Here is a 57,671-nt window from a genome sequence, read left to right on the forward strand (position 1 = left end):
ATAGGCCGCGGGCTCATCCTTCACCGCCGGAGCTTTCAACCCCCGCCCATGCAGGCAGGAGTGTTATCCGGTATTAGACCCCGTTTCCAGGGCTTGTCCCAGAGTGAAGGGCAGATTGCCCACGTGTTACTCACCCGTTCGCCACTAATCCACCCCGAAGGGCTTCATCGTTCGACTTGCATGTGTTAAGCACGCCGCCAGCGTTCGTCCTGAGCCAGGATCAAACTCTCCATGAATGTTTACCGGTAATCCGGTGCACACGCACGAAAGAGCGGGCCAGTCTTGGTCGGAATATGACCGACTGACCACAACGTCCTCGCTGTGTTTGTTGCCTGCAAGCATCACCCGAAGGCGACCTCACAGGTCTTTTTCAAAGGAACCTCATCCACCGGAGTGGACGGGGTATCAACTTCTGGCGTTGATTTTTGGCACGCTGTTGAGTTCTCAAGGAACGGACGCTTCCTTTGTACTCACCCTCTCGGGCTTTCCTCCGGGCTTTCGTTCTTGCGATTCAGACTCTATCAGAGTCTTTCTCGCTTGCTTTCCAGGTCCTTTGCTTTCGCGCTTTCCCTTTCCGGCGGTTCCGACTCTATCAGATTCTTTTCCTTGTCGTTTCCGACTCGGCTTCGAATTCCAATGGCCTTCGGAGGGCCTTTCCCTTTCGGGTGGATCAGACTTTATCAGGTTTCCCTGAGTGCTGATTGCCACCCGCTCGCACACGGCAACGGGCACACGTGTGTGCCCGGTTCCTTGCGAGGTGGAGCCGTAAACGTACTGGAGCGGGGCCCCCGGACGCAAATCCGGTTGCCCCGCTCCAGTGAGGTCGCTACGTACGCCGGGGCGTACGTCGAGGTCAGACCTCGACCACGACCGGGAGGATCATCGGGCGGCGGCGGTAGCTGTCCGACACCCACTTGCCCATGGTCCGGCGGATGAGCTGCTGGATCTGGTGCGGCTCGGCCACGCCGTCGGCCGCGGCGCGGGCGATGGCTTCCTCGATCTTCGCGCTGACCGGCCCGAAGGCCGAGTCCTCGATGCCGGATCCGCGGGCCTGGATGTTCGGGCCGCTGACGACCTTGCCCGTGGTGCTGTCGACCACGACGTAGACCGAGATGATGCCCTCGTCGCCGAGGATGCGGCGGTCCTTGAGGGAGGCCTCGGTGACGTCGCCGACCGAGAGGCCGTCCACGTACACGTAGCCGGCCTGGACCTTGCCGGAGATGCGGGCCTTGCCGTCGATCAGGTCGACGACCACGCCGTCCTCGGCGATGACGATGCGGTCCTTCGGGACGCCCGTCATGGCACCGAGCTCTGCGTTGGCGCGCAGGTGGCGCCATTCGCCGTGGACCGGCATCAGGTTCCGCGGCTTGCAGATGTTGTAGAAGTACAGCAGCTCGCCGGCGGAGGCGTGGCCGGAGACGTGCACCTTGGCGTTGCCCTTGTGCACGACGTTGGCGCCCCAGCGGGTCAGGCCGTTGATCACGCGGTAGACCGCGTTCTCGTTGCCCGGGATCAGGGACGACGCCAGGATCACGGTGTCGCCGGGGACGATCCGGATCTGGTGGTCGCGGTTCGCCATGCGGGACAGGGCCGCCATCGGCTCGCCCTGGGATCCCGTGCAGACGAGCACGACCTCGTCGTCCGGCAGGTCGTCGAGGGTCTTGACGTCGACGACCAGGCCGGCCGGCACGCGCAGGTAGCCCAGGTCACGGGCGATGCCCATGTTGCGGACCATCGAGCGGCCGACGAAGGCGACCCGGCGGCCGTACTCGTGGGCGGCGTCGAGGATCTGCTGGATGCGGTGCACGTGGCTCGCGAAGGAGGCCACGATGATCCGCTTCTGGGCACCCGCGAAGACTCCGCGGATGGCGTTGGAGATGTCGCGCTCCGGCGGGACGAAGCCCGGGACCTCGGCGTTCGTCGAGTCCGAGAGGAGGAGGTCGATGCCCTCCTCGCTCAGGCGCGCGAAGGCGTGCAGGTCGGTGAGGCGGTTGTCCAGCGGGAGCTGGTCCATCTTGAAGTCGCCGGTGGCGACGACGAGACCCGCGTCCGTGCGGATGGCGACGGCCAGCGCGTCCGGGATGGAGTGGTTGACGGCGATGAACTCGCAGTCGAAGGGGCCCAGGTTCTCGCGCTCGCCCTCCTTCACCTCGAGGGTGTAGGGGCGGATGCGGTGCTCCTGCAGCTTCGCCTCGATGAGGGCGAGGGTCAGCTTGGAGCCGATCAGCGGGATGTCCGGCTTCTCGCGGAGGAGGTACGGGACGGCGCCGATGTGGTCCTCGTGGCCGTGGGTGAGGACGATGCCCTCGATGTCGTCGAGCCGGTCCCGGATGGACGTGAAGTCCGGCAGGATCAGGTCGATGCCCGGCTGCTCCTCCTCGGGGAAGAGCACGCCGCAGTCGACGATCAGCAGACGGCCGTCGAACTCGAAGACGGTCATGTTGCGGCCGATCTCGCCGAGGCCGCCCAGCGGGGTGACCCGGAGGCCGCCCTTGGGGAGCTTCGGCGGCGGGCCGAGTTCAGGGTGCGGATGGCTCAAAAGGTTCTCCTTCACCACGCGCGCCACGTGCCCCTGAGGCACGTGGCGCGCATGTCATTCGTGCACTTGCTTTCGTCTGTTTCGTTCTTGCTTATTCAGTTGTGAAGTCTGTTGTCAGAGCTGTACCCCGCCCGCGGCAAGATCGATCTTGAGCTGTGCCGTCTCTTCGTCGGTCAGGCCGATGAGGGGGAGGCGCAGCGGGCCGGCGGGCAGGCCCTGGAGGGACAGGGCCTTCTTGGTGGTCATCACGCCCTGGGTGCGGAACATGCCCGTGAAGACCGGGAGCAGCTTCTGGTGGATCTCGGTGGCCTTCTGGACGTCGCCGCCGACGTGGGCCTCAAGCATCGCGCGCAGCTCGGGGCTGACCACGTGGCCGACGACGGAGACGAAGCCGACGGCGCCGACCGACAGGAGCGGCAGGTTCAGCATGTCGTCGCCGGAGTACCAGGCCAGGCCGCTCTGGGCGATGGCCCAGCTGGCGCGGCCGAGGTCGCCCTTGGCGTCCTTGTTGGCCACGATGCGGGGGTGCTCGGCCAGTCTGACCAGGGTCTCGGTGTTGATCGGGACACCGCTGCGGCCGGGGATGTCGTAGAGCATGACCGGCAGCTCGGTGGCGTCGGCGATGGCCGTGAAGTGCTGGAAGAGGCCTTCCTGCGGCGGCTTGCTGTAGTAGGGCGTCACGGCGAGGAGGCCGTGGGCCCCGGTGCGCTCTGCCTGGCGGGCGAGCTCCAGGGTGTGGCGGGTGTCGTTGGTGCCGATGCCGGCGACGACGTGGGCGCGGTCACCGACCGCTTCGAGTACGGCTCGTACGAGGTCGTTTTTCTCCGCGTCGGTGGTGGTGGGCGACTCACCGGTGGTGCCGTTGATGATCAGGCCGTCGTTGCCTGCGTCCACCAGGTGGACGGCGAGACGCTGCGCGCCGTCGAGGTCAAGTGCGCCATCAGCCGTGAACGGCGTGATCATGGCGGTGAGGACCCGCCCGAAGGGGGTCTGCGGAGTCGAGATCGGAGCCATGGGTAACACGCTACTCGCTGCCATGCTCGCGGTGTCCCCTCGGGGGACGTCAACGGGTGGTGCCGCCCGGCCGGAGCCGGGTGGGTGTTGGATCCCGGCACTGCCTGCTCGGGGGTTCAAGCAGTGCCGGGTCCGTTTGATCAGCCTAGATGAACTTTACGAAACGCCGCAATACGGACACTTGGGACTTGTCTCCGTACATGTGTACGCCATGCGTGCATCAGCCCTTACGGGGCAACGCGGGCTTCGGCGGCGGAGGCCGTGCGGGTGGGCCGTACGGGCTTCACCCGCCACTGCTCCATCCTCTCCGGCCTACCCCGGCCGGCTCGGACCCCGCCCGTGCGGGACGGAGCGCCCGGAGCTGACGGGCCGCCATGAATTTTGCTTAATGTCCCGAATTCCGGCACCGATCGGGCCGTTCGTTCGTCTCTCCAGGAGAGAGCACACCATCCGTCAGAACCCGGGCCCAGAGCCCCGACCCGTGAGGAGAGCCGCCACTGTGTTTCGCCGGCGCGAACCCGTCCCCTTCGCCTTCGTCGCCGAGGCCGAACGTTTCCGGAGCAACGTCACTCCGCCGCCGCGCGAGAGTCTGAGCGTCGCCCAGATCACCGCCCGTAGTCTGGTCGGACTGACCGTGGTGGCGGGGCTCGTGGGCTCGCTGCTCTTCGGCATACCCGCGCTGCAGCCGTACCAGGCGTCCGACCGCCCCGCGGGGACGGCGCAGCAATCGGAGGTGTCCGGGGGGCGGTAGCCTCTCGGGCACAGCCCAACCGAACGTGCATCTGAGTGAGGTCCTGCCGTGCCCCTGCCCTTCTTGACGGCCGACGGCGTCTTCGACGCACACGAGGACGAAGCCCTCCCCCATGTGGACCCCGAACGCTGGCGGCGCCCCTACCGGCCCGGCCCCTGGCGGGTCGCCGGCGCCTCGGTGCTGCTCCTGCTGGCCGCCTTCATGCTGCTGGCCACGATGATCATCGCCTTCGCGGGCACCTGGACGGGCGCGGGCATCGCCCTCGCCGCCTCGCTGGCCGTGGTGGGCGCCGCGCTGCGGATCCTGCGCTCGGGCGTGTGGGTGAGCCCCGCCGGGCTGCGCCGGGTCGGGTTCTTCGGGACCCGCTCGGTCGCCTGGAGCCAGGTCGAGGACGTGCGCAAGGTCCAGCAGCCCGTGCGCTGGCTGGGACTGCCGCGGACCGTGCAGGGGCAGGCGCTGACGGTGGCCGCGCGCGGCAAGGAGCTGCCGGTGCTGCTGACCGACCACAGCGCCGACTTCCTCTCCCGTGGCGAGGCCTTCGACCGGGCCGCCGGCCAGGTCGAGGCGTGGGCCGAGGAGTACCGGGGCGTGCCCGCCTGACGGCGCCGCAGCGGCACGAGGGCCCGTACGGGGATCGTCCTGTACGGGCCCTTCTCGTGCGCTCCGTAACGCGGTTACGCGCGCGCCTGGTGCAGGGCGATGGCCCGCTGCATGGCCTTGCGGGCCCGCGGGGTGTCCCGGGCGTCGTGGTAGGCGACGGCGAGGCGGAACCAGGTCCGCCAGTCCCCCGGCGCGTCCTCGGTCTCCGCCTTGCGGCGTGCGAAGACCTCGTCGGCGGAGTCCCGCAGGATCCGGCCGTACTGGTCCCGTTCCAGTTCGTCGACGGGCAGGCCGCCCTCGGCCTCCAGCTCCGTGGCGAGCTGGTTGGCGCGGGTGACGAAGCGGGTGTTCATCCAGAGGAACCAGATGCCGATCACCGGCAGGACGAGCACGGCCGCACCGAAGGTGACGGTGAGCCAGGTGCCCTGCTGGATCAGCAGCAGGCCCCGGCTGCCGACCAGGACGAAGTAGACGACCAGGACGGCGGCCGTGACGAGATAGGTGATCTTCGCGCGCATGGGTGCTACTGCCTCATCAGCCGAGGTCGAGGAAGTTTTCCAGGCCGAAGGTGAGGCCCGGGGTCTGCGTCACGCGGCGGGCGCCGAGCAGGATGCCCGGCATGAAGCTGCTGTGGTGCAGGGAGTCGTGACGGATGGTCAGGGTCTCGCCCTCGCCGCCGAGGAGCACCTCCTGGTGGGCCAGCAGGCCGCGCAGGCGGATGGCGTGCACGGGGACGCCGTCGACGTCCGCGCCGCGGGCGCCGTCGAGGGCCGTGGCGGTGGCGTCGGGCTGGGCGCCGAGGCCGGCCTCGGCGCGGGCCGCCGCGATGAGCTGGGCCGTGCGGGTCGCGGTGCCGGAGGGGGCGTCGACCTTCTTCGGGTGGTGCAGCTCGACGACCTCGACGGATTCGAAGTAGCGGGCGGCCTGGGCGGCGAACTTCATGGTGAGGACGGCGCCGATGGAGAAGTTCGGGGCGATGAGCACACCGGTCTCCGGAGAGGCGGCGAGCCAGGTGTCGAGCTGGGCGAGGCGGTCCTCGTTCCAGCCGGTGGTGCCGACCACGGCGTGGATGCCGTGGCCCACGAGGAAGTCCAGGTTCCCCATGACCGAGTCGGGGGTGGTCAGCTCGACGGCGACCTGGGCTCCCGCCTCGGCCACCTGCTCCAGCTTGTCGCCCCGGCCGAGGGCCGCCACCAGCTCCATGTCCTCGGCGGCCTCGACCGCCTTGACCGCCTCGGAGCCGATGCGGCCCCGGGCGCCGAGGACTGCCACGCGCAGCTTGCTCATTGTTGCTTCCTTAAGGGTGCGTGCGTACGGGTCTAGGCGACCGCTTCGTCGAGCCGGGCGGCCTGCTTCTCCTTGAGCGGGCCGATCACCGCCAGCGAGGGCCGCTGTGCCAGTACATCGCGGGCGACCGCGCGGACGTCGTCCGGGGTCACCGAGGCGATGCGGGCCAGCATGTCGTCGACGGACATCTGGTCGCCCCAGCACAGCTCGCTCTTGCCGATGCGGTTCATGATCGCGCCGGTGTCCTCCAGGCCGAGGACGGTGGAGCCGGAGAGCTGGCCGATGGCGCGCCGGATCTCCTCGTCGGTGAGGCCTTCGGAGGCGACGGTGTCGAGCTCCTGGCGGCAGATCCGCAGTACGTCGTGGACCTGGCTGGGCCGGCAGCCGGCGTAGACGCCGAAGAGGCCGGTGTCGGCGAAGCCGGAGGTGTACGAGTACACGCTGTAGGCCAGGCCGCGCTTCTCTCGGACCTCCTGGAAGAGCCGGGAGGACATGCCGCCGCCGAGGGCGGTGTTCAGCACGCCGAGGGCCCAGCGGCGCTCGTCGGTGCGGGCGAGGCCGGGCATGCCGAGGACCACGTGGGCCTGCTCGGTCTTGCGGTTCACCAGCTCGACGCGGCCGGCGGTGCGGATCCGCTTGGTGCCGCCGCGCGGGCCGACCGGGACGGCGTCCGTGCGCGTGAGGGCGCCGGCCTTGTCGAAGGCGGCGCGGACCTGGCGTACGACCTTGTTGTGGTCGACGTTGCCGGCGGCGGCCACGACCAGGCGGGTCGGGTCGTAGTGCTTCTTCCAGAAGCGGCGGATCCGGTCGGCGCCGAGGGCGTTGATGGTGTCGACGGTGCCGAGGACGGGGCGGCCGAGCGGCGAGTCCCCGTACATGGTCTGGGCGAACAGGTCGTGGACCATGTCGCCCGGGTCGTCCTCGGTCATCGCGATCTCTTCGAGGATGACCCCGCGCTCGGCGTCGACGTCCTCCTCGCGGATCAGCGAGCCGGTGAGCATGTCGCAGACCACGTCGATGGCGAGCGGCAGGTCGGTGTCGAGGACGCGGGCGTAGTAGCAGGTGTACTCCTTCGCCGTGAAGGCGTTCATCTCGCCGCCGACCGCGTCGATCGCGGAGGAGATGTCGAGGGCGGTGCGCTTGGCGGTGCCCTTGAAGAGGAGGTGTTCCAGGTAGTGGGTGGCGCCGTTGAGAGCGGGCGTCTCGTCGCGCGAGCCCACGTTGGCCCAGATGCCGAAGGTGGCGGAGCGGACGGAGGGCAGCGTCTCGGTGACGATGCGCAGTCCGCCGGGCAGGACCGTGCGCCGGACGGTGCCGATGCCGTTCTGGCCCTTGAGGAGTGTTTGGGTACGGGCGACGGCCCGCCCCTCGGAGGAGGGGCGGGCCGTCACACGGGAACTACGCGACGTCACTTGTCGGAGTCGTCCTTGTCGGCCTCAGCGGCTTCCTCGCCCTCGATCACGGGGACCAGGGAGAGCTTGCCGCGCTGGTCGATCTCGGCGATCTCGACCTGCACCTTGGTGCCGACCGCGAGCACGTCCTCGACGTTCTCCACGCGCTTGCCACCGGCGAGCTTGCGGATCTGCGAGATGTGCAGCAGGCCGTCCTTGCCGGGCATGAGGGAGACGAAGGCACCGAAGGTGGTGGTCTTGACGACCGTACCCAGGTAGCGCTCGCCGACCTCCGGCATGGTCGGGTTGGCGATCGCGTTGATCGTGGAGCGGGCGGCCTCGGCGGCCGGGCCGTCGGCGGCACCGATGTAGATGGTGCCGTCGTCCTCGATCGTGATCTCGGCGCCGGTGTCCTCCTGGATCTGGTTGATCATCTTGCCCTTGGGGCCGATGACCTCGCCGATCTTGTCCACGGGGATCTTGACGGTGATGATCCGCGGGGCGTTGGGGGACATCTCGTCCGGCGTGTCGATCGCTTCCATCATCACGTCGAGGATGTGGAGGCGGGCGTCGCGGGCCTGGGTCAGGGCCGCGGCCAGGACGGAGGCCGGGATGCCGTCGAGCTTGGTGTCGAGCTGGAGCGCGGTGACGAACTCCTTGGTGCCGGCGACCTTGAAGTCCATGTCGCCGAAGGCGTCCTCCGCACCGAGGATGTCGGTGAGGGCGACGTAGTGCGTCTTGCCGTCGATCTCCTGGGAGATCAGGCCCATGGCGATGCCGGCGACGGGGGCCTTGAGGGGCACACCGGCGTTCAGCAGCGACATGGTGGAGGCGCAGACCGAGCCCATGGACGTCGAACCGTTGGAGCCGAGGGCCTCGGACACCTGGCGGATCGCGTAGGGGAACTCCTCGCGGGTCGGCAGGACCGGCACGATCGCGCGCTCGGCGAGCGCGCCGTGGCCGATCTCGCGGCGCTTCGGGGAGCCGACGCGGCCGGTCTCGCCGACGGAGTACGGCGGGAAGTTGTAGTTGTGCATGTAGCGCTTGCGGGTCACCGGGGAGAGGGTGTCCAGCTGCTGCTCCATGCGGAGCATGTTGAGGGTGGTGACGCCCAGGATCTGGGTCTCGCCACGCTCGAACAGCGCCGAGCCGTGCACGCGCGGGATCGCCTCGACCTCGGCGGCCAGCGTGCGGATGTCGGTCAGGCCACGGCCGTCGATGCGGACCTTGTCCTTGATGACGCGCTCGCGCACCAGGGCCTTGGTCAGGCTGCGGTAGGCGGCGGAGATCTCCTTCTCGCGACCCTCGAAGGCCGGGAGGAGCTTCTCGGCGGCGATCTCCTTGACGCGGTCCAGCTCGGCCTCGCGGTCCTGCTTGCCCGCGATGGTCAGCGCCTGGGAGAGCTCGCCCTTGACGGCGGCCGCGAGGGCCTCGTACACGTCGTCCTGGTAGTCCAGGAAGACCGGGAACTCGCCCTCGGGCTTGGCGGCCTTGGCGGCCAGGTCGGCCTGGGCCTTGCACAGGACCTTGATGAACGGCTTCGCGGCGTCGAGGCCGGAGGCGACGATCTCCTCGGTCGGCGCCTCGGCGCCGCCCTTGACGAGGGCGATGGTCTGCTCGGTGGCCTCGGCCTCGACCATCATGATCGCGACGTCGCCGTCTTCGAGGGTGCGGCCCGCGACGACCATGTCGAAGACGGCGTCCTCGAGCTCGGTGTGCGTCGGGAACGCGACCCACTGGCCGCGGATCAGCGCGACGCGGACGCCGCCGATCGGGCCGGAGAAGGGCAGGCCGGCCAGCTGGGTGGACGCGGACGCGGCGTTGATCGCGATGACGTCGTACAGGTGGTCCGGGTTGAGCGCCATGACGGTGGCGACGACCTGGATCTCGTTGCGCAGGCCCTTCTTGAAGGAGGGGCGCAGCGGGCGGTCGATCAGGCGGCAGGTGAGGATCGCGTCCTCGGAGGGGCGGCCCTCGCGGCGGAAGAAGGAGCCGGGGATCTTGCCGGCCGCGTACTGGCGCTCCTCGACGTCCACCGTGAGGGGGAAGAAGTCGAGCTGGTCCTTGGGCTTCTTCGACGCGGTGGTCGCGGAGAGGACCATCGTGTCGTCGTCCAGGTAGGCAACGGCGGAGCCGGCGGCCTGGCGGGCGAGGCGGCCCGTCTCGAAGCGGATGGTGCGGGTGCCGAAGGAGCCGTTGTCGATGACGGCCTCGGCGTAGTGGGTCTCGTTCTCCACTAGCGTTTTCTCCATTTTCGTCGTCTCCGTCCGCCACCCGTGTGGTGGTGGACGGTTGCGGAGAAGCGCTCCTGGCGTGCGGGCCGGTCTTCGATCGAAGCACCCGGGTCTCGGCCCCTCCGACGGGGCTTTCCGGATGCCACTACCGAGGACCGGCGGCGTAGGGAGGGCGCTCCTCCTCTTCGGTCGTGCGCTGTGTTCCAGACTACAAAGCGTCGGGTACGTAGCGCACGTACAGCAAAGGGAGCGGCCCCATCGGTGTGGGAACCGCTCCCTTCACAGCGTGCTTACTTGGCGCCGGCGGCACCGCGGCGGATGCCGAGGCGCTCGACCAGCGTACGGAAGCGCTGGATGTCCTTCTTGGCCAGGTACTGCAGCAGGCGGCGGCGCTGGCCGACCAGGATCAGCAGACCACGACGGGAGTGGTGGTCGTGCTTGTGGGTCTTGAGGTGCTCGGTCAGGTCCGAGATGCGGCGGGACAGCATCGCGACCTGGACCTCGGGAGAGCCGGTGTCGCCCTCCTTGGCACCGAAATCGGCGATGATCTGCTTCTTCGTAGCGGCGTCGAGCGGCACGCTTACTCCTCGTTTGGTCTTCGTGGCCACCGAGTGCCCCAGGTCGAATTCTCTGGGGAGCTTCCGTAACTCGGGAGGCGAGGTCCGCTGGGCGCTGTCTCCAGAGGTCTCCGGGGACGCGTACACAAACGGCCGTCACACAGCGTACCAGGCTGCCGGGTCGCGGCGTCTCAGCTGGTGAGAGAGCGGGCGCGGCCGTACGCGTCGAGCACTGCCAGGGCCAGCGGGACCAGGCTGAGCAGGACCGCGGCCTCGGTGAGGTCGAGCAGCCTTCCCCAGAAGGGTGACAGGCCCGTACGGGGGATGACAAGCGAGATTCCGGCGAGGAGGGCGGCTCCGGCGGCGACGGCGGCCGAGAGCCAGACCGTACGTCCGAACACCAGATCGACCGGCGTACGCAGGGCCAGGCCCAGGACGAGCAGCCCGACGACGGCCAGCCCCGCGGCCAGGGCGCAGACCACCTGGGAGGTGTAGCGGAAGAGGCGGGCTCGCAGCAGCATCGCCAGGCCGGTGGCCAGGGCCAGCAGGCGGCCCCAGGTGCCGTCGGAGAACCCGAGGACCGCGGCGGCCGCGACGGTGACGGCGGCGCACCCGCCGACGAGGCCGAGCAGCGTCTCGTGCCCCCGCCGGGCCCGGGCGGCGATGGCCTCCGCGTCGAGCGGGGCCGTCTGCGGGTCGGTGTCGTCCCGGTCGGCGTACGGGTCGGTGCCGGCGTACGGGTCGGTGCCGCCGTACGGCCCGGCTTCGTGGCGGTCCGGGACCCCGTGTCCGGGGGCTCCGGTCCGCGGGGCGGCGTACCCGATGGGCAGCCGGGCGGAGCGGGCGGACAGGGCGGGGAGGAAGGCGACGAGCCCGATGGCGGCGGGGGCGCACACGGCGGCCGCGGCCGTGGCGGAGGCGCCGGTGGTGATGGCGCCGAAGGAGGCCAGGGTCCCGGTGGCGGCGAGGAGGGCGGCGGCGACGAAGGGGGCGTCCCCGTCCGGGGTGAGTGCGACCAGCGCGGCGGAGGCGACCAGGACGCAGGCGCAGCCGAGCAGGAACTGCAGCCGCCCGGGTCCCTGGCCGGGGCCGGCGGCGACGGTCCCGGAGCCGGCGATCAGCAGGAGCGGCAGGGCGCCGAGGCCGAGGGCGACGGCGGAGCCGGGGTCGCGGTGGACGCGGGCGCGCACCCCCGCGGCCGCGGTGAGGAGCAGGCCGGCCGTCCCGGCGATGATCCCGGGGAGGCCGTGCATGTCGTGCCGGACCGGGTCGGCGTACCAGAGGACGGAGCCGAGCAGGACGAGCAGCACCACGGCGCCGGTCAGGCCCGCCCCGCGCAGCATGTCCTCGCTCCAGCGGTGCCGGTCGCGGACGACGGCGGAGGCGACGGCGTCGCAGACGTCGTCGAAGACGGCCGGCGGCAGGGACTCGGCGAAGGGGCGCAGGCTGAGCACCTCGCCGTCGAGGACCTGCTGGGCGGCGAGGGTGCGGGCGCCGTCGAGCACGGCGCCGGAGCGGCGGACGAGGTGGAAGCCGGTGGGGGCGCCGACGGGCTGGGTCTGGCCGGTGAGGGTCAGCAGTTCGGGGCAGACGTCGGCGACGGCGATGTCCTCCGGGAGGGCGACGTCGATGCGGCTGTCGGGTGCCACGACGGTGACCCTGCGGAAGCCGGTCGCCTCGGCGGTACTCACCTGTGTGACCCCCTGACGGGCGTGGAGCGGGCGCGGAGCGGCGTCACCGTACCCCGGCGGCCGGCCGCCGGTCCGCGAGTAGGATCGCCGTCCGCGTCGGGCACGGGGTGCGGAAGTGTCCCCCCGTGTCCGGGACTTGGGCGGGCCGGCTGCGGCGTCCCGCCCGTTCTCGAGGGATTGGTGCTCCGGTGAGCCAGATCGTCGTCAAACGCCCGCCCCGGTCACTGCCGCCCGAGGTTCCCTCGGACGAGTTGCGGCTGGAGGCGCCGCCGCAACTCCCGCGGGGGCAGCAGGAGGGGATGCTGATGCAGCTCCTGCCGATGCTGGGCATGGGCTCCTCCGCCGTCTTCTTCCTCATCCCGGACTCACCGCCGTTCATGCGGATCATGGGCGTGCTGATGCTGGCGTCGACGGCGGGCATGGTCGTCGCCCAGCTGGTGCGCCACCGGCGCGGTACGCAGGGGCAGATGGCCGACGTGCGGCGGGACTACCTCAAGTACCTCGCGCGGACGCGCCGCCGGGTGCGGCGCACCGCGCGGGCGCAGCGCGACGCGCAGCTGTACCTGCACCCGGCGCCCGAGCAGCTGTGGTCGGTGGTGGCGGAGGGCTCGCGGCTGTGGGAGCGGCGGGCCGGGGACGCGGACTTCGGGCAGGCCCGGCTGGGGCTGGGCGCGCAGCGGCTCGCGACCCCGCTGGTGGCTCCGGACACGGCCCCCGTGGACGAGCTGGAGCCGCTTGCGGCAGGGGCGATGCAGCGGTTCCTGAAGGTGCACTCCTCGCTGGACGGGCTGCCGGTGGCGGTGTCGGTCCGGGCGTTCTACCACGTGACGGTGTCCGGGGAGGCGGAGTCGGCGCGCGGGACGGCGCGGGCGATGGTGGCGCAGCTGGTGACGCTGCACTCCCCCGAGGACCTGGTGGTGGCGGTGGTGGCGGCGCCGGGGGCGGTGCCTTCGTGGGACTGGGTGAAGTGGCTGCCGCACGCGCAGGTGCCGGGGCGGTTCGACGGGGCCGGCACGAAGCGGCTGTTCGGCGACGACCTGGGGGAGCTGGAGGGGCTGCTGGGGGCCCGGCTGGAGGGCCGGCCGCGGTTCGGCCGGGAGGCGCCGCCGGTACTGGACCGGCCGCACCTGGTGGTGGTGCTGGACGGCGGGCCGGTACCGCCGGACTCGGTCTTCGCGGCGGCCGAGGGGCTCCAGGGGGTCACCGTCGTCGAGGTGGTCGCGGGCGGGCTGGACGCATCCCCTCGCTTCGCTGGGGAGACCCCAAGCCGGGGCGGGCTGTCGGTGGTGGTGGGGCCGGGCCGGCTGCGGCTGGACTCGGGCGCGGGCGTGGCGTACGAGGGCGTCCCGGACGTCCTGTCGCTGCCTGCGGCGGAGGCGCTGGCCCGGCAGCTGGCGCCGTTGCGCACGGGCGGCGGGGACGACGACGAGCCGCTGCTGGCGAACCTGGACTTCACCGACCTGCTGAACCTGGGCGACGCGGCTTCGGTAGACGTGTCCCGCACCTGGCGGCCGAGGTCGGCCGGCGAGCGGCTGCGGGTGCCGATCGGGGTGGGCGAGGACGGCGCGCCGGTGATGCTGGACCTGAAGGAGGCCGCGCAGGAGGGCATGGGCCCGCACGGGCTGTGCGTGGGCGCGACCGGTTCGGGCAAGTCGGAGCTGCTGCGCACGCTGGTGCTGGGGCTGGCGGTGACGCACACCTCGCAGACGCTGAACTTCGTCCTGGCGGACTTCAAGGGCGGCGCCACGTTCACCGGTATGGGGCGGCTGCCGCACGTCGCGGCGGTGATCACGAATCTGGCGGACGACCTGACGCTCGTCGACCGGATGGGCGACTCGATCCGCGGCGAGCTCCAGCGGCGGCAGGAGCTGCTGCGTTCGGCGGGGAACCACGCGAACGTCCACGACTACGAGAGGGCGCGCGCGGCGGGCGCCCCGCTGGAGCCGCTGGCCTCGCTGGTGCTGGTCATCGACGAGTTCTCGGAGCTGCTGACGGCGAAGCCCGACTTCATCGACATGTTCGTCCAGATCGGCCGGATCGGCCGTTCGCTGGGGGTGCACCTGCTGCTGGCCTCGCAGCGGCTGGAGGAGGGCAAGCTGCGCGGCCTGGACACGTACCTGTCGTACCGGATCGGCCTGCGGACGTTCTCGGCGTCGGAGTCGCGGACGGCGCTCGGGGTACCGGACGCCTACCACCTGCCGTCGGTGCCCGGTTCGGGCTACCTGAAGTCCGGTACGGACGAGATGACCCGCTTCAAGGCGGCGTACGTCTCGGGCCTCCACCGCCCGGGCGGGCCCGACCGGTCGGCGGGGCCCCTCCCGGTGGAGCGCCGCCCGGTGCTGTTCACGGCGGCCCCGGTGCCGGTGGTGTACGCGGCCGGGGACCCGGCCCTCACGGCGGAGCGGCCGGTCCGGGAGGACGACGCGCTCGCGGACACGGTGCTCGACGTGATCGTGGGGCGGCTGGAGGGGCAGGGCGTGCCGGCGCACCAGGTGTGGCTGCCGCCGCTGGACCGGGCGCCGTCCCTGGACCAGCTGCTGCCGGTCCTCGGGACCTCGGCGGAGCGCGGGCTGCACGCGGAGGGGTGCACGGGGCAGGGCGGGCTGGTGGTGCCGCTCGGGCTGGTCGACAAGCCCTTCGAGCAGCGGCGCGAGGTGCTGTACCGGGACTTCTCGGGTGCGGCGGGCCACATGCTGGTGGTGGGCGGCCCGCGGTCGGGCAAGTCGACGCTGGTGCGGACGCTGATCTGCTCGTTCGCGCTGACGCACACCCCGCGGGAGGTGCAGTTCTACGGGCTGGACTTCGGCGGTGGCGCGCTGTCCTCGGTGGCGGAGCTGCCGCACGTGGGCGGGATCGCCTCGCGGCTTGATCCGGAGCGGGTGCGGCGCACGGTCGCGGAGGTGGCGGGGATCCTGGCCCGCCGGGAGGAGTTCTTCCGGGCGGAGGGCATCGACTCCGTCGGTACCTACCGGAGGAGGCGGGCGGCGGGCGGGCTGCCGGGCGAGGCGTGGGGGGACGTGTTCCTGGTCGTCGACGGCTGGGGCGGTTTCCGCGGGGAGTACGAGGGCCTGGAGCCGGTGGTCACGGACATCGCGGCCCGCGGGCTCGGCTACGGGATCCACGTGGTGGTCACGGCGGCCCGCTACATGGAGGTGCGGGCCGCGCTGAGGGACCAGCTGCTGGGCCGGCTGGAGCTGCGGCTGGGCGACGTGATGGACTCCGAGTTCGACCGGCGGGTGGCGGCGAACGTGCCGGCGGGGGTGCCCGGGCGCGGCCAGGTGCCGGAGAAGCTGCACTTCCTGGGGGCGCTGCCGCGGATCGACGGGGCGTACGACGCGGAGGGCCTCCCGGAGGGAACGCGGGAGCTCGTGGCGGCGGTGCGCGCGGGCTGGTCCGGCCCGTCCGCCCCGGGGGTGCGGCTGCTGCCGCGGCTGCTGCACGCGGACCGGCTGCCCGGGGGCGGGGAGTTCCCGGAGCGCGGGATCGCGATCGGCATCGACGAGACGGCTCTGGAGCCGGTGTTCGTGGACTTCGGGAGCGACCCCTTCTTCCTGGTGTTCGGCGAGAGCGAGTCGGGCAAGACGAACCTGCTGCGGCTGATCGCGCAGCAGGTCGCCCGGCGCTACCGCCCGGACCGGGCGAAGCTGGTGGTCGGCGACTACCGGCGGGGGCTGCTGGGGGCGCTGCCGGAGGAGCACCTGCTGGAGTACGCGCCGACGGCGGGCTCCCTGCGTACGCACATGGAGGCGCTGGCCGGGGTGTTCTCGCGCAGGCAGCCGCCGGCGGACGTCACCCCGCGGCAGCTGCGGGACCGCAGCTGGTGGACGGGCCCGGACGTGTTCGTCGTGATCGACGACTACGACCTGGTCGCCACGAGCCAGGGCAACCCGCTGGCACCGCTGGTGGAGTTCCTGCCGTTCGCCCGGGACACCGGGGTCCGCTTCGTCGTCGCGCGCAGCTCGGCGGGGGCCTCGCGGGCGGTGTACGAGCCGTTCCTGCAGCGGATCAAGGAGCTGGGCGCGCAGGGCGTCGTCCTGTCGGGCGACCCCTCCGAGGGTGATCTGCTCGGCGGTGTCCGCTGCCGGCCGCTGCCCCCGGGCCGGGGCCACTTCACATCGCGCCGGCGCGGCACCTCGCTGGTGCAGCTTGGCCGGATGCCGAGGGCGTAGGGGCCGGGGCGCGGACGGGCCGGACCGGGGGTGTCCCGGTCATCGGGGGGAAACGGCTCCCCCGGCGGCCGCGTTCCGCCGATAATCGGCAGCGAAGACCGAGCAGCACCGCACGACCGACGGGAAGGGCCGCACACATGGGCACCCAGCAGGAGAAGGACGAGCTGTACGCGCTCGACATCAGCGACGTCGAGTGGCAGGGCCCGCCCGGGACCAGCCCGGACGAGGAGCGGGTGGAGATCGCCAAGCTGCCCGAGGGCGCGGTGGCGATGCGGTCCTCCCTGGACCGCGAGACGGTGCTGCGCTACACGGCGGCCGAGTGGGAGGCGTTCGTGCTCGGGGCCCGTGACGGGGAGTTCGACCTCACCTGAGGGCCTTCGGGCCGCGGGCCCGGGTACGCCGGAAGGGGGTGCGTCCCGTGCGGGGCGCGCCCCCTTCGGCGTGCCGGGCGGGCTCAGAAGGCCTCGGTGAACAGGCGCGAGGCCTTCACGTCGGTGGCGCGGTAGTCGCCCTTGCCGCGTTCGATGAGCCGGGCGACGGCCTCCAGCTGCTTGTGCATGCCGTCGGCGCGGCGGTGGTACTTCCGCTGGAGGTCGACGTAGGCGACGTGCGCCTCGCCGTCCCAGGTGTCGGTGACGACCTTCACGGCCGACTCCATCTCCTGGAGGTCCTTGAGGATGTTCCGGGAGACGACGCGGATGCGGTCGGCCATCTGCTGGACGTTCTCGTACCGGACCCGGGTGTGGCCGTCCGGGGTGCCTGTCATGTCCTTCTCCTTGGGGCTGGGGGTGGCGGGGCGAGGCGCACGTCAGAGGCCGTCGAGGCCGGAACGGGCGTTGACCGTGCCGAACGCGGCGTGCACGTCCGCGTCCTGCGCGTTGGTGAGGTTCTTCGTCCGCGCGACGGCGTCGTGCAGTACGGCGAGCAGCCGGCGGATCTCGTCGTGGTCGAGGTTGAGGTCGGACTGGGCCTTCTTGAAGCCGTTGGCGCCGACGCCGGTCCAGCCCGCGTGCACGGTTTCGAGGATGTCGGCCAGTTCACGGGCCTGCCTGCTGACGGCGTCGGCCGTCTCGGAGATCTTGTTGGCCGCCTTGACGACCGGGTCGTCCGCGAGTCCGAAACTGTTCGTCATCCGAAGCCCTTCGCTTCTCGATTGCCCGGCGGCACTCTAGTCAGCGTGAGGGGCCCGGCGGCGGGCGTCGCGGACGACGGTCGCGGTCCCGGCGATGACGGCGACGAGCACGCCCGCGAGCGCGAGCGCGTACGTGCCGATCCGCTCGTCCCGTTCCCGGGCGGTCTCCGACACCGGGAGGGCCGCCGCCTGCGGTGCGGCCGCCGGGGGCGGGCCGGGGTCCGGGACGGGCGGCCCCGGGGGGCCGTCGTCCTGGGTGACGGCCCGCACGGGGTCGACTACACCCCATCCGACGTAGTCGTCACGGCCGTTGACGGATCGCTCGGCCGTGTTCTGGATCTGCCAGACCACCTCCTGCGGGGTCCACCGCGGGTGCTCGGCGACCAGCAGGGCGGCGACCCCGGCGACGTAGGGGGCCGAGAAGCTGGTGCCGTCGTCGACGCACTGTCCGAAGCCGGGGACGGTGGAGACCATGTCGACGCCGGGGGCGGCGATGCCGATGAAGTCGCCGGGCTGGGAGAAGGCGGCCCGTTCGTTGTTGCGGTCGGAGGAGGCGACGGCCAGTACGCCGGGGAAGGCCGCCGGGTAGGTCCTGCGCTTCTGCCCGTTCAGCCCTTCGTTGCCCGCGGAGGCGATGACGACGGCCTTGGCGAGGGCCCGCCGGACGGCCGTGCCCAGTTCGGAGTCCGGGGTGAGCGGGGCTTCGGTGTCCTGGGAGATGTTGATGACGTGGGCCCCCTCGGCGACGGCGTGGTCGACGGCCCGGGCGAGGGTGGCGACCGCGTTGCCGGTGGCCCGTCCGTCGTTCTGCCGGATGGGGATGACGGTGGCCTCGGGGGCGAGGCCGACGAAGCCGGTGCCGGGCCGCGGGCGGGCCGCGATCAGTCCGGCGACCTTGGTGCCGTGTCCGACGGTGTCGTTGGTGCCGTCGCCGCCCGCGGGGTCGGTGAAGTCCCGGCCGGCGCCGGTGTCGAGGGCGCCGGCCAGCTGCGGGTTGTGGCGGTCCACGCCGGTGTCGATGACGGCGACCCGCACCCCCTTGCCCCTGGTGCGGGCCCACAGGGCGTCCAGCACGACCCGCTGGAGGGCCCAGGGCCGGTCGGCGATCTGCCTCCTCATGGGGAAGGTGCACTCGCCCGCCCCGTCCTGGGTGAAGGCGTACGGGGCCTGCGGCGCGGGCGCCGGGCCGGCCGGGGCCGCCAGGGCGAGGACGGCGGCCGCCAGTGCCGCGCGGGAGCGCCGGGACACGGCCGGCACCCTCACGAACCCTGCGGCTGGCGGGCCGCGTTGGTGTCCAGGCGGGGGCCCTTGGAGAGGAACTCCGACCAGGCGATCGGCACCGCGGCCGGCACGACCGCGCCGTAGCCGAGCCGCACCTGCGCCTGGCTGGGCTCGGGCCGGCCGTCGCCGCCCTCCCCCGGCCCCTGCCGTCCCGGGGCGCCGATCCGCGACCGCTCGGCGTCGCTGTCGCCGTTGGCCTGGAGCGCGTACCGCAGGCCGGTGTCGGTGACCAGGAACAGGGCTCCGGCCCCGCCGCCGGTCCGGCGGCCCTGGAGCTGGGTGTAGAGCAGGCCCGTGCCGGGGGTGACGTACGAGCCGGTGCCGCCGGCGGTGATGTCGGCGGGGAAGCCGGTGCCGGCCCAGGTGCTCAGCGTCTGCCGGCCCCGGCCGTCGACGGAGCGCAGGACGTTGCACACGGTGTCGCGGCGTGCGCCTCCGTCCGGGGCGCCGGGGGTGTCCGCGATCCGATTGACCTGCGTGCCGCGGCGGCGGGGCCACTTGGCGTCCTCCTTGAAGGAGGGGGCGTACGGGTCAAGGGACTTCAGGGCGGTCTCCCGCGCCCTGCCGTGCATGCCGAGCACCTCGCCGGCGGGGGCGTGGACCAGCAGCCAGGCCGTGAACTCCGAGACCGGGGCGATCCGGTCGGGCAGGACGACGTAGTACTGCCGGCCGGCGCCGGTCTGCGCGGTCAGCACCATGCCGACCCTGGCGTCGGGGCCGCCCGGGACGGCGGCGCTCGCCCCGGGGGTGCCGGGCAGCTGCGGGAAGGCCAGGTCGTCGCCGGGGTCGAGGGTGGCCAGCCACTCCTCGGTCACCGGCTGCGGTGTGGCGCCGGTGCCGACCAGGGCCGTGGTGAGGGTGGCGGAGTCCGGGCGCCCCTCGGGTAAGCGGTACTTCGTGCCGGCCGAGTCGACGAGGAAACGCTCCCGGGCCCCGCCGGTGCTCCGGACGTACAGCACCTGGGTTTCGGTGGTGCGGTTCCCGTCGTCCGTCAGGCCCGCCTCCCGGTCGGCGAGGACGAAGACCGCGGTCTGCACGTCCCGGCCGTTGCCGCCGGGCCGCTGGCAGACGGCCCAGCGCTTGGCCTTGGCGGCGTCGGCCTCGGCGGGCAGCCGGTCGGGGGCGTAGGGGATGCCGATGACGGGCCCGCGCGGGAGTTTGCCGGAGTCCAGCACCCTGTCCTCCACCTGGACGACCTTGGACTTGCGCGGGTCGAGCAGCAGCCACGCCGAGGCCAGGTTCAGCACGGGGTGCAGCCGGGTCCGGTCCTCGCCGTCCACCCTCGTGGTCAGGACCACGTACCGGGTCGTCGACTGCTTGCCGACGACGACCACCGCTCCGGGCTCGTCCCATCCCCTGGGGGCCTGCGGCCGGAACACGCCCCAGGCTCCGAAGCCCGCGACGAGGAGCGCTCCGGTCACCACCCCGGGCAGGACCGCGCGCAGCGGGCGCGGGGCGCCCTCCTCGGTGCCGGTGGCGGAGGGCTGGAGGAACGCCGCCACGGTCCGCCGCTTCGCAAAGGTGTACGCATTGAGCTCATCGCGCCGTGATGCCATGACCGCCTGCTCCCGCCCGCGCGGAGCGGCCGGCGGGGCCGCTCCCCGGGCCCTGGTTGTCGGACCGGGCCCCTACTATGCCTCTTGACGGAGGGTCGGCACGCGCCGGTGGGCCGGGGCGGGGAGGTGCGCGGGTGAGGACGAGCACGACGGTGCAGCGGGCGGCCGCGGGTGGGCGCGGCGGGGTCGCCCCGCAGCCGGGGCCGGGCGCGGGCCGCTTCGGTCCGTTCCGATTGCAACAGCTCGTACTCCTCCAGCTCGCGGCCGCCGTGCTGCTCGTGGCGCGGGCGGTGGAACCGCTGCTGCTGGTGCCCGCGGGCGGCCTGGCGGTGGTTCTGGCCCTGCTCGCCCTCGTACGCCGCCGCGGGCGCTCCCTTCCCGAGTGGATCGGCGGCGCGCTCGCCCTGCGGGCCAGACGGCGCAGGGCCGCCGCCCTCACCGTGCCCGCGGGCACCGAGCCGGGGCTCGCGCCGCTGGTCGAGGCCGATCCGGCGCTGCGCACCACGGCCTTCGGCGACCGCGGCCGGCGGCCGGTGGGGCTGGTCGGCGACGGGACGTTCCTGACCGCCGTGGTCCGGGTGGACACGGGCGCCGGCGCGCTGCGGCCCGACCGGACGGAGCGGCCGCTGCCGCTGTCCCTGGTCCGGGACGTCCTCGAAGTGGACGGCATCCGGCTGGAGTCGGCGCAGCTGGTGCAGCACACCCAGCCCGCGCCGGCCCCGCACCTGCCGGCCCGTTCGACGGCCGCGCTCAACTACGCGCCCCTGCAGGCAAGTACGGGCACGCCGGCGGTGCGGCTGACGTGGATCGCGCTCAAGCTCGACCCGGAACTGTGCCCGGAGGCGGTGGCCGCGCGCGGCGGCGGCCTCGCGGGGGCGCAGCGCTGTGTGGTGCGCGCGGCCGACCAGCTGGCCGGCCGGCTGGCCGGGGCCGGGTTCCGGGCCACCGTGCTCACCGAGCAGGAGCTGACGGGCGCGCTGGCGACCTCCGCGTGCGCGAACCCGATGGCGACCGCCCGGGCGGGGAGTTCGGCGGGCACCGGCCGGCGCACGGAGGAGACCTCCCGGACCTGGCGCTGCGACGACCGGCGCCACACCACGTACTGGCTGGGGCGGTGGCCCCGGCTGGGCGGGGCGGGGGCCGGGCTGCCGCAGTTCGCGGCGCTGCTCACCTCGCTGCCCGCGCTGGCGACCAACTTCAGCCTGACGATGGTCCCGGCGGGGCGGCGGGGCGTGACCCTGACGGGGTACGTACGGGTCACCGGGCGCGGCGAACGGGAACTCGCGGCGGCCCGGCGGGAGCTGGAGCGGATGGCGCGGGGCGTACGGGCCGGGCTGGTACGGCTCGACCGGGAACAGGTGCCGGGGCTGCTGGCCTCGCTGCCGCTGGGGGGCGCGCGATGAGGGGTCCGGCTCCGGTCCGGGGCGGTTTCGGGCTGATCGGACCCCGCCGGGGGCGGCACGTGGTCGCGGCGGCGGAACTGGACGCGCTGGCGCTGCCCGTCGGGGACGACGGGGTCGTCGTCGGCGTGGACGCCGGGGGGCGGCCGGCGGTGCTCGGGCTGAACCGGCCCACGCCGTACGAGGTCACGCTGATCGGCGGCCTGTGGACCGCCCAGGTGCTGGCCCTGCGGACGGCCGCGACGGGGGCCCGGGTCGCGGTGGAGACCGGGCGCGCGGCCGTGTGGTCCGGGCTGGCGCGGGCGGCCGGGGGCGGGCAGCAGTGCGTGACCCTGCACGACGTGGGCCGCGTCCCGCCGCAGGGCGCCTCGGCGGGCAGCCCGGTGCTGGTGGTCCGGGACTGCGGGATGCGGCCGCCGCGCGGGCGGGTGGCGGCGGGGCCCTGGCAGTCGGTGCTGACCCTGCTGCCGTACCTGAGCCCGGCCGCGCCCCGGCTGCTGCGCAGCTCCTCGCTGGTCGGGGTGCAGCGGGTGTCCCCGGACGAGGCGGAGCGGGTGGGCGCGCTGATGCGGCTGCCGGGGTCGGCGGTCGAGGCGCTGCCGGCGCTGGGGGACGGGGTGACGCTGTGGTGCACGCCGCGGGACCGGCAGTTCGTGATGACGCGCGGGACGGAGACGGAGACCGGCCTGCTGGGCGCGGCCCGGCGCATCGACTGACGGGGCGGGGCGGGGCCGCGGCGCGGGACGCGGCTCGGCGCGGGAGGCGTGGCGTGCGGCGCGGGGGGATGCGGCGCGGCGCGGAAGGTGTGGCGCGGGGCGTGCGGAATGACGGTTGCTCAGGGCGGGACCGGCCGGTAGGCAGGAGTACGGGGGCGCGACCTCGGGGGCTTTCGGGCGCGGGGCGCGATTAGGCTGAGCGCGGGCGCGGCGTCGAGGTGGGCGCCGACCGGTGTTCGACAGACCAGGAGGACCAGTGAGCGGCGATCGGAACGAGGGGCGCGGCGGGACGTGGGACGTCCCGACGGACGATCAGTCCGACGCGGAGCCCGAAGTGACGGGCGAGTTCACCATCGACTACACCCCGCCGGCCTGGTACACCCAGGGCGCGCCCGCGCAGGCCGCGCCGGTGGCGGGGCTGCCCGGGCTGCCGGAGGGCAGCGGCTTCGAACCCCACCGCCCGGCGGACGTCATCTCGCCGCCGACGATGCGCATCGCTCCGGGCACGCCGCGTGCGTCCGCCGGTGCGCCGGCCGCGCCCGTACCGGATGCGGGTGCGGCTCCGCCCGGAACCCCTGGCCAGGAGCCCGGGTTCCCGGCGCAGGGGTCGGAAGTCCCGGCCGACGCCCCGGCCGTGCCCGGGTTCCCCGCGCAAGGCACCGAAGCCCCGGGCCGGGGAGCCGCGTACACCGGCCCGCAGGACGGAACCCCGGCCGCACCCGCCTTCCCCCCGCAGGGCGGCGACGCCCCGGCCGCACCCGGATCCCCCGCACACGGCACCGAAGCCCCGGGCCGGGGAGCCGCGTACACCGGCCCGCAGGACGAAGCCCCGGCCACGCCCGCCTTCCCCCCGCAGGGCGGCGACGCCCCGGCCGCACCCGGATCCCCCGCACACGGCACCGAAGCCCCGGGCCGGGGAGCCGCGTACACCGGCCCGCAGGACGGAACCCCGGCCACGCCCGCCTTCCCCCCGCAGGGCGGCGACGCCCCGGCCGCACCCGGATCCCCCGCACACGGCACCGAAGCCCCGGGCCGGGGAGCCGCGTACACCGGCCCGCAGGACGAAGCCCCGGCCGCGGCCGGGTTCTCGGCGCCGGGCGGCGTTGCGTCCCACGGCGAAGCCCCGGGCGTGCAGGGTGGCGTAGCGGCCGGGAACGAGGCGTCCGCGCCGGCTGCCGGGGGTCCGGGCCAGGGCTCGGAGGCCGGAGAGGGCGCCGGCACAGCCGCTGCCCCCGCCCCGGGTGCCGAGCAGGACACCGGGGCCGCTGCCGGGGCGCTGCCGGCGCTGCCCGGGGGGACCCCGGAGGGGTTCGCCGCCGCTTCCGCTCAGGCCGGGCCCGGGGCGCCGTTCGCGGTGCCCACCGTGGCGCCCATCACCGTTCCGGCCGCCTTCGCCGACGCCGTGCCGCCGGGGTTCGCGGCGGCGGCCGCCGAGCAGGAGCCGGCTCCCGCCCCCGGGCGGACACCCAACCCGGCCGAGGGAACTCCGGCCGACGGGCCCGTGGATACCCCGTTCGGGGGATCCGGCTCCGAACTGCCCCCGCTGCCGCCCGCGTTCGCCTCCCCGGGCGCACCCCAGCCCCCGGCCTTCCCTGCCTCCACTCCCGAAGCACAGGCCCCCGCGCCCGCCCAGGAAGCGCAGCCGCAGCCCCCGCAGGGCTACGGGTTCCCGCCTATGCCCCCGCAGGCAGCGCAGCAGGACCCCGGCCTCCCGTCCGGCACCCCGGGCTACGGCTTCCCGCCCCCCGGCACCGAAGCCCAGGCCCCCGCGCCGCAGGCCGCGCCCGCCGCCCCGGAAGCCCAGCCGCAGCCCCAGCAGGGGTACGGGTTCCCGTCCGGCACCCCGGACCAGCAGCCCCCGCAGGGCTACGGCTTCCCGCCCCCGGGCACCGAAGCGCAGGCCCCCGTGCCGCAGGCCGCGCCCGGCATGCCCGAGCCTCAGTCCCAGCCCCATCAGGGCTACGGGTTCCCGCCCGTCCCGCCCCAGCAGGCGCAGCAGCCCGCGCAGCAGGACCCCGGCCTCACCCCCGGCACCCCGGGCTACGGGTTCCCGCCCCCCGGCGCCGAAGCCCAGGCCCCCGCGCCGCAGGCCGCGCCCGCCGCCCCGGAAGCCCAGCCGCAGCCCCAGCAGGGGTACGGGTTCCCGCCCGGCACCCCGCAGCACGCGCAGCAGGCCGCCCCGCAGCCGCCGCAGGCGCACTGGCAGGCCGACCCCGGCCCGGGGCCCGGGGCTCCGCTCGGGTACACGGCCGCCGTGGAGCTGTCCTCCGACCGGCTGCTCCGTGCCAAGCAGAAGCCCAAGCCCACGCGCTCCGGCTTCCGCTTCGGCGGCAAGGCCGCGGAGGCCGACCGCCGGCGCAAGCTGGAGCTCATCCGCACCCCGGTGATGTCCTGCTACCGCATCGCCGTCATCAGCCTCAAGGGCGGCGTCGGCAAGACCACCACGACCACCGCCCTCGGCGCGACCCTCGCCACCGAGCGCCAGGACAAGATCCTGGCCATCGACGCGAACCCGGACGCCGGCACCCTCGGCCGCCGCGTCCGCCGCGAGACCGGTGCGACGATCCGGGACCTGGTCCAGGCGATCCCGTACCTGCACTCGTACATGGACATCCGGCGGTTCACCTCGCAGGCCCCCTCCGGCCTGGAGATCATCGCCAACGACGTGGACCCGGCGGTCTCGACGACCTTCAACGACGAGGACTACCGCCGCGTCATAGAGACGCTCGGCCGCCAGTACCCGATCATCCTGACCGACTCCGGCACCGGACTGCTCTACTCCGCCATGCGCGGCGTCCTGGACCTGGCCGATCAGCTGATCATCATCTCCACCCCGTCCGTGGACGGCGCGAGCAGCGCGAGCACCACGCTCGACTGGCTCTCCGCCCACGGGTACGCCGACCTCGTGTCGCGTTCGATCACCGTCATCTCCGGGGTCCGCGAGACCGCCAAGATGATCAAGGTCGAGGACATCGTGCAGCACTTCGAGACCCGCTGCCGCGGGGTCGTCGTGGTGCCGTTCGACGAGCACCTCGCGGCCGGCGCCGAGGTCGACCTCGACCTGATGCGTCCCAAGACCCGGGAGGCGTACTTCAACCTCTCCGCCCTGGTCGCCGAGGACTTCACCCGCGCCCAGCAGCAGGCCGCGCACGCCCACTGGGGAGCAGCCCAGGGCCACCAGCCGCAGCACCCGCAGCCGCAGCCGCAGCCGGGCCCGTACCAGCAGCCGCAGCCGCAGCCCCCGCAGGCGCCGTCGCCGTACGGGCAGCAGCCCTACCCGCAGCCCGGACAGCCCTGGCAGCAGCCCCCGGCCGCCCCCCGGCCGCCGCAGCAGCCGGGCCCGTACCAGGCCCCGCCGCGCGACCCGCGCCTCGGCTGACCGGCCCGCACGTGCCGAGGGGCCCGTACCGTCCTGGACGGTACGGGCCCCTCGGCGTGGGTCAGCGCCGCGCCGCGTCGAAGGCGTCCGTCAGGACCCGCGCCCGCTTCACGTCGTCCGCGATGGCCTCCAGCAGCCCGTCGAGCGACTCGAACTTCGCCATCCCCCGCACGTACGCGAGGAAGTCGACGCACACCTGCTTGCCGTACAGGTCCAGCCCGACGCGGTCGATCGCGTACGCCTCCACGGTCCGCTCGGTGGCGTCGAACTGCACGTTCGTACCGACCGAGATCGCCGCCGGCATCCGCTCTCCGTCGGCCGTCAGCCAGCCCGCGTACACCCCGTCGGCCGGGATCGCGGTGTGCGGCTGCGTCTCGACGTTGGCCGTCGGGTAGCCGAGCTCGCGGCCGCGCTGCGCACCGCGCACCACGATGCCCTCGACCCGGTGCGGGCGGCCCAGGATCTCGGCGGCGCCGTCCATGTCGCCCTCGGCGACGAGCTTGCGCGCCAGGGTGGAGGAGAACGGCACTCCGCCGCCCGCCTCGCCGCGCTCGACCAGGTCCACGACGTCGACCTCGTAGTCGTAGGTGGAGCCCAGCTCGCGCAGGAAGTCGACGTTCCCGGCGGCCCGGTGGCCGAAACGGAAGTTCGGGCCCTCGATGACGGCGCGCGCGTGCAGCTTGTCGACCAGCACCTTCACGATGAAGTCGGCCGGGGACAGCTGCGAGAACTCCGCCGTGAACGGCAGGATCAGCAGCGCGTCGACCCCGAGGCCGGCCATCAGCTCGGCACGCCGGTCGTACGGGGCCAGGATCGGCGGGTGGCTGCCGGGCCGCACGACCTCGCTCGGGTGCGGGCTGAAGGTGACGACGACCGCGGGCACGCCCAGCTCGCGGGCCTTCGCCACGGCCCGTCCGATGATCAGCTGGTGTCCCCGGTGCACACCGTCGTAGGAGCCGATGGTGACGACGCTGCGTCCCCAGTCCTGGGGGATGTCCTCCAAGCCACGCCAGCGCTGCACTGTGACCGCTCCTCGCCCGAACCCTTGTAGTCCCTGTACTGAATTGCCGATTGCAGGTCTAAGACTGCCATGCCCCCGGCCGGGGCCCCGCATCGGCTCTGGCCGGAATCGCTCCCCGCCTCAGGTAATGTCCGGCGCGGCCCTACGAAGAGTCTCCACGGTACGCCGGGCGCCCGGCCCGAGCAGGGCCGCCGCCTCCGTCGCGGCCTCCGTGAGCCAGCGGGAGACCAGCGCCCCGAACACCGGGTCGGCGCGGGCGAGCTCCACCGTGCGCTGCTCGAACACCTCCGGCCCGCCGGGTGCCCGCAGCAGCTGCCGCCCGGTGCGGCGCAGCAGCTCGCGGGTACGGGCCTCCGGGCGCCGGCAGCTCCCGGCGGCGAGCCCCGCCAGGAAGGCGCCGAGCACCGCCGGGTCGGACTCCTCGCGCAGCAGTACGTCGGCCAGCTCGGCCCGCAGCGGGTACGAGGCCTCCGCCCCGGGCGCGGCCAGTACGCCGGCCACCTCGGCCCGGACCGGCCGCGGGGCGTTCCGCAGCAGGGCCAGGACCAGGGGGCGCAGCACGGGTCCGGCCGCCGGGCCCTGGTCGAGGCGCCGGTCCACGAAGGCGGCGGCGTGCGGGGCGTCCTCGGGGCTGCGGGCGAGGTGGTCGCGTACGAGGTCGGCCGCGCGGCGGGCCAGGCCGGGGGTGGCGAGCGCGGCCAGGGCGCGGATCACCTCCCCGTCGGCCCGGGCCCGCAGCGCGGCGAACACCGCGTCGGGGTCGGGCAGTACGGGCAGCGCCGCGACCAGCGCGGAGGCGGGCGGCCGGGAGCCGGCCGCCGGGTCGCGGAAGCAGTCGAGGGCGTCGGGCAGGTAGCGGGCCCGTGCCTGCGGGTCGCGGAGCAGGACGCCGAGGGCGGGGCCGTGCACGCCGGTCTCGCCGGGCCGGTCCAGGAGCGCCAGGGCGGCGCGGCGCAGCAGCTCCCGGTCGGCGGGGGTGCGGACGTGCGGGGCGGTGGCGAGGCCGTACGCGGCGGCGGCCACGCGGCGTTCGGGCCGTTCGTCGTGCGCCCAGCGGTCGACGGCCCGGCTCAGGGCGGACGGCTCGTCCTCGGCGAGCACGGCGAGGAGTTCGTCGGCGCGCGGGTGCGCCGCGCCGACCAGGGCTTCGGTGAGGTCGTCCACGGCGAGGCCGCGGTGCGTGTGCAGCAGGGCCTGCGCGGCGGTGGCGACGGTGGCTCCGGGGCGGCCGCGCAGCCGTCGCTCGTCGGTGAACCAGGCGCAGACCAGGGGCAGGACGAGCTGCGGGGCGCGGGCCAGGCGGCGGCCGGCGGCCTCCAGGTAGAGGTGGTCGGAGGGCAGCAGCCGGCGCAGCAGGTCGAGCCGGTCGCACTCGGGCAGCCGGAGCCGGTTCCAGAACCAGCCGCCGAACTCGCGGGTGCCGGAGCGGGCCACGTGCTCGGCGAGGGCGTGCAGGACGGGCAGGTGGCCGGTGGCGTCGGCGGCGCCGAGCAGGGTGGCCCGCAGCAGGCGGGAGGCCCACCAGACGCGGTCGGGGTGGACGGGCTCCGGGGATCCCTCGGCGGCCCGTTCGGCGAAGGAGTTCAGGGCGGCGACCAGGGCGTCGAGCCGGCCGCAGACCTCGGCGGGCGGGAGCCTGCGGAGGGCCTCGAGTACGGGCCCGATGCGGTGCCGGGGCACGGGCGGGCCGGCGTCGGCCGGCCCGTGGTGCACGAGACCGTCCAGGGCGCCCGGGACGTCGAGGTGGGCGGCCTGGAGCCAGTCGGACAGTTCCTCGTGGGCGAAGCGGTAGCCGGGTCCGGCGGGGACCAGCAGGCCCTCGGTGAGGACGGCGGAGGCCCAGCCGGTGCGCCAGGGGAACAGTTCCTCGAAGGCGGCCCGGTCCAGCTGGCCCTGCCCGGGGCCGAGGCACCGCCGGGCGGCCTCGTGCACCCGGCCGGCCACCCGGGCCGCCAGCCGCCGCACGCCGGGGCCGTGCACCCCGGCCACGGGCCCCGCTCCCGCGCCGGCCGCTCCCGCGGCGGTCGCCGCCGCGATCCGGACGGCGACGCGCAGGGCCACCAGGTCCAGGTGCGCCGCGAAGACCTCGTCGCGGCCCGGGCGGCCGTCGGTGACCTCGGCGGCGCGGATCCCGGCGAGCAGGCGCAGGGTGAGCGGGTGCCGGGCGTCGGCCTCCCGCACCGCGCCGTCCGGGATCCCCAGCCGGGCCCGGGCCTCGCGCGCCTCCTGCGGGGTCAGGTCCCCGACGGGCAGCGCGGGCGGCAGCCGCCGGGCGGCGCGCGCCGGGGTGTGCAGCAGCTCGGGCGGGTAGAGGTCCCCGGCCCGCTCCCAGTACTCGGGCCGGGCGGCGACCACCAGCCGGACGCCGGTGCGGCGCAGCCAGCCGGCGGTGGCCCCGGTCCACGGCTCCAGGCGGTGCGCGAGCCGGGGCGGCATCTCCTCGGGGGCGTCGAGCACCACCAGCAGCGCCCGCCCGGCGGCCCCCGCGAGCCGCGCCACGCGCTCGGCGAGCCCCTCCCCGGCGGGCTCCGGCCCGACGGGGTCGGCCTCCCCGGCGGGCCCGGCTCCGGCGGGCCCGCCGGGGCTCGGCGGGGCCGAGGCGGACGGGCTTTGCGGGGCGGGGGCCCGGGCGGGGCGGGGGCCGCGGTGAGGATGCGGGCCGCCGCCGTCAGGGCGCGGGTCACGGCGTCGGCCAGCGAGGCGTCCCCGTCCCGCAGGTCGGCCCCGCGCAGCCAGAGCGTCGGCGCGGGGCGGGCCCCGCGGGCCCGGTCGGCGGCCAGGGCGGCGAGGGCGGTGGTGCGGCCGGTGCCGGGGGCCCCGACCAGGCCGAGCACCAGGTCCGGCCCGGCGGTGAAGGCGGCCAGCCCGGCGGTGATCCCGGGGCGCGGCACGGGATCCGGGGCGGGTTCGGCGGTGGTGGCCGGGGGGAGCGCCGGGCCGAGGGTGGTGGCGGTCAGCTCCAGGGCGCCGGCCAGGTTGAGGTCCGCCCCGTAGCCCGGCACGGTGGCGGAGTTGCGCTCCAGCAGCGCGTCGAGGGGACCCCCCGGGGCGGCCGCGGCGGCCGCGCGCAGGGGTACGGCGAAGCTTCCGCAGCGGTGCTCCGCTTCGAGGGCGGTGCCCAGTACCGCGAGCACCGCTCCGGTCGCCGCGTCCAGGACCGGCCCCCCGCGGACCTCGCCGCCGAGCCGCAGGGCGTCCCGGCCGGCCGTCCCGATGGCCAGCTCGACGGCGGCGGGCAGTACGTGGGGGCGGCCGGCCGCGGTGTGGGTGACCTCCGCGCCCGCCCCGAGCACCCGCGCCTGGCGCCAGCCCCGCGCGGGCAGGCGTACGTACGTCCCCGCGGGGATCACCTCGCACATCGCCACGGGCAGCGGCCGCACGCCCAGTCCGCCGCCGCGCACGAGGGCCAGCCCGAGCTCCGGCAGGGGGGTCACGTCGCCGGCCGCGACCGGCAGGCCGGGCCCCTCGTCGCCGGGTGCGTGCAGCACGACGCCCGCCAGGCCGTCGACGGCCTCGTGGCTGGTGATCACCGTGCCCCGGTCGTCGGCGACGAAGCCGCTCCCGCGCGGGAGTCCCTCCCGGTCCCGGATCGTCACCAGCCCGGCGGCCGGCCCCCCGGCACCCGCCAGGGCGCCGCGGCCGGCGTCCCTCGTACCGTCCGTGACCTCGTCCGCCATCGCCGCACCACTCCCCCGCCGCGGGACCCGTGTTCACGACGGTAGGCAAGTGAAGATCAGCGCGGAAAGCACGCGTGCCGAAAGCGCCCCCCTACGCTCCCCGCATTCACTCCGAGCGCCTGCTCGGACGGGTGAATACGCTGCTCCGGGTGGATAGAGACCTACCCGAGGGGGGTTGTGGAGCGGTGAGCCGCAGTCCGTGTGCGCTCACCGCTCCACGTCAACCCGGTGGAGGGGCCGGGGCCCCTGTCAGACGAAGACCGCGAGGGACTTCGCCTTGCCGCCCTTGCTCTCCACGAGCCCGAGCAGCTTGCCCTCGGGGCCGTAGACGGCGACGGTGCGGCCGTCCTGGTAGTCGTCCGGCATCTCGATCCGCACGCCGTTGGCGAGCAGCGAGGCCCGGCGGGCGTCCAGGTCCCAGCGCGCGAACGCGGCGGCGGCCGCCTCGCCGATCGGCATGACGGTCAGCTCCTCCTGGAGCTGGTCCAGCGTGCGCGCCCTGTCGAGCTTGTACGGGCCCACCCGGGTGCGCCGCAGCGCCGTGAGGTGGCCGCCGACGCCCAGGTCGGCGCCCAGGTCGCGGGCGATGGCGCGGATGTACGTACCGCTGGAGCAGACGACGGAGACGACGAGGTCGACGACCTTGGTGCCGTCCTCGGCCTCGGCCTCGCGCATGTCGTACACCTGGAACGACGAGATGGTGACCGGACGGGCCGGGATCTCGAAGTCCTCGCCGTCGCGGGCGCGCTTGTAGGAGCGCACGCCCTTGATCTTGATGGCGCTGACCTTGGACGGGACCTGCATGATCTCGCCGGTCAGCTTGGCGACGCCCGCGTCGACGGCCTCGCGGGTGACCCCGGAGGCGTCGGCGGACGAGGTGATCTCGCCCTCGGCGTCGTCCGTGAGGGTGTTCTGCCCGAGCCGGATGGTGCCGAGGTACTCCTTCTCGGTCAGCGCGAGGTGGCCGAGGAGCTTGGTGGCCTTCTCCACGCCGAGGACGAGGACGCCCGTCGCCATCGGGTCGAGGGTGCCGGCGTGGCCGACGCGGCGGGTCTTGGCGATCCCGCGCATCTTGGCGACCACGTCGTGCGAAGTGAAGCCGGACGGCTTGTCGACGATGACAAGGCCGTCCGGAGTCTTCCCTGCGTTGGTGCTCATTCCGCGGCTGCGTCCTCGTCGTCCTCGTCGCCCGGCTTCTTGTACGGGTCGGCTTCGCCGGCGTACTTCGCGCCGGAGGACACCTCGCGCACCTGGGCGTCGGAGGCCCGCGCCTTGTCGAGGAGGTCCTCGATGGTCTTGGCGTTCTCCGGGAGGGCGTCCGCGACGAAGGTCAGGGTGGGCGTGAACTTGGTTCCCGCCGCCCGGCCGACCGCGGAGCGCAGTACGCCCTTGGCGCTCTCCAGGCCCGCTGCCGCGCTGGCCCGGTCCTCGTCGTCGCCGTAGACCGTGTAGAAGACCGTGGCCTCCCGCAGGTCGCCGGTGACCCGTGTGTCCGTGATGGTCACGTGCGTACCGAGGCGGGGGTCCTTGACTCCGCGCTGCAGCTTCTCGGCCACCACCTCCCGGATGAGGTCCGCCAGCTTCTTCGCCCGCGCATTGTCGGCCACTGGTCCGTCTCCTTCTTTGTTGCAGAAAAGCAATCAGTCTTCATCACCGTGGTACTGCCGCCTCACGGACAGCAGCTCCACTTCCGGACGCGCCGCGACCAGCCGCTCACAGCGGTCGAGCACGTCCGATACGAACCCCGCGTCCCCGCTCACCAGGGCGACCCCTATGCGGGCCCTGCGGTGCAGGTCCTGGTCTCCCACCTCGGCCGCGCTCACGGAGAACTTGCGCTGGAGCTCGGCGACGATGGGCCGGACGACGGAGCGTTTCTCCTTCAGCGAATGGACGTCGCCGAGGAGCAGGTCGAAGGACAGAGTCCCCACGTACATGCAGTTCCGGATATCCCGCCGGTGCGGGTTAGGTGGCCTGCCGGCCGACGCTCGGCAGGGTCACCAGAACCGTACACGCAACGGCCGGGGCCGATCGACGGATATTCCGCCGACCGGCCCCGGGGTTACGACACGGTGCGATGTGCCTCGCGCTTAGACGCGGGGCTTCTCGCGCATCTCGTACGTCGCGATGACGTCGTCGATCTTGATGTCGTTGAAGGAGCCGAGGTTGATACCGCCCTCGAAGCCTTCGCGGATCTCGGTGACGTCGTCCTTGAAGCGGCGCAGACCGGAGATGGTGAGGTTCTCGGCGATGACCTTGCCATCGCGCAGGAGCCGCGCCTTGGTGTTGCGCTTGACCTCGCCGGAGCGGATGAGGACACCCGCGATGTTGCCCAGCTTGGACGAGCGGAAGATCTCGCGGACCTCCGCCGTACCGAGCTCGACCTCTTCGTACTCCGGCTTGAGCAGACCCTTGAGGGCCGCCTCGATCTCCTCGATGGCCTGGTAGATCACCGAGTAGTAGCGGACGTCGACGCCCTCGCGGTCCGCCATCTGCGCGGCACGGCCGACAGCGCGGACGTTGTAGCCGATGACGATGGCGTCGGAGCCCATCGCGAGCGAGATGTCCGACTCCGTGACCGCACCCACACCGCGGTGCAGGACGCGGATGTCGACCTCTTCGCCGACGTCGAGCTGGAGCAGCGAGGACTCCAGGGCCTCGACCGCACCGGACGAGTCGCCCTTGATGATGAGGTTGAGTTCCTGGACCAGACCGGCCTTGAGGACCGAGTCGAGGTCTTCCAGGGACACCCGGCGGACGCGCTTGGCGAAGTTGGCGTTGCGCTCGCGCGCAGCACGCTTCTCGGCGATCTGACGGGCGGTGCGGTCCTCGTCGACGACGAGGAAGTTGTCGCCGGCGCCGGGGACGTTGGTGAGACCCAGGACCAGGACGGGGGTCGACGGACCCGCTTCCTCGATGTTGTTGCCCTTGTCGTCGAGCATGGCGCGCACTCGGCCGTAGGCGTCGCCCACGACCATCGTGTCGCCGACGCGGAGGGTACCGCGCTGGACGAGGACGGTGGCGACGGCACCGCGGCCGCGGTCGAGGTGGGACTCGATCGCAATACCCTGAGCGTCCTGCTCGGGGTTGGCGCGCAGGTCGAGGGAGGCGTCGGCGGTGAGGACGACGGCCTCGAGCAGGGAGTCGATGTGCAGACCCTGCTTGGCGGAGATGTCGACGAACATCGTGTCGCCGCCGTACTCCTCGGCGACCAGACCGAACTCGGTGAGCTGACCGCGCACCTTGACCGGGTCGGCACCCTCGACGTCGATCTTGTTGACCGCGACGACGATCGGGACGCCGGCGGCCTTGGCGTGGTTGAGCGCCTCGATCGTCTGCGGCATGACGCCGTCGTTGGCCGCGACCACGAGGATCGCGATGTCGGTCGACTTCGCACCACGGGCACGCATGGCGGTGAACGCCTCGTGACCCGGGGTGTCGATGAAGGTGATCTTGCGGTCTTCGCCGTTGACCTCGGTGCCCACCTGGTAGGCACCGATGCCCTGGGTGATGCCACCGGCCTCGCCCGCGACGACGTTCGTCTTGCGGATGGCGTCGAGCAGGCGGGTCTTACCGTGGTCGACGTGACCCATGACGGTGACGACCGGCGGACGCGGCATGAGGAATTCCTCGCCGCCCTCGTCCTCGCCGAACTCGATGTCGAAGCCCTCGAGGAGCTCGCGGTCCTCTTCCTCCGGGCTGACGATCTGAACGGTGTAGTTCATCTCGCCGGCGAGGAGCTGGAGGGTCTCGTCGGAGACGGACTGCGTGGCAGTGACCATCTCGCCGAGGTTCATCATCACGGCGACGAGCGACGCCGGGTTGGCGTTGATCTTCTCCGCGAAGTCGGTGAGGGACGCACCGCGCGACAGGCGAACGGTCTCGCCGTTGCCGCGGGGCAGCATCACGCCGCCGACGGACGGGGCCTGCATGGCCTCGTACTCCTGGCGACGCTGGCGCTTCGACTTGCGACCGCGACGGGCGGGCCCGCCGGGACGGCCGAAGGCACCCTGCGTGCCACCACGGGCACCGGGACCGCCGGGACGGCCACCGAAGCCGGGACGACCGCCGCCACCGGCACCGGCCGGGCCGCCGCCGAAGCCGCCGCCACCCGGACGCGGGCCGCCGAAGCCGCCACCGGCCGGACGCGAGCCCGGACCGGCCGGACGGCCGGCGAAGCCGCCGCCGGGACGACCGGCGCCACCACCGGGACGCGGACCGCCGGCACCACCGGGACGGCCGGGGCCGCCGCCGGGACGCGGGCCGGGACCGCCGGCAGCGGGACGCTGCGGCATCATGCCCGGGTTCGGACGGTTGCCGCCCGGGCCCGGACGCGGAGCGCCGCCCTGCGGACGGGGCATGCCGCCCGGGGTCGGACGGGCGCCGCCGGGGCCCTGCGGACGCGGGGCGCCGCCGGGACCGGCCTGCGGACGCGGGGCACCCTGGCCGCCGGCGCCGGGGGCACCGGGACGGGGAGCGCCGGCCGGACGGGGCGCCTGCGGGCGCGCCATGCCGGTCGAGCCGCCGGAGGTGAAGGGGTTGTTGCCCGGACGGGGACCGGCCGGACGGGCGCCCTGCGGACGCGGGGCCTGGGAGCCACCGGCAGGACGCTGACCCTGGGCGCCGGGGGTGGCGCCGGCCGGGCGCGGGGCGCCGGGACGGGCACCCTGACCGGGACCGGCCGGGCGCTGCTGCGCCGGACGCGGGCCGGGGGACGCGGCGGGACGCGCCGGAGCGGCCGGGGCCGCCGGAGGCGCGGAGAACTCGGTCGCCACGGGAGCCGCCGGAGCGGGCTTCGGGGCGGGAGCCTTGGGACCGGGACGCGGGCCGGGAGTGGCCGGAGTCACCGGGGCACTGACCGCGGGGGCCTCGGCTGCGGCGGGCTTGGGGGCCGCCGGCGCACCGGGCTTGGGGGCAGCAGGACGTGCCGCGGCGGCCGGGGAGGGCGCCGCGGGCTTGGCGGGCGCGGCCTTGCGGGGCGCGCCGGGCTTCGCAGCGGACTTGCCGGCGTTGCCGCCGGGCCCCTGCAGTGCGTCAGTCAACTTGCGTACAACCGGCGCCTCGATCGTCGAGGACGCCGAACGGACGAATTCACCGAGTTCTTGGAGCTTGGCCATGACGACCTTGCTCTCTACCCCGAACTCCTTGGCGAGTTCGTATACCCGGACCTTAGCCACTTCGCTCCTTTTAGGTCCGGGTTACGCCGGACCGTCGCTACTTCATGGGCGTACTCATCGCGTACTCATCGAGTGCTCATCGCAATCTCGACCTACTTCCAACTCGCGAGGTACCTGACCGCACGGGATGTCCGTGCCGTACTTCTTCTTACGGTGTCGCCTCGGCCGGTACGGCCAGGGCTTTGCGCAGTTCCTCCGTGTCGAGCGCTCCGGCGGACCTGAGGGCCCGGGGGAACGCCCGGCGGCGGACCGCCTGGTCGAGGCAGACCACGGCGGGGTGCACGTAGGCACCCCGGCCGGGCAGCGTACCGCGAGGATCGGGGACGCATTCGTCCCTGATCGCCACGATCCGCAGCAGATCGCTCTTGGCCGCTCGCTCCCGGCACCCCACACAGGTGCGTTCGGGGCATGCGCGGGCTTGCGTCCGGCCAGACACGCCTAAGTCTACCTCCCCGTACCGACCTCACCCCTTCAGGTGAAAAATCGAACGGATGTCGTCGTGGTTCGTGGGGTGCTCCGGCGGCGCCGGAGTACCTGTCTACCGGCCGGGAACCCCCGGCCGGTAGCGGTTTATTCCCGGTCAGGCACCGGCGTCCGCGTCGGCGGGCACCTCGGTGTCGGGCCGGATGTCGATGCGCCAGCCGGTGAGGCGGGCGGCGAGGCGGGCGTTCTGCCCCTCCTTGCCGATCGCCAGCGACAGCTGGTAGTCGGGCACGGTCACCCGGGCGGAGCGGCTGTCCCAGTCGACGACCTCGACCTTGCTCACCCGGGCGGGTGACAGCGCGTTCGCCACCATCTCCGCCGGGTCGTCCGACCAGTCGACGATGTCGATCTTCTCGCCGTGCAGCTCGGCCATCACGTTGCGCACGCGGGCGCCCATCGGGCCGATGCAGGCGCCCTTCGGGTTGAGGCCGGAGCGGGTGGACCGGACGGCGATCTTGGTGCGGTGGCCGGCCTCGCGGGCGATCGCGGAGATCTCGACGCTGCCGTCGGCGATCTCCGGGACCTCCAGCGCGAAGAGCTTCTTCACCAGGTTGGGGTGGGTGCGCGACAGGGTCACGGACGGACCGCGGACGCCCTTCGCCACTCGTACGACGTACGTCTTCAGACGGAGGCCGTGAGTGTACTCCTCGCCGGGGACCTGCTCCTGCACCGGCAGGATGGCCTCCAGCTTGCCGATGTCGACGAGGACGTTCTTCGGGTCCTTGCCCTGCTGGACGACGCCGGTGATGACGTCGCCCTCGCGGCCGGCGAACTCGCCGAAGGTCAGGTCGTCCTCGGCGTCGCGCAGACGCTGGAGGATCACCTGCTTGGCGGTGGTCGCGGCGATCCGCCCGAAGTCCGACGGCGTGTCGTCGAACTCCTTGGGCTCCTGTCCCTCTTCGAGGTCCCTCGGGTCCTCGGTCGCCCACACGACCACGTGACCGTTGGTGCGGTCGAGCACGACACGGGCACGCCGGAAGCTGCCCTCGGTGCGGTGGTACGCGATGAGGAGGGCCGACTCGATCGCCTCGACGAGCAGGTCGAAGGAGATCTCCTTCTCCCGGACCAGACCCCGCAGGGCACTCATGTCGATGTCCACGGCTACGCCTCCTCTTCCTTCTTGTCCTTGCGGCTGAACTCGATCTCGACTCGCGCCTTGGCGATGTCGGTGAAAGCGATACGACGGGCGGTCGCCTTGCGGCCCTTCACACCCGGGACTTCGAGGTCCATGCCCTCGTCGTCGGTGGTGAGGATGCGGGCGATCAGTTCCCCGCCCTCGGCCAGCTGGAACTTCACGAGGCGGCCGGTCGCCCGAACGTAGTGACGGTGCTCGCTGAGCGGGCGGTCCGCGCCCGGGGAGCTGACTTCGAGGTTGTACTCGTCCTCGCCCATCACGTCGGACTCGTCGAGCCGGTCGGAGATCTCACGGCTCAGCTCGGCGCATTCGTCCAGGTCGACACCCTCATCGGAATCCACGATGATGCGCAGCATGCGGCGCTTGCCCGCCTTGGAGAGCTCGATGTCCTCGAGGTCCAGGCCCTTGGCGGCGACGAGTGGCTCCAGCAGTCCGCGCAGCCTGTCGCTCTGGGTGGTGCTCATCCGGGTGACTCCTCGGCCGCGTGTGCTGTTGTGGTTTTCCGTCGTGTCAGGTCAAAGGGTATCCGGTCGCGGAGGGTGTTGCCGTCCGCGCTGTGGACGGGACCCCCGGGTACCGTGATCACACTCTGCCCCGCCACCACCCTCCGAGGAGGCCGCCGTGCCCTTGACCACGCCTTCGAGGCGCTCGCCCTCCCGCAGGAGCCTGCTCGCCGGGGCCGCCGGCGCGACCGGGGCCGTACTGATCACCGGATGCGCCGGTGGCGGTGGCGCGCCGGACGCCGACAGCGGGATCGCACTCGACCGGCGGATGCGGGAGGGCGCCGTTCGTGACAGCGAGCGGCTGCTGGAACGTTACGACGCCACCCTGGCGGCCCATCCCGCGCTCGCCGAGCGCCTCGGGCCGCTGCGCGCCGCCGTCGCCGCGCACACCACTGCCCTGGCCTCCGCCGACCCCGCCGCCGGGAAGCCGTCCCCGCACCCGGGGCCGCCCTCCCCGTCCGCGTCCGGCGGCGCGGCGCCCGCCGCGGGCGCTCCGGCGGCGCGCAAGGAGCCGGTCCCGGAGCAGCCCGCCGAGGCGCTGAACGCGCTCGCGGAGGCGGAGCGGGACCTTTCGGAGGCCCGGACCATCGCCCTGGGCGGCGCCCCCGGGGAGCTGGCCCGGATGCTCGCCTCGGTGGCGGCCTGCGGGGCCGTCCACGCCTACCTGCTCACCTCGACGCCGGGAGCCGCCTCGTGAAGCCCTCGCCCTCCCCCGCCCGCGGCCCGCTGCCGGCCGCCCAGGCCGCGCTGGCCGCCGAGCACGCCGCCGCGTACGCGTACGGGGTGATCGGCGCGCGCATCGCGCAGGCCCGCGCGAACGAGGCCCGGGAGGCGTACGGGGGCCACCTGGCCCGGCGCGACCGGCTGACCCGGACCGTGCGGGAGCTGGGCGGCGCGCCGCAGGCCGCGGAGGCCGCGTACGCCCTGCCCTTCGAGGTGCGCACCCCGGCCGACTGCGAGCGGCTGGCCGCCGTGATCGAGGACCGGGTGGCGGGCGCGTACTCCGACCTCGTGAGGTCGGCGGACGGCCAGTTGCGCCGCGAGGCGGCTGACGCGCTGAGCGCGGCGGCCGTGCGGGCGGCGCGCTGGCGCGGTGTCGGCGTAGCCTTCCCTGGGCTCACGGAACGCGCACAGGCGGCCCGTACCAGCTGAAAGGGACCAGGCACGCATGGCTTTCGAACCGCCGCAGCGGCTCGTACGGGCGCTCGGCGAGCTGCCGCCGACCGAGCGGGACACGGAGTGGCTGGGGCGTCTGCCCGAGCTCGCCGAGGAGGCGCTGAAGCGGCGGGACGTCACGGCCCAGCGGGTCCAGGCCCCGGGCGGGCGCAGCAGCGTGGTGCTGCTGGTCCGCTACCCCGACGGCACCCCGGCCGTCCTGAAACTGGCGCCGCCGGGAGCATCGCCAGGCCTGGAACTGGCCGCACTCGCCCACTGGGGCGGCTTCGGGGCCGTACGCGTCCTGGATTCGCGCCACCACGAGGAGGACGGGGCGCTGCTGCTGGAGCGGCTGCACCCGGACGTGTCGCTGCGTTCGCTCCCGGAGGCCAAGGCCCTGCTGGAGGCCTGCGGCACGCTGCGCCGGCTGTGGGTGGCCCCGCCGCAGGACCACCCCTTCGAGACGGTGGCCGAACGCACGGCCGCCCAGTCCGGCCTGCTGCGCTCGGCCCCGCCGGAAGCACGAACGCTCGCGGAGACGGCCCTGGCCCTCCGCTCCGAGCTGACGGCCGCACCCCCGGAATCCCTCCTCCTGCACGGGAACTTCCGGCAGGGCAAGGTGCTGGCGGCCGAGCGCGCCCCCTGGCTGACGGTGGGCCCGGACCCGCTGGTGGGCGAACGGGCCTACGACCTGGCCCGGCTGGTCCGGGACCGGCTGGAGGACCAGATGGCCGCCTCCACCGGGGCGGCGGGGGCGCGCCGGCGGGTGAACAAGCTCGCCGACTCCCTGGAGGTGGACCGGGAGCGGCTTCGCGCCTGGACGGTGTTCCGGGCGGCGGAGTCCGGCGTCCGCGCACTGGCCGCCGGCCGCCGCCGCGACGCGGAGCTCCTGCTGGAGTTCGCGGCCTGGCTGTGAGGGCATAACACCCAAAAGGACACATGTCCGGCAGGGGGCCGTCATGGTCGAGGAACTGCTGACAGCAGGAATCGCCGCCGCCACGGGCGCCGCGGTGTACCTGGGCGCGGCCGCCCGGGTGGTGAAGCAGTACGAACGCGGCGTCGTCTTCCGCTTCGGCCGCCTCCGCGAGGGCGTCCGCCCGCCCGGCTTCACGATGATCCTCCCGGTGGCCGACCGCCTGCACAAGGTCAACCTCCAGATCGTCACCCTCCCCGTCCCGGCGCAGGAGGGCATCACCCGGGACAACGTCACGGTCCGGGTGGACGCGGTCGTCTACTTCAAGGTGGTCGACCCGGCGAGCGCGATCATCGCGGTGGAGGACTACCGTTTCGCCGTCTCCCAGATGGCGCAGACCTCGCTGCGCTCGATCATCGGCAAGAGCGACCTGGACGACCTCCTCTCGAACCGGGAGAAGCTCAACCAGGGCCTGGAGCTCATGATCGACAGCCCGGCGATGGGCTGGGGCGTCCAGATCGACCGCGTGGAGATCAAGGACGTCTCCCTGCCGGAGACGATGAAGCGGTCGATGGCCCGCCAGGCCGAGGCCGACCGGGAACGCCGCGCCCGCGTCATCAACGCGGACGCCGAACTCCAGGCCTCGCACAAACTGGCCGAAGCCGCCGCCGTCATGTCGGACCAGCCGGCCGCGCTCCAGCTCCGCCTCCTCCAGACCGTGATCGCGGTCGCGGCGGAGAAGAACTCCACCCTGGTCCTCCCGTTCCCGGTGGAACTCCTCCGCTTCCTGGAACGCGCGACCCCTGTCGCTCCCGCCCCTGTTGCTCCCGCGCCCGAGCCGCCCCCGCCGCCGCCCGCGTAGCCCCGCCGGGGGCATGCCGCTGCGCGGGGCGGTCCCCCACCCGCCCTTCACCCGTTCTCGCCTCAGACGCCGGCGCGGCTCGGGGCGGTAGGGGTCTACGCGCCGGCGCGGCCCAAACACGGCGCTACCGCGCCCGCGCCTCAAACTCCCCCAGCTACCGCTGGGAGGTGCCACCAGGCGAGGCTGGATCTGCCGGCCTCGCCGAGGAGGTGTGGGCCTCAGCCCCAGACGGCCCGAGGCCGCCGACCCAGGAGGAGCGCGTAGCGACCTGACGCGCCCGTCGGCTCCCTGGGCTGCCCTGCTCGTCCTTTCGTGCAGGTATCAGCCACGGGCGGCCGCCGGACGCCGAGACGAGAGGAGCGCGTAGCGATCTGGCGCGCCTGGGGGCTCCGCAGGGGGCTCGGGTCGCCTTTTGGTGCGGGTAGTCGCGCACCCAGCCCCGGAGCGGGACTTCTGAGGGCTCGGATGCCCGGCGAGCCGGGCCCCGGCCCCTCGCCTGGTCCCTGACGGACCGTCCCTCCCCCTCTGTCCGGTGACCGTTCTTTTGGGGGCTTCCCGTCAGTCTTTCGGCGTTCCGGGGCGGGTCGGCCTGTCAAGGGTCGCCGAAGGCGATCACGCAGTGACGCGACCGAAGGGAGCGCCCTTGACAGGCCGGCCCGACACGGAAGGACGATGGGACTGACGGGAAACCCCCAAACCCTCCCTGACATCGCCCCAGGGGGCACCGCCCACCCGGCCACCGGCCCGCAGACGGGGAGGCGGGTGGGCAGCCACCGCCCGGCCCCAGGGGGTCGAGGGGGAGATAGCCGGCCCGCACCGCGGAGCCGACGGACCAACGGCCCGACGGCCCACGGACCCACCCACAGACCCCCAGCCCCCAGGCCCCCTACGACACCCGCGCCAGCGCCTCCGTCAGCGGCAGCTCCTCGCGGGTGCCCGCCGTGCGGTCCTGGAGTTCGACGGCGCCCTCGGCGGAGCGGCGGCCCGCCACCAGGATCCACGGCACGCCGATCAGTTCCGCGTCCGTCAGCTTGACGCCCGGCGACAGCCCGGGACGGTCGTCCAGCAGGACCCGCCGTCCGGCCGCGGCCAGGGCGGCCGCCGCTTCCTCGGCCAGCGCGAGCGGCACGGCCTTGCCCGCCGCGACCACGTGGACGTCGGCCGGTGCCACCGCCGCGGGCCAGCGCAGGCCGCGCTCGTCGGCGGTCTGCTCGGCCAGCGCGGCCACCGCGCGGGAGACGCCGATGCCGTAGGAGCCCATGGTGACCCGGACCGGCTTGCCCTCCCTGCCGAGGACGTCCAGCCCGAAGGCGTCGGCGTACTTCCGCCCCAGCTGGAAGATGTGCCCGATCTCGATGGCCCGGTCCAGCTTCAGCCCCGCACCACACGCCGGGCAGGGGTCCCCCGGCTCGACGACGACCACGTCGAGGTACTGGTCCACTTCGAAGTCGCGGCCGCAGACCACGTTCCGCGCGTGCGTGTCGGCCTTGTTGGCGCCCGTCACCCACGCCGTGCCCGGCGCGACGCGCGGGTCGGCGAGGTAGCGGACCTTCTCCAGGCCCTGCGGGCCCACGTAGCCGCGTACCAGGTCGGGCCGGCCGGCGAAGTCCTCGGCCGTCACCAGCTCCACCACCGCCGGGGCCAGGTGCTCCCCGAGCTTGCCCAGGTCCACCTCGCGGTCTCCCGGCACGCCGACGGCGGTGATCTCGCCGTCCACCTTGACCAGCAGGTTCTTCAGCGTCGCGGAGGCCGGGACACCGAGGTGCGCGGCCAGGGTCTCGATGGTGGGCGTGTCGGGGGTCGGGATCTCCTCCAGAGGAGCGTGTCCGGACCCCTCGACCGGCGTCAGCGCGAACGTGACCGCCTCCGTGTTCGCCGCGTAGTCACAGTCGGGGCAGTCCACGAAGGTGTCCTCGCCCGCGCCGGCCGGCGCGAGGAACTCCTCGGACGCCGAGCCGCCCATCGCGCCGGACACGGCCGACACGATGCGGTGGTCCAGGCCGAGGCGCTCGAAGATGCGCACGTAGGCCTCGCGGTGGAGCCGGTAGGACTCGGCGAGCCCCTCGTCCGACACGTCGAAGGAGTACGAGTCCTTCATCTGGAACTCGCGGCCGCGCAGCACGCCGGACCGGGGCCGGGCCTCGTCCCGGTACTTGGTCTGGATCTGGTACAGCATGACGGGCAGGTCCTTGTAGGACGTGCACTGGTCCTTCACCACGAGGGTGAAGATCTCCTCGTGGGTGGGGCCGAGCAGGTAGTCGGCGCCCTTGCGGTCCTTCAGCCGGAACAGCAGGTCCCCGTACTCCGACCAGCGGCCGCTGACCTCGTACGGCTCCTTCGGCAGCAGGGCCGGCAGCAGCACTTCCTGAGCGCCGATCGCGTCCATCTCCTCGCGGACGATGCGCGAGACGTTGTCCAGGACCTTCTTGCCGAGCGGCAGCCAGGTCCACACGCCGGCGGAGCTGCGCCGGACGTAGCCGGCCCGGACCAGGAGGCGGTGGCTGAGGGTCTCGGCGTCGGCCGGGTCCTCGCGGAGGGTCTTGGCCATGAGGCGGGACATGCGCTGTACGTGGTGAGTGGACATACCGGGAGGCTACCGAGAACCCCGCCGCGCCCGGAAACGCGTTTCAGCCCGCGTACGGCGGCCTGAGCAGGGGCAACGGCGCGCCCATGACCGCGTACGGCAGGCTCGCGCTAGGGAAGTGGACCTTCCGGGCCAGGTCCCGGTAGCCGAGTGCGGCGTAGAGCCCGCGGGCCGGGCTGTCGGTGTCGATGGCGGAGAGGATCGAGCGGGGCTCGGCGGCGCCGTCGGTGATCCGGGTGATGAGGGCGCGGCCGACCCCGCAGCCCTGGAAGCCGGGGTGGACGTGCAGCTCGGTGATGACGAAGGAGTGGTCGAGCCAGTGTTCGGTGCCGCCGGCCCGCAGGTAGGGCTCGACGATGGTGGACCACCAGTGGCCGCGGTCGTTGGGCATCCCGTAGACGAAGCCGGCCAGCGCCCCGTCGTCGGTGAAGGCGCCGAGGGCGCGGGCGCCGGGGCAGGTCATGTGGCGCTGGACGATGTAGCGCCGGATGCCGACCTCCTCCTCGCTGAGGCCGAAGGCGACGGCCTGGACGCGCAGGGCTTCGTCCACCCGGCCGGCGAGGTCGAGGTGCCCGATGCGGAGTCCGGCGGGCCGTACGGCGTCGTCGCCCGGGGAGGTAGGCAGCATGCGGCGACCTTACTTCGGGGTAGTACCGCTCCGGTACGGCTTCCCGGACGAAACCGGCCGCCGGCTTCGGTGGGTCGGAACAGGACGCCACTCCAGCGGGCCCGCACCACACCAGACCGGTACCGCAACACACCGGAACCACCCCAGACCGGCACCCCAACCCACCACGACCCCAACCCACCAGGACCGCAACGATCCCGGACCGGATCAGAACAGAACGCTCATGAACGCCCCGACCTCCCGGAACCCCACCCGGCTGTAGGCGGCCCGGGCGGCGGTGTTGAAGTCGTTGACGTAGAGGCTGACCACGGGGGCCACGTCGCGCAGCGCGTATGCGACGACGGCGGCCATGCCGGTCTCGGAGTGCCCTCGGCCGCGGAACTCGGGGGCCACCCAGACGCCCTGGATCTGGCAGGCGGCGGCGGTGGCGGCGCCGATCTCGGCCTTGAAGACGACCTTGCCGTTCTGGACGCGGGCGAAGGAGCGGCCGCTGCCGACGAGCTCGGCGACGCGGGCCTGGTAGAGCAGTCCGCCGTCCCCGGCGAGCGGCGAGATGCCGACCTCCTCGGTGAACATGGCCACGCAGGCGGGCATGATCAGTTCCATCTCGTCCTTGCGGATCCGGCGGACCATGGGGTCGGCGGCGATCTCGGCGGACGGCTGTTCGATGACCATGAGCGGCTGGTGGGCGCGGACGTCGCGGGCGGGGCCCCAGCTGGGCTCCAGCAGCTGCCACAGCAGCCGGGTGGGTTCGGCGGGGCCGACGATGGAGGAGCAGCGGCGGCCGGTGCGGCGGGCCCGGTCGGCGAAGGCGCGTACGGCGTCGGGGCCGGCGCAGACGGGGACCAGGTTGGCTCCGGCGTAGCAGAGGGAGCGGAGCTCGCCGTCGGCGTACCAGCCCCACATCTCGCCGCCCAGGCGCCACGGATCGAGTCCGGCGACCTGGACCCGGGAGGTGACGAAGGCGTTCTCGACGGGCTCGCGTCCGAGGATGGCGAGCGCGGCGTCGAGATCACTGGGTTCAAGGACCCTGGTAGTGGTCTGCGTCAACACTGGGGCCTCACCGTGCAAGTCTGCTGATCTCCGCACTGTACCCGGAGCAACCTGCGCACGCCTGGTCCCGCAGGTCACGAAAAGGGCCCGGCCCCGCCCGCGAGCTGCGCGGACGGGGCCGGGAGGGCACCTGCCGGGAGGCCGGGACGGCCCCCTGACGGAACGGGACGGTCCGAAACCAGAGAGACCGAAGGATCAGACGCCGATGGCGACGCTGGGCTCGCCGGAGGCGACGCCGTCCTTCTCCATCTGCTCGGCGATCTTCAGCGCCTCTTCGATGAGGGTCTCGACGATCTTGGACTCGGGGACGGTCTTGATGACCTCGCCCTTGACGAAGATCTGGCCCTTGCCGTTGCCGGAGGCGACGCCGAGGTCGGCCTCACGGGCCTCGCCGGGGCCGTTGACGACGCAGCCCATGACGGCGACGCGCAGCGGGACGGTCATGCCGTCCAGGCCCGCGGTGACCTCCTCGGCCAGCTTGTAGACGTCGACCTGGGCGCGGCCGCAGGAGGGGCAGGAGACGATCTCCAGGCGGCGCGGCTTGAGGTTCAGCGACTCCAGGATCTGGTTGCCGACCTTGACCTCCTCGACCGGCGGCGCGGAGAGGGAGACGCGGATGGTGTCGCCGATGCCCTCGGAGAGCAGCGCGCCGAAGGCGACGGCGGACTTGATGGTGCCCTGGAACGCCGGGCCGGCCTCGGTGACGCCGAGGTGCAGCGGGTAGTCGCACTGGGCGGCGAGCTGGCGGTAGGCGTTGACCATGACGACCGGGTCGTTGTGCTTGACCGAGATCTTGATGTCGCCGAAGCCGTGCTCCTCGAAGAGGGAGGCCTCCCACAGCGCGGACTCGACGAGGGCCTCGGGGGTGGCCTTGCCGTACTTCTTCAGCAGGCGCGCGTCGAGGGAGCCGGCGTTGACGCCGATGCGGATCGGCGTGCCCGTCTCCCTGGCGGCGTACGCGATCTCCTTGACCTTGTCGTCGAACTGCTTGATGTTGCCCGGGTTGACGCGGACGGCGGCGCAGCCGGCGTCGATCGCGGCGAAGACGTACTTGGGCTGGAAGTGGATGTCGGCGATGACCGGGATCTGCGACTTCTTCGCGATGACGGCCAGCGCGTCGGCGTCGTCCTGCGTCGGGCAGGCGACGCGGACGATCTGGCAGCCGGAGGCGGTCAGCTCGGCGATCTGCTGGAGGGTGGCGCCGATGTCGGAGGTGCGTGTCGTGGTCATCGACTGCACCGAGATGGGTGCGTCGCCGCCGACGGCCACGGAACCGACCTGGATCTTGCGGCTGACCCGGCGGTCGGCAAGCTTCGTCGGCACGGACGGCATTCCGAGAGAGATGGCAGTCATCTGCTGTGCAACCCCAAGGTGTGGATCGAGGTCCCGAGATCGGCGGGCTCCAGCCTTCGAGGTTACGCCAAGCAGCGCGCGCCCCTTGCATCCGAGGGGGTCGCGCCACCCGAACGTAGGGAGCCGGGCACGTTGCGTGCCCGGCTCCGGTCGCCGTGGGGGTGGTGCCCGTACGACTAGGTGATCTTGATGGGGTTGACCACGTCCGCGACGAGCACCAGCAGGGTGAAGCAGACGAAGACGCCGGCGACCACGTACGCGGCGGGCATCAGCTTCGCCACGTCGAAGGGGCCGGGGTCGGCGCGGCGGAAGACCTTGGCCACGGCGCGGCGCAGGGACTCCCACAGGGCGCCGGCGATGTGCCCGCCGTCCAGGGGCAGCAGGGGCAGCATGTTGAACAGGAACAGCGACAGGTTGAACATGCCGAGCACGTTGAGCAGGATCGACATCTTCTGCTCGCTGGGCAGGTCCAGGGCGGCGATGTCGCCGCTCATCCGGGCCGCGCCGACGATGCCCATCGGGGAGTCGGCCTCGCGCTCGGCGCCGCTGAAGGCCGCGTTCCAGAGGGCGGGGATCTTGGCGGGGAGCTTGAGGAGGCCCTGGACACTGCTGTCGACGATCTCGCCCATGTGGTCGACGGACTCGCCGAAGGACAGGGCGGCGATCTCGCTCTTGGGGCTGAAGCCGAGCCAGCCGGCGGTGACGTACTGGCCCTTGACGTAGCCGCCGTGGCCGTCGGTCTTGGCGACCTGGTTGGCGATCAGGTCGACGGGGATGCCGAGCTGCTGCCCGTCGCGCACGACGGTGACGGTCGCGGGGCCCACGGTGTCGCGGATGCGCTTCTGGAGGGCGGACCAGTCGGCCACCTTCTTGCCGTTGAAGGCGACGATCCGGTCGTCGGCGCGCAGGCCGGCCTTCTTCGCCGGGGCGACGGGGTCGCCGTCCTTGCAGACGTCGCGCTTCTCGCTCTGCTGGATGACGCAGGGCGAAACGCTGGCGATCTGGGTGGTGGTCCGGTTGATGCCGAAGGTCATCCAGACGCCGAAGAAGATCGCGAGGGCGAGCACCAGGTTCATGAAGGGGCCCGCGAACATCACGATCACGCGCTTCCACGGCTTGCGCGTGTAGAAGAGCCGCGTCTCGTCGCCGGGCTGGAGCTCCTCGTAGGCCGCCGAGCGGGCGTCCTCGATCATCGAGCGGAACGGCGAGGTGGAGCGGGCGGTGACCTTGCCGTCCTCGCCGGGCGGGAACATCCCGATCATGCGGATGTAGCCGCCCATCGGGATGGCCTTGATGCCGTACTCGGTCTCGCCCTTCTTGCGCGACCAGATGGTCTTGCCGAAGCCGACCATGTACTGGGGCACGCGGATGCCGAAGAGCTTGGCCGTGGAGAGGTGGCCGAGCTCGTGCCAGGCGATCGAGAAGAGCAGCCCGACGACGAAGACGAGCACGCCCGTCAGGGTCAGCAGCAAGGTCATGCGCCCGCCTCCACGGCGGCCCGTGCCGCCATCTCCCGTGCCCGGGCCCTGGCCCAGGTCTCCGCTTCGAGGACGTCCGCCACCGTCAGGGAGGTTCCCGACGTGGGCGTTCCGTGCTCGTCGACCACTGCGGAGACCGTATCCATGATTCCTGTGAACGGCATCCGCCCGGCCAGGAAGGCGTCCACGCACTCCTCGTTCGCCGCGTTGAAGACGGCGGGGGCGGTGCCGCCCAGGGTGCCGACGTGCCGGGCGAGGCCGACCGAGGGGAAGGCCTCGGTGTCCAGCGGGAAGAACTCCCAGGTGGAGGCCTTGGTCCAGTCGAAGGAGCGGGAGGCGTCCGGGACCCGCTGGGGCCAGCCGAGGCCGATGGCGATGGGGCCGCGCATGTCCGGCGGGGTGGCCTGGGCGAGGGTGGAGCCGTCGGTGAACTCGACCATGGAGTGCACGTAGGACTGCGGGTGGACCACGACCTCGATGCGGTCGAAGGGGATGTCGTAGAGCAGGTGCGCCTCGATGACCTCCAGTCCCTTGTTGACCAGGGTCGCCGAGTTCACGGTGATGACCGGGCCCATGGCCCACGTGGGGTGCGCGAGGGCGTCCTCGACGGTGACCGAGGCCAGTTCGGCGCGGGTGCGGCCGCGGAAGGGGCCGCCGGACGCGGTGACCACGAGCTTGCGGACGTCGGCGCGGGTGCCGGCGGCGAGGGCCTGGAACAGGGCCGCGTGCTCGGAGTCCACGGGGATGATCTGGCCGGGCTTCGCGAGGGCCTTGACCAGCGGGCCGCCGACGATCAGCGACTCCTTGTTGGCCAGGGCCAGGGTGCGGCCCGCGCGCAGCGCCGCGAGGGTGGGGGCGAGGCCGATGGAGCCGGTGATGCCGTTCAGGACGGTGTGGCAGTCGGAGGCGGCGAGTTCGGCGGCCGCGTCGGGCCCGGCGAGGATCTCGGGCAGCGGTTCGGCGGCGCCGTACTGCTCGGCCAGCGCTTCCTTCAGGGCCGGTACGGCGTCCTCGCGGGCGACGGCCACGGTCCGGACCCGGAGCCGGCGGGCCTGCTCGGCCAGCAGGTCGACGCGCCCGCCGGCGGCGGACAGCGCGGTGACCCGGAACCGGTCCGGGTTGCGCAGGGCGAGGTCGATGGCCTGGGTGCCGATGGACCCGGTCGACCCGAGGATGACGATGTCCCGGCGGCCGGCCGCGGCGTCGAAGAGGAGGTGCGGGTCGGCGAGGGGGGCTGGACTGTCGCTCATGCCCCCCATTGTTGCCGCTCCTCAGGGACGCTTGGACACGGAGTCCCCGTCCGTGACGCGCGCCAGGAGTTCGGGGAGGGTTCCGGCGAAGTCGGGGAGCGCCCGGGCGGCGCGCCACCAGGCGCGGGGGTCGTCGCCGAGGGCCGCGTCGAAGAGCCGGTCGGCCTCTGCGCGGGCGGCGAGCACCGCGGCGGGACGGTCGTGGCGGTCGGGGTGGCCTATGTCCCCGAGCCACTGGTCCTCGTCGAGTGCCCAGCAGGCGGGGACCTTGTGCCGGATGACGTCGGCGCCGGTGAGCAGGCCCCGGTCCAGGCAGCCGCGGACCCAGCGGACGTCCTCGGCGGCGGTGTCCATCGGCACGGCCAGGCTGACCAGGGCCAGCTCGCGCTCCCACGCGCCGGCCGGGTCGGCGGGGGCCGGGTCCGGGGCGAGGTGGCGGACGGCGCGGGCGAGCGCCGGGTCGTGGCGTACGTCTCCGGGCGCGGCCGGGGTGCCCGCTGCCAGGGCGGCCGCCAGTTCGGGCAGGGTGCCGCGGAAGGCGGGGGCCCGGCGGCCCAGTTCGGCCCACAGCCTGGGGTCGTCGCCGAGCGCGGGGCGCAGGGCGCGGTGCACGGCCGACTGCATCTCGGCCTGTTCGGGCAGGCTCCAGCGCAGCCCGCGGGTGGCGGGGAGGTGGCCCAGGAGCAGGGTGCGGGCGGCCGGGGCCACGTAGGCGACGAGCTCGTCACAGGTCAGCAGGCCCATCCGGACGGCGCGGACGGCGGGCCGGAACCAGTGGCGGCCGTACGTGTCCCCCGTGCGCGCGTCGAGCAGCGCGCGGCACGCCCGCCGGGGCAGTCCGCCCGCCAGGAGCAGTGCCTCGACGGCGCCGGCCGGGAGCGGGGCGCGGGCGTGGGCGCGGAGCAGCGGTTCGGGGTCGTGGAGGTCGAGGAGGTGGGGCATGCGGAGCAGGGTGAGCGGGATCCGGGGGCGGCGGCCGTGCCGGCGCAGCAGGCGGATCAGCTCGTCGGGGGTGAGGGGGCCGGGGCCGGTCTCGGCGAGCAGTTCGGGCGAGGGCCCCGGCCGGGCGGCGTACCGCGCCGGGCCGGGCAGGCCGGGCAGCGGGCGGCCGACGACGTGCGGGTTGCGGGCGATGTAGTGCCGGTCGGCGTCGGTGCCGTGGCGCAGCAGGAGGGTGACGGCGGCGGCGGGCAGCCACTGGTCGCGGCACAGGTACTTGCGGGTGGGCGCGTCGAGCCGGTCGATCAGGTCGGCCACCACGTGGTGCGGTGCGTGGCGCAGCAGGTGCGCCACGCACCAGGCCAGCCGCCGGCAGGCCCGGTCCTCCTCGGCCGTCGCCATCGTCCTCGCCCGCCTCGTGCTCGTGCCGGTACCGGTGTTCTGCCCGTACGCCCGTACTCGTACATCCGTCCGATCTGGTGCCGATGATGGCAGGTCAGCGCAGTGGACGGTGAACGTTTTTGCGGGTGGAGGGGCCCGGGGTGGCGTCCGCGATCCACGGACCGTCGCCGGAGGGGTCGATGACCCCTTCCTCCAGCCAGGTGTAGGTGCCGCCGAGGACCCCTTGGACGACCTTGCGGTCGAGGTCGTCGGTGTTGGACCACAACCGGCCGAAGAGCTCCTCGACGCGCAGCCGGGACTGCCGGCAGAAGGCGTCGGCGAGCTGGTAGGCCTCGCGGCCGTGGTCGCCGCTCTCGCGCAGGTGCTCGGCGCGCACGCAGGCCGCGCTCATCGCGAAGAGCTCGGCGCCGATGTCGACGATCCGGCCGAGGAAGCCCTGCTTGGTCTCCATCCGGCCCTGCCAGCGGGACATGGCGTAGAAGGTCGAGCGGGCGAGTTTGCGGGCGCCGCGCTCGACGTAGCGCAGGTGGGTGGCGAGGTCGGGGTGGCCGGCCGGGTGGAACTCGCGGTAGGTGCCGGGGACCTGGCCGGGGCCGGTGGCGAGCCTGGGCAGCCAGCGGGCGTAGAAGCCGGCCGCGCGGGCTCCGGCCTTCGCCTTGTCGCCGAGGGCTTTGTCGGGGTCGATGAGGTCGCCGGCGACGGAGAGGTGGGCGTCGACGGCCTCGCGGGCGATCAGCAGGTGCATGATCTCGGTGGAGCCCTCGAAGATCCGGTTGATGCGCAGGTCGCGCAGCAGCTGCTCGGCGGGGACGGCGCGTTCGCCGCGGGCGGCGAGGGACTCGGCGGTCTCGAAGCCGCGTCCGCCGCGGATCTGGACGAGTTCGTCGGCCATCAGGCAGGCCATCTCGGAGCCGTAGAGCTTGGCGAGGGCGGCCTCGATGCGGATGTCGTTGCGGTCCTCGTCGGCCATCTGGGAGGCGAGGTCCACCACGGCTTCGAGGGCGAAGGTGGTGGCGGCGATGAAGGAGATCTTGGCGCCGACCGCCTCGTGCCGGGCGACCGGGCGGCCCCACTGCTCGCGCACCCCGGACCATTCGCGGGCGATCTTCAGGCACCACTTGCCGGCGCCGACGCACATGGCGGGCAGGGACAGCCGGCCGGTGTTCAGCGTGGTCAGCGCGATCTTGAGCCCGGCGCCCTCGGCGCCGATCCGCTGGGCGGCGGGGACCCGGACCCGGTGGAAGCGGGTGACGCCGTTCTCCAGGCCGCGCAGGCCCATGAAGGCGTTGCGGTGCTCGACGGTGATGCCGGGCGAGTCGGCCTCGACGACGAAGGCGGTGATCCCGCCCCGGTGGCCCTCCGCCCCTCCGACTGATGGACGCGGCGGCACCCTCGCCATGACCACGAGCAGGTCGGCGACCACCCCGTTGGTGGTCCAGAGCTTCACCCCGTCGAGGACGTACGTGCCGTCGTCCTCCGGGTCGGGCACGGCGCTGGTGGCCAGCCGCGCCGGGTCGGAGCCCACGTCCGGCTCTGTGAGCAGGAAGGCGCTGATCGCGGTGGTGGCGCAGCGCGGCAGGTAGGCGTCCTTCTGCTCCTTGGTGCCGAACATCTTCAGCGGCTGCGGCACGCCGATCGACTGGTGGGCGGAGAGCAGGGCGCCGATGGCCGGGCTGACGGAGCCCACGAGGGCGAGAGCCTTGTTGTAGTACACCTGGGTGAGACCGAGGCCCCCGTACTCGGTGCCGATCTTCATGCCGAGGGCGCCGAGCTCCTTGAGCCCGCGCACCGTCTCGTCGGGGATCCGGGCCTCGCGCTCGATGCGCTGCCCGTCGATCTCGCGTTCGCAGAACTCCCGCAGCCGGGCCAGGAAGGCCTCGCCGCGCCGGACGTCCTCGTCGGCGGGGGTCGGGTGGGGGTGGATCAGGTCGAGCCGGAAGCGGCCGAGGAAGAGCTCCTTGGCGAAGCTGGGTTTGCGCCAGTCCTGCTCGCGGGCCGCTTCCGCGACCTGCCGCGCCTCGCGCTCGGTCACCTTGGGCTGTACGGGCCGTGTTGCCGACATCCGGGTACTCACCTCGCCGCATCGGGGACCTACCGATCGGTGCTACCTGTCAGTCGTACCCGCTCCGGGCGCCCGGGAAAATACGGGCGCGTGCAAAAGGGGGACGCCCGGAAAAGCGTCCGGAAAAGGGGGACGGCCGGAGCCCCCGCACAGTAGGCTCCGGCCGTCGGTCTGTGACCGTACGAGTCGGTCAGATGTCGAGGCCCGTGAGGACCAGGACGCGCTCGTACGTGTAGTCGTCCATCGCGTAGCGGACGCCCTCGCGGCCCACGCCGGACTGCTTGACGCCGCCGTACGGCATCTGGTCGGCGCGGTAGGACGGCGCGTCGCCGATGATCACACCGCCGACCTCCAGCTCGCGGTGGGCGCGGAAGGCGACCTGGACGTCGCGGGTGAAGACGCCGGTCTGCAGGCCGAACTTCGAGTCGTTGACGGCGGCGAAGGCCTCGTCGGTGTTCTCGACCTTGGTGATCGTCAGGACCGGGCCGAAGACCTCCTCGGTGGCGAGCTTCACGCCGGCCGGGACCTCGGCGAGGACGGTCGGCTCGACCGTGGCGCCGTCGCGCTTGCCGCCCGTGAGCAGCTTGGCGCCGGCGGAGACGGCCTCGTCCACCCAGGACTCGACGCGCTTGGCGGCGTCCTCGGAGACCAGCGGGCCGACGTCGGTGGCGTCGTCGCCGGGGTCGCCGGTGACCTGGGCCTGGACCTTCTCGACGACCTTCTCGACGAGGCGGTCGTAGACGGAGGCGTCGGCGATCACGCGCTGCACCGAGATGCAGGACTGGCCGGCCTGGTAGTTCGAGAAGGTCGCGATACGGGTCGCGGCCCAGTCGAGGTCGGCGTCGGAGGACCAGTCGGCGAGGACCACGGCCGCGGCGTTGCCGCCGAGCTCCAGGGTGCAGTGCTTGTGGGGCACCGACTGCTGGATGGCGTAGCCGACGGTGTCGGAGCCGGTGAAGGAGATGACCGGGAGGCGGTCGTCCTTGACCAGGGCCGGCATCTTGTCGTTGGCGACCGGCAGCACGGACCAGGAACCGGCCGGCAGGTCGGTCTCGGCGAGCAGCTCGCCCAGGATCAGACCGGAGAGCGGGGTGGCCGGGGCCGGCTTCAGGATGATCGGCGCGCCGACGGCGATGGCCGGGGCCACCTTGTGGGCGCACAGGTTCAGCGGGAAGTTGAACGGCGCGATGCCGAGGACCGGACCCTTGACGAAGCGGCGGGTCAGGGCCAGGCGGCCGACGCCACCGGCGTCGGTGTCCAGGCGCTGGGCGTCTCCGCCGTTGAAGCGGCGGGCCTCTTCGGCGGCGAAACGGAACACGGACACCGCACGGCCGACCTCGCCGCGGGCCCACTTGATCGGCTTGCCGTTCTCGGCGGAGATCAGCTGGGCGATCTCCTCGGTGCGCTCGACGAGCCGCTTGGACACGTGGTCCAGGGCGGCGGCACGTACGTGCGCCGGGGTCGCGGAGAACTCCGCCGTCACGGCGTACGCCGCGGCCACGGCCTCTTCGACCTGGGCGTCGGTGGGCACGCTGACCGCGGCGACCCGTCGTCCGTCCCACGGGTTGTGGACGTCGAAGCTGTCCTCGCCGGTGGCCTGGCGGCCGGCGAGCCAGAAGGCGTGGGTGGAAGTCATGCGAATCCCGGCCCTTCGGTTTGTGCGGTGGTCCTTGTCCCCACCAAGGTAGGACGCCGCCGGGCCTTAGCGGTTTAGCCGCGTTGGAGAACCTCCGCCCGGGGCTGCGCCGCTTTGTCAGTGTCCCCTTCTTGACGCGCCGCTCGCGCGGCTCGGCGCCGGGGCGGGGCCGGGGCGCGTGGCCGGTGCGCGTGGCCGGTGCCGGTGGGTCGTCTACGGGTGGCGTTGCCGGTGGGTCGTCTGCGGGTGGCGTTGCCGGTGGGTCGTCTGCGGGTGGCGTTGCCGCTGCGCGGGGCGAGGTCCCCTACCCGCCCTTCCACCGTTCCCAGGGGCTCCGCCCCTGACCCCGATACCGGACGCTCCGCGCCCGGTGCGCTCAAACGCCGCGCGGGCTGGATTCGCGCAGCGAATATCCAGCCCCGCCGGCGTTTGAGGCACTGGGGGTCCCCCCAGCGGTAGCTGGGGGAGGGTCTGGGGGCGGAGCCCCCAGGGGGTCCGGGGCCCAGCCCCGGGGAACGGGCGAAGGGCGGGGAGGGGCAAGCCCCGCGCAGCGGCCCACCCACCCGCACCCGGCCCACCGGCACCGGCACCGGCACCGGCACCGGCACCCTCGAACGCGGAGCGGTGCGGCAGGGGCTCAGGAAGGCGCCGGGCTGGCTTTCAGGGCGAGCCACAGCTCCATGCGGACGTCCGGGTCGTCCAGGGAGCGTCCGAGGATCTCCTCGACGCGCTTCATCCGGTAGCGCAGCGTGTGGCGGTGCACCCCGAGGTCGGCGGCGGCGGCGTCCCACTGCCCGTGGCGGGAGAGCCACGCCTGGAGGGAGGCCACCAGGTCGCCGCGGCCCGTCGCGTCGTGCTCCCGCAGGGCCCTCAGGGTGCCGTCCGCGAAGGCGCGCACGGCGTCGTCGGCGAGCAGCGGCAGGACCGAGCCCGCCGCGAGGTCCTCGTGCTCGACCAGTGCCCGGCCCCGGCGCCGGGCCACGGCGAGGGCCTGGTCGGCCTGCTTGAACGCGGCGGCCACCCCCGCCGGGCCGGCCGCCGCCGACAGGCCGACCACCAGTTCGTCGGGCTCCGGCCCGGTCGCCTCCCGGCCGCGCCGGGACTCCAGGGCCTCCGCGTGGTCCGCGCACGCCTGCACCGCCGAGCCCCCGTCGGCGGCCAGCACCACCAGCCGGCCCGGCTCTGGGACCAGCAGCAGCGTCTCCCCGGCCCGGGCCGCAGCCGACTCCACCGCGTCGGCCAGCAGCGCCAGCCCCTCCGGCTGGGCGGTGCCCGGCAGCGCCGGCTCGGCCACGACGATCCGGAACGGCGCCTCCAGCAGCGCCCCGTACAGGTCCCCGGCCACGGCCCGGGCGTGCTCGGGCTCCCCCTCCAGCAGCATCCGCAGCACGGCCGCGCCCAGCCGGGACTCCGCGTCGTGCAGCGACCGGGAGCGTTCGGTGGTCAGGGTCAGCAGCGCGACGGCGGAGTGCACGGCGTACCGCTCGGCGGTGCCCAGCGGGGCCGCCGTCCCGACCGCGAGGGCGCCCCGGGGGCGGCGCCCGGTGCCGAGGGACTGGAGCTCGACCCGGTCCTCGGCGCCGCCCACCACGGCGCTCGCCGGCGCGGGCCGCTCCCGCAGCCGCTCCACGTCGGGGGTGAGCCGGGCGGCCCGGCGCGCCGCCCAGTCGGGGGCGGCGGCGACGACGGCGCCGGAGGTGTCGTACAGCGCGGCCCAGCCGTGCACGTGGGCCGCCAGCTTCGCCAGCAGGTCGGCGGGGCCGTCGGCGGAGAGCGCGGCCCGGGTCAGCTCCCGCTGCGCCTCGAAACCGGCGGTGACGGCCCGGTACTGGTCGGCGGCCAGGGCGGCGGAGACGGCCTTGCTGATGGCGAGGAACGGGGTCCGCCGGGGCACCTCCAGCAGCGGCAGGTCCTCCTCGCGGGCGGCCTGGAGAAGTGCTTCGGGGATGGCCTCGTAGTTGACGCCGACGGCGAAGCCGATGCCGACGACCCCGGCGGCGGCCAGCCTGCGCACGTAGCGGCGCATCTCCTCGGGGTCGTCCGCGTCCAGCTTCATCGCGGTGACGAGCAGCAGCTCGCCGCCCTCCATGTACGGCACGGGGTCGGCGAGCTCGCTGACGTGGGCCCAGCGCACGGGGGTGTCGAGGCGGCTCTCCCCGGCCCGGACGGTGAGCTTCAGCGCCGAGTGCTGGACGAGCGAGGCGAGGGTGAGCGGCATCGGTTTCCAGACGGGGAGGGCGGGAGGAGGGGGCCCGGCGCGGGTTTTCGCCATGTCGTATGAACGACCCCTTTCGATTCTGCCACCCCGTACGGGTCCTCTCAGCCGGATCCCGACAGCCGGAGCAGCAGCGGAGCAGCCCGTTCGCCCCGGACGGAGGTCAGCGACAGCACCGCGCAGCCTGGCGGCACGGCGTGCGCCAGCTCGGAGGCGGACCAGCGCTCGCGCTCGACCTGGCGCACGGTGACCGCGTCGGTGGTGACGGCCTTGCCGGTGACCAGCTTGCGGAAGGCGTGGATGGCCCGGGTGAGCGGCTGGTCGGCGAAGACCGTCCGGTGGGTGACGTCCCGGGTCTCGACCCATTCGGTGCCCCAGGCCTCGGCGAAGCGCTGCCCGTCCCAGGTGGTGACCCCGGAGAAGGCCATCCGGCAGCCGACCGCGCCCAGCAGCGGCGTGCGCAGGTGCTCCGGTACGTCGTCCAGGGTGCGCAGGGTCAGCAGCACGCCGGCGTTGGCCGAGCGCAGCCGCTGCACGCCCCGGACGGTCTCCGGGGTCAGGGTGTGCGAGGCGTCGTCGAGGGCGAGGAAGGCGAACAGCGAGCGGTCCGCGCGGGCCGTGGCGGCGGCGTTGAACTGGGCCAGGAGGAGCCGGGCCAGCATCCGGGAGGCGTCGGCGTGGGCGCGTTCGGGGAGGTCGACGCGGACCCGGACGGGGTGTTCGAGGGCGTGCAGGGAGAAGGGCCGCCCGCGCCGCTCGGAGCCGCCGACGACGGCCCCGACGTCGAAGAAGCCGCTGAACGCCGGCCGGTCGAGCAGGGCGGCGCGGTCGGCGAGGGCCGGGCCGGGGTCGCCGGGGGCGCCTTGCTGGCGCAGGCGTGCGTCGAGCTCGCGGAGCATGGCCTGCCGGCCGGTGCCCTCCAGTGCCTGGCGGAGCGCGGTGAGGGCGGAGGGCACCCCGTCGAGGAGCTCGCGCAGTTCGGGTACGGCGGGGAAGCGGCCGTAGGCCTCGCGGAAGGGGCCGATCAGCTGGGCGAGGGTGGTCGCGGCGCGGCGTACGTCGATGCCGGGGACGTCTCCGACGAAGGCCTCGGCGAGGAGGCCCGCGGCCTCGTCGGGGTCGGCGGTGCCGCCGTAGAGGTCGAGGTCGTGGACGGAGGCGGGGTCGCCGACGCGTACGACGATGTCGTAGGCGTCGTCGGGGCCGAGGCCGGAGCCGGCCGCGCCGACGGCGACGACGGCGGCCTGCCCGGCCAGTGCCTGGAGCGCGAGGGATTCGACGACGGGGCGCACGAGGCGGGCCGTCTTGCCGGTGCCGGAGGGGCCGACGGCCAGCAGGGAGGTGCCGAGCACCCCGGGGTCGAGGGCGAGCCCGGTGCCGCGGCGGGCGTAGGGGTTGCGTTCGCCGTCCTCGACGGTGCCGAGGAGCACCTGCCGGGTGAGCAGGTCGTG

Annotated in this window: 42 protein-coding genes, 1 rRNA gene and 1 pseudogene (2 of these 44 running past the window's edge); 11 read left to right on the forward strand and 33 right to left on the reverse strand. The window is 73.6% G+C overall.

What is annotated here, in order from left to right:
• The 3 genes from OG553_RS07915 to dapA form a co-directional block, all read right to left on the reverse strand.
• Positions 1–236: ribosomal RNA gene (locus OG553_RS07915) — 16S ribosomal RNA — on the reverse strand; it reaches 1,288 nt to the left of the window's first position.
• A gap of 617 nt (positions 237–853) precedes the next feature.
• Positions 854–2,539: a ribonuclease J gene (locus OG553_RS07920; protein ID WP_405978311.1), complete on the reverse strand. Its 1,686-nt coding sequence runs from the start codon at positions 2,537–2,539 to the stop codon at positions 854–856.
• 114 nt (positions 2,540–2,653) lie between these two features.
• A complete protein-coding gene (gene dapA, locus OG553_RS07925; RefSeq protein ID WP_405978312.1) occupies positions 2,654–3,553 on the reverse strand; it encodes a 4-hydroxy-tetrahydrodipicolinate synthase in 900 nt (299 codons plus the stop codon).
• Positions 3,554–4,052: 499 nt separating this feature from the next.
• Here dapA and OG553_RS07930 point away from each other — a divergent pair, with 499 nt between their 5' ends.
• The gene (locus OG553_RS07930) at positions 4,053–4,304 is read left to right on the forward strand and encodes a hypothetical protein (protein WP_405978313.1); all 252 of its coding nucleotides are present in this window, start codon (positions 4,053–4,055) and stop codon (positions 4,302–4,304) included.
• A 48-nt stretch (positions 4,305–4,352) separates the two neighbouring features.
• Positions 4,353–4,904 carry a PH domain-containing protein gene (locus OG553_RS07935; protein WP_405978314.1) on the forward strand — a complete coding sequence of 184 codons (552 nt, stop codon included), beginning with the start codon at positions 4,353–4,355 and terminating at the stop codon, positions 4,902–4,904.
• Positions 4,905–4,978: 74 nt separating this feature from the next.
• Here OG553_RS07935 and OG553_RS07940 read toward each other — a convergent pair whose 3' ends face one another.
• The 6 genes from OG553_RS07940 to eccD all read right to left on the reverse strand — a co-directional run bounded on the left by OG553_RS07940 (position 4,979) and on the right by eccD (position 12,064).
• Complete coding sequence (locus tag OG553_RS07940; RefSeq protein WP_405978315.1) at positions 4,979–5,422, reverse strand: hypothetical protein; 444 nt, start codon at positions 5,420–5,422, stop codon at positions 4,979–4,981.
• A gap of 16 nt (positions 5,423–5,438) precedes the next feature.
• Positions 5,439–6,191: a 4-hydroxy-tetrahydrodipicolinate reductase gene (gene dapB / locus OG553_RS07945; protein ID WP_405978316.1), complete on the reverse strand. Its 753-nt coding sequence runs from the start codon at positions 6,189–6,191 to the stop codon at positions 5,439–5,441.
• A 32-nt stretch (positions 6,192–6,223) separates the two neighbouring features.
• Positions 6,224–7,603, reverse strand: a complete 1,380-nt coding sequence (locus OG553_RS07950; RefSeq protein ID WP_405978317.1) for a M16 family metallopeptidase — start codon at positions 7,601–7,603, stop codon at positions 6,224–6,226.
• Entirely contained in the window at positions 7,600–9,819 is a 2,220-nt protein-coding gene (locus OG553_RS07955; protein ID WP_405982988.1) for a polyribonucleotide nucleotidyltransferase, read from the reverse strand. The genes OG553_RS07950 and OG553_RS07955 overlap by 4 nt, the downstream gene beginning before the upstream one ends.
• A 287-nt stretch (positions 9,820–10,106) precedes the next feature.
• Entirely contained in the window at positions 10,107–10,394 is a 288-nt protein-coding gene (rpsO, locus tag OG553_RS07960) for a 30S ribosomal protein S15 (RefSeq protein WP_405978318.1), read from the reverse strand.
• Positions 10,395–10,564: 170 nt separating this feature from the next.
• Positions 10,565–12,064 (reverse strand): type VII secretion integral membrane protein EccD, encoded by a 1,500-nt coding sequence (gene eccD, locus OG553_RS07965; protein WP_405978319.1) that lies wholly within the window; start codon positions 12,062–12,064, stop codon positions 10,565–10,567.
• Positions 12,065–12,252: 188 nt separating this feature from the next.
• Between eccD and eccCa the strand changes: the two genes are divergently transcribed.
• Both eccCa and OG553_RS07975 read left to right on the forward strand, forming a co-directional pair.
• The gene (gene eccCa, locus OG553_RS07970) at positions 12,253–16,233 is read left to right on the forward strand and encodes a type VII secretion protein EccCa (protein WP_405978320.1); all 3,981 of its coding nucleotides are present in this window, start codon (positions 12,253–12,255) and stop codon (positions 16,231–16,233) included.
• A gap of 137 nt (positions 16,234–16,370) precedes the next feature.
• A complete protein-coding gene (locus OG553_RS07975; RefSeq protein ID WP_079430064.1) occupies positions 16,371–16,604 on the forward strand; it encodes a DUF397 domain-containing protein in 234 nt (77 codons plus the stop codon).
• Between the two features lie 83 nt (positions 16,605–16,687).
• Here OG553_RS07975 and OG553_RS07980 read toward each other — a convergent pair whose 3' ends face one another.
• Genes OG553_RS07980 through eccB form a run of 4 tightly spaced genes read right to left on the reverse strand, consistent with a single transcriptional unit; the run spans position 16,688 to position 20,202 of the window.
• Complete coding sequence (locus OG553_RS07980) at positions 16,688–16,999, reverse strand: WXG100 family type VII secretion target (protein WP_405978321.1); 312 nt, start codon at positions 16,997–16,999, stop codon at positions 16,688–16,690.
• A 42-nt stretch (positions 17,000–17,041) separates the two neighbouring features.
• Positions 17,042–17,365: a WXG100 family type VII secretion target gene (locus tag OG553_RS07985; protein ID WP_405978322.1), complete on the reverse strand. Its 324-nt coding sequence runs from the start codon at positions 17,363–17,365 to the stop codon at positions 17,042–17,044.
• A gap of 36 nt (positions 17,366–17,401) precedes the next feature.
• Positions 17,402–18,613 carry a type VII secretion-associated serine protease mycosin gene (mycP, locus tag OG553_RS07990; protein WP_405978323.1) on the reverse strand — a complete coding sequence of 404 codons (1,212 nt, stop codon included), beginning with the start codon at positions 18,611–18,613 and terminating at the stop codon, positions 17,402–17,404.
• An 11-nt stretch (positions 18,614–18,624) separates the two neighbouring features.
• Positions 18,625–20,202, reverse strand: a complete 1,578-nt coding sequence (gene eccB, locus OG553_RS07995) for a type VII secretion protein EccB (protein WP_405978324.1) — start codon at positions 20,200–20,202, stop codon at positions 18,625–18,627.
• Between the two features lie 77 nt (positions 20,203–20,279).
• Here eccB and eccE point away from each other — a divergent pair, with 77 nt between their 5' ends.
• From eccE to OG553_RS08010, 3 genes are all read left to right on the forward strand, one after another.
• Positions 20,280–21,605, forward strand: coding sequence for a type VII secretion protein EccE (gene eccE, locus OG553_RS08000; RefSeq protein ID WP_405978325.1), 1,326 nt, complete (start codon positions 20,280–20,282; stop codon positions 21,603–21,605).
• A complete protein-coding gene (locus tag OG553_RS08005; RefSeq protein ID WP_405978326.1) occupies positions 21,602–22,318 on the forward strand; it encodes a hypothetical protein in 717 nt (238 codons plus the stop codon). Before eccE ends, OG553_RS08005 begins: the two co-directional genes overlap by 4 nt.
• 256 nt (positions 22,319–22,574) lie before the next feature.
• Positions 22,575–25,697 (forward strand): SCO5717 family growth-regulating ATPase, encoded by a 3,123-nt coding sequence (locus OG553_RS08010; protein ID WP_405978327.1) that lies wholly within the window; start codon positions 22,575–22,577, stop codon positions 25,695–25,697.
• A 61-nt stretch (positions 25,698–25,758) separates the two neighbouring features.
• On the opposite strand, the gene OG553_RS08015 is transcribed toward OG553_RS08010, so the two are convergent.
• From OG553_RS08015 to rimP, 9 genes and pseudogenes are all read right to left on the reverse strand, one after another.
• Positions 25,759–26,718 carry a bifunctional riboflavin kinase/FAD synthetase gene (locus tag OG553_RS08015; RefSeq protein WP_125819236.1) on the reverse strand — a complete coding sequence of 320 codons (960 nt, stop codon included), beginning with the start codon at positions 26,716–26,718 and terminating at the stop codon, positions 25,759–25,761.
• Positions 26,719–26,769: 51 nt separating this feature from the next.
• Positions 26,770–30,395: pseudogene (locus tag OG553_RS08020) on the reverse strand (serine protease); the annotation flags it as partial.
• A gap of 249 nt (positions 30,396–30,644) precedes the next feature.
• Positions 30,645–31,553 (reverse strand): tRNA pseudouridine(55) synthase TruB, encoded by a 909-nt coding sequence (gene truB / locus OG553_RS08025; RefSeq protein ID WP_405978328.1) that lies wholly within the window; start codon positions 31,551–31,553, stop codon positions 30,645–30,647.
• A complete protein-coding gene (gene rbfA, locus OG553_RS08030) occupies positions 31,550–32,002 on the reverse strand; it encodes a 30S ribosome-binding factor RbfA (protein WP_405978329.1) in 453 nt (150 codons plus the stop codon). Before rbfA ends, truB begins: the two co-directional genes overlap by 4 nt.
• 33 nt (positions 32,003–32,035) lie before the next feature.
• Complete coding sequence (locus OG553_RS08035; protein WP_405978330.1) at positions 32,036–32,329, reverse strand: DUF503 domain-containing protein; 294 nt, start codon at positions 32,327–32,329, stop codon at positions 32,036–32,038.
• A 153-nt stretch (positions 32,330–32,482) separates the two neighbouring features.
• Positions 32,483–35,569, reverse strand: coding sequence for a translation initiation factor IF-2 (gene infB, locus OG553_RS08040; RefSeq protein ID WP_405978331.1), 3,087 nt, complete (start codon positions 35,567–35,569; stop codon positions 32,483–32,485).
• A 148-nt stretch (positions 35,570–35,717) separates the two neighbouring features.
• On the reverse strand, positions 35,718–36,005 hold the full coding sequence (locus tag OG553_RS08045; protein WP_405978332.1) for a YlxR family protein: 288 nt from the start codon (positions 36,003–36,005) through the stop codon (positions 35,718–35,720).
• 144 nt (positions 36,006–36,149) lie between these two features.
• Positions 36,150–37,151 carry a transcription termination factor NusA gene (gene nusA, locus OG553_RS08050; protein ID WP_405978333.1) on the reverse strand — a complete coding sequence of 334 codons (1,002 nt, stop codon included), beginning with the start codon at positions 37,149–37,151 and terminating at the stop codon, positions 36,150–36,152.
• Between the two features lie 2 nt (positions 37,152–37,153).
• Positions 37,154–37,651 (reverse strand): ribosome maturation factor RimP, encoded by a 498-nt coding sequence (gene rimP / locus OG553_RS08055; RefSeq protein ID WP_405978334.1) that lies wholly within the window; start codon positions 37,649–37,651, stop codon positions 37,154–37,156.
• A 157-nt stretch (positions 37,652–37,808) separates the two neighbouring features.
• Here rimP and OG553_RS08060 point away from each other — a divergent pair, with 157 nt between their 5' ends.
• Genes OG553_RS08060 through OG553_RS08075 form a run of 4 tightly spaced genes read left to right on the forward strand, consistent with a single transcriptional unit; the run spans position 37,809 to position 40,620 of the window.
• A complete protein-coding gene (locus OG553_RS08060) occupies positions 37,809–38,387 on the forward strand; it encodes a hypothetical protein (protein WP_405978335.1) in 579 nt (192 codons plus the stop codon).
• Positions 38,384–38,842 carry a DUF4439 domain-containing protein gene (locus OG553_RS08065; RefSeq protein WP_405978336.1) on the forward strand — a complete coding sequence of 153 codons (459 nt, stop codon included), beginning with the start codon at positions 38,384–38,386 and terminating at the stop codon, positions 38,840–38,842. The genes OG553_RS08060 and OG553_RS08065 overlap by 4 nt, the downstream gene beginning before the upstream one ends.
• Positions 38,843–38,858: 16 nt before the next feature.
• Complete coding sequence (locus OG553_RS08070; protein WP_405978337.1) at positions 38,859–39,761, forward strand: aminoglycoside phosphotransferase family protein; 903 nt, start codon at positions 38,859–38,861, stop codon at positions 39,759–39,761.
• A gap of 43 nt (positions 39,762–39,804) precedes the next feature.
• Complete coding sequence (locus tag OG553_RS08075) at positions 39,805–40,620, forward strand: slipin family protein (RefSeq protein ID WP_405978338.1); 816 nt, start codon at positions 39,805–39,807, stop codon at positions 40,618–40,620.
• Between the two features lie 886 nt (positions 40,621–41,506).
• Here the strand turns inward: OG553_RS08075 and OG553_RS08080 are convergent.
• From OG553_RS08080 to OG553_RS08130, 11 genes are all read right to left on the reverse strand, one after another.
• Positions 41,507–43,204 (reverse strand): proline--tRNA ligase, encoded by a 1,698-nt coding sequence (locus OG553_RS08080; RefSeq protein ID WP_405978339.1) that lies wholly within the window; start codon positions 43,202–43,204, stop codon positions 41,507–41,509.
• 43 nt (positions 43,205–43,247) lie between these two features.
• The gene (locus OG553_RS08085; RefSeq protein ID WP_405978340.1) at positions 43,248–43,832 is read right to left on the reverse strand and encodes a GNAT family N-acetyltransferase; all 585 of its coding nucleotides are present in this window, start codon (positions 43,830–43,832) and stop codon (positions 43,248–43,250) included.
• A gap of 207 nt (positions 43,833–44,039) precedes the next feature.
• Positions 44,040–44,882, reverse strand: coding sequence for a GNAT family N-acetyltransferase (locus tag OG553_RS08090; protein WP_405978341.1), 843 nt, complete (start codon positions 44,880–44,882; stop codon positions 44,040–44,042).
• Between the two features lie 198 nt (positions 44,883–45,080).
• A complete protein-coding gene (ispG, locus tag OG553_RS08095; protein ID WP_362470209.1) occupies positions 45,081–46,238 on the reverse strand; it encodes a flavodoxin-dependent (E)-4-hydroxy-3-methylbut-2-enyl-diphosphate synthase in 1,158 nt (385 codons plus the stop codon).
• A 176-nt stretch (positions 46,239–46,414) separates the two neighbouring features.
• Entirely contained in the window at positions 46,415–47,716 is a 1,302-nt protein-coding gene (locus OG553_RS08100) for a M50 family metallopeptidase (protein WP_405978342.1), read from the reverse strand.
• A complete protein-coding gene (gene dxr, locus OG553_RS08105) occupies positions 47,713–48,975 on the reverse strand; it encodes a 1-deoxy-D-xylulose-5-phosphate reductoisomerase (protein WP_405978343.1) in 1,263 nt (420 codons plus the stop codon). Before dxr ends, OG553_RS08100 begins: the two co-directional genes overlap by 4 nt.
• 12 nt (positions 48,976–48,987) lie before the next feature.
• Positions 48,988–50,307 carry a hypothetical protein gene (locus tag OG553_RS08110; protein WP_405978344.1) on the reverse strand — a complete coding sequence of 440 codons (1,320 nt, stop codon included), beginning with the start codon at positions 50,305–50,307 and terminating at the stop codon, positions 48,988–48,990.
• 94 nt (positions 50,308–50,401) lie between these two features.
• Positions 50,402–52,369, reverse strand: coding sequence for an acyl-CoA dehydrogenase family protein (locus tag OG553_RS08115; RefSeq protein WP_405978345.1), 1,968 nt, complete (start codon positions 52,367–52,369; stop codon positions 50,402–50,404).
• A gap of 190 nt (positions 52,370–52,559) precedes the next feature.
• Complete coding sequence (locus OG553_RS08120; protein ID WP_405978346.1) at positions 52,560–54,005, reverse strand: aldehyde dehydrogenase family protein; 1,446 nt, start codon at positions 54,003–54,005, stop codon at positions 52,560–52,562.
• A 637-nt stretch (positions 54,006–54,642) separates the two neighbouring features.
• Positions 54,643–56,223 carry a PucR family transcriptional regulator gene (locus tag OG553_RS08125; RefSeq protein ID WP_405978347.1) on the reverse strand — a complete coding sequence of 527 codons (1,581 nt, stop codon included), beginning with the start codon at positions 56,221–56,223 and terminating at the stop codon, positions 54,643–54,645.
• Between the two features lie 101 nt (positions 56,224–56,324).
• Positions 56,325–57,671 carry the 3' portion of an ATP/GTP-binding protein gene (locus tag OG553_RS08130; RefSeq protein ID WP_405978348.1) on the reverse strand. The gene runs 1,053 nt beyond the window's last position, so 1,347 of the gene's 2,400 nt are visible here — the last part of the coding sequence; its start codon lies off the right edge, out of view; the stop codon is at positions 56,325–56,327.

Source organism: Streptomyces sp. NBC_00158, from assembly GCF_045160885.1.
In the GTDB taxonomy this organism is placed as follows: Bacteria; Actinomycetota; Actinomycetes; order Streptomycetales; family Streptomycetaceae; genus Streptomyces.

What these genes read in the sequence shown, in the direction of transcription:
- dapA (WP_405978312.1), bottom strand. Translation starts at nt 3,553, where the DNA reads ATGGCTCCGATCTCGACTCCGCAGACCCCCTTCGGGCGGGTCCTCACC.
- OG553_RS07940 (WP_405978315.1), bottom strand. Translation starts at nt 5,422, where the DNA reads ATGCGCGCGAAGATCACCTATCTCGTCACGGCCGCCGTCCTGGTCGTC.
- dapB (WP_405978316.1), bottom strand. Translation starts at nt 6,191, where the DNA reads ATGAGCAAGCTGCGCGTGGCAGTCCTCGGCGCCCGGGGCCGCATCGGC.
- OG553_RS07975 (WP_079430064.1), top strand. Translation starts at nt 16,371, where the DNA reads ATGGGCACCCAGCAGGAGAAGGACGAGCTGTACGCGCTCGACATCAGC.
- OG553_RS07980 (WP_405978321.1), bottom strand. Translation starts at nt 16,999, where the DNA reads ATGACAGGCACCCCGGACGGCCACACCCGGGTCCGGTACGAGAACGTC.
- OG553_RS07985 (WP_405978322.1), bottom strand. Translation starts at nt 17,365, where the DNA reads ATGACGAACAGTTTCGGACTCGCGGACGACCCGGTCGTCAAGGCGGCC.
- eccB (WP_405978324.1), bottom strand. Translation starts at nt 20,202, where the DNA reads ATGGCATCACGGCGCGATGAGCTCAATGCGTACACCTTTGCGAAGCGG.
- eccE (WP_405978325.1), top strand. Translation starts at nt 20,280, where the DNA reads ATGCCTCTTGACGGAGGGTCGGCACGCGCCGGTGGGCCGGGGCGGGGA.
- OG553_RS08005 (WP_405978326.1), top strand. Translation starts at nt 21,602, where the DNA reads ATGAGGGGTCCGGCTCCGGTCCGGGGCGGTTTCGGGCTGATCGGACCC.
- truB (WP_405978328.1), bottom strand. Translation starts at nt 31,553, where the DNA reads ATGAGCACCAACGCAGGGAAGACTCCGGACGGCCTTGTCATCGTCGAC.
- OG553_RS08035 (WP_405978330.1), bottom strand. Translation starts at nt 32,329, where the DNA reads ATGTACGTGGGGACTCTGTCCTTCGACCTGCTCCTCGGCGACGTCCAT.
- rimP (WP_405978334.1), bottom strand. Translation starts at nt 37,651, where the DNA reads ATGAGCACCACCCAGAGCGACAGGCTGCGCGGACTGCTGGAGCCACTC.
- OG553_RS08070 (WP_405978337.1), top strand. Translation starts at nt 38,859, where the DNA reads ATGGCTTTCGAACCGCCGCAGCGGCTCGTACGGGCGCTCGGCGAGCTG.
- OG553_RS08075 (WP_405978338.1), top strand. Translation starts at nt 39,805, where the DNA reads ATGGTCGAGGAACTGCTGACAGCAGGAATCGCCGCCGCCACGGGCGCC.
- OG553_RS08080 (WP_405978339.1), bottom strand. Translation starts at nt 43,204, where the DNA reads ATGTCCACTCACCACGTACAGCGCATGTCCCGCCTCATGGCCAAGACC.
- OG553_RS08085 (WP_405978340.1), bottom strand. Translation starts at nt 43,832, where the DNA reads ATGCTGCCTACCTCCCCGGGCGACGACGCCGTACGGCCCGCCGGACTC.
- ispG (WP_362470209.1), bottom strand. Translation starts at nt 46,238, where the DNA reads ATGACTGCCATCTCTCTCGGAATGCCGTCCGTGCCGACGAAGCTTGCC.
- OG553_RS08100 (WP_405978342.1), bottom strand. Translation starts at nt 47,716, where the DNA reads ATGACCTTGCTGCTGACCCTGACGGGCGTGCTCGTCTTCGTCGTCGGG.
- dxr (WP_405978343.1), bottom strand. Translation starts at nt 48,975, where the DNA reads ATGGGGGGCATGAGCGACAGTCCAGCCCCCCTCGCCGACCCGCACCTC.
- OG553_RS08110 (WP_405978344.1), bottom strand. Translation starts at nt 50,307, where the DNA reads ATGGCGACGGCCGAGGAGGACCGGGCCTGCCGGCGGCTGGCCTGGTGC.
- OG553_RS08115 (WP_405978345.1), bottom strand. Translation starts at nt 52,369, where the DNA reads ATGTCGGCAACACGGCCCGTACAGCCCAAGGTGACCGAGCGCGAGGCG.
- OG553_RS08120 (WP_405978346.1), bottom strand. Translation starts at nt 54,005, where the DNA reads ATGACTTCCACCCACGCCTTCTGGCTCGCCGGCCGCCAGGCCACCGGC.
- OG553_RS08125 (WP_405978347.1), bottom strand. Translation starts at nt 56,223, where the DNA reads ATGCCGCTCACCCTCGCCTCGCTCGTCCAGCACTCGGCGCTGAAGCTC.